52 protein-coding genes (1 of these 52 running past the window's edge) are annotated in these 57671 nt (G+C 58.2%); 13 read left to right on the plus strand and 39 right to left on the minus strand.

Going from position 1 to position 57671, the window contains the following annotated elements:
* Positions 1 to 231: 231 nt before the first annotated feature.
* The 14 genes from AC2FH9_RS03015 to ruvC all read right to left on the minus strand — a co-directional run bounded on the left by AC2FH9_RS03015 (position 232) and on the right by ruvC (position 12539).
* A complete protein-coding gene (locus tag AC2FH9_RS03015; RefSeq protein WP_496870723.1) occupies positions 232 to 807 on the minus strand; it encodes an MOSC domain-containing protein in 576 nt (191 codons plus the stop codon).
* Positions 808 to 907: 100 nt separating this feature from the next.
* Positions 908 to 2824: an ATP-dependent zinc metalloprotease FtsH gene (gene ftsH / locus AC2FH9_RS03020; RefSeq protein WP_142640196.1), complete on the minus strand. Its 1917-nt coding sequence runs from the start codon at positions 2822 to 2824 to the stop codon at positions 908 to 910.
* 76 nt (positions 2825 to 2900) lie between these two features.
* Positions 2901 to 4154, minus strand: a complete 1254-nt coding sequence (tilS, locus tag AC2FH9_RS03025) for a tRNA lysidine(34) synthetase TilS (RefSeq protein ID WP_496749179.1) — start codon at positions 4152 to 4154, stop codon at positions 2901 to 2903.
* Positions 4151 to 4975, minus strand: a complete 825-nt coding sequence (gene ybgF / locus AC2FH9_RS03030) for a tol-pal system protein YbgF (protein WP_496696939.1) — start codon at positions 4973 to 4975, stop codon at positions 4151 to 4153. The genes tilS and ybgF overlap by 4 nt, the downstream gene beginning before the upstream one ends.
* A gap of 4 nt (positions 4976 to 4979) precedes the next feature.
* Entirely contained in the window at positions 4980 to 5489 is a 510-nt protein-coding gene (gene pal / locus AC2FH9_RS03035; RefSeq protein ID WP_281973807.1) for a peptidoglycan-associated lipoprotein Pal, read from the minus strand.
* Positions 5490 to 5576: 87 nt separating this feature from the next.
* Positions 5577 to 6896, minus strand: a complete 1320-nt coding sequence (gene tolB, locus AC2FH9_RS03040) for a Tol-Pal system beta propeller repeat protein TolB (RefSeq protein WP_142640188.1) — start codon at positions 6894 to 6896, stop codon at positions 5577 to 5579.
* Positions 6893 to 7990, minus strand: coding sequence for a cell envelope integrity protein TolA (tolA, locus tag AC2FH9_RS03045; protein ID WP_496870725.1), 1098 nt, complete (start codon positions 7988 to 7990; stop codon positions 6893 to 6895). Before tolA ends, tolB begins: the two co-directional genes overlap by 4 nt.
* 9 nt (positions 7991 to 7999) lie before the next feature.
* Positions 8000 to 8476, minus strand: coding sequence for a protein TolR (gene tolR / locus AC2FH9_RS03050; RefSeq protein ID WP_142640204.1), 477 nt, complete (start codon positions 8474 to 8476; stop codon positions 8000 to 8002).
* 1 nt (position 8477) lies between these two features.
* Positions 8478 to 9173: a protein TolQ gene (tolQ, locus tag AC2FH9_RS03055; RefSeq protein ID WP_142640185.1), complete on the minus strand. Its 696-nt coding sequence runs from the start codon at positions 9171 to 9173 to the stop codon at positions 8478 to 8480.
* A 105-nt stretch (positions 9174 to 9278) separates the two neighbouring features.
* Entirely contained in the window at positions 9279 to 9662 is a 384-nt protein-coding gene (ybgC, locus tag AC2FH9_RS03060; protein WP_142640183.1) for a tol-pal system-associated acyl-CoA thioesterase, read from the minus strand.
* The gene (locus tag AC2FH9_RS03065) at positions 9659 to 10282 is read right to left on the minus strand and encodes a hypothetical protein (protein ID WP_496870726.1); all 624 of its coding nucleotides are present in this window, start codon (positions 10280 to 10282) and stop codon (positions 9659 to 9661) included. The genes ybgC and AC2FH9_RS03065 overlap by 4 nt, the downstream gene beginning before the upstream one ends.
* A gap of 61 nt (positions 10283 to 10343) precedes the next feature.
* Complete coding sequence (ruvB, locus tag AC2FH9_RS03070) at positions 10344 to 11363, minus strand: Holliday junction branch migration DNA helicase RuvB (protein WP_496870728.1); 1020 nt, start codon at positions 11361 to 11363, stop codon at positions 10344 to 10346.
* A gap of 4 nt (positions 11364 to 11367) precedes the next feature.
* On the minus strand, positions 11368 to 12045 hold the full coding sequence (gene ruvA / locus AC2FH9_RS03075; RefSeq protein ID WP_271952277.1) for a Holliday junction branch migration protein RuvA: 678 nt from the start codon (positions 12043 to 12045) through the stop codon (positions 11368 to 11370).
* The gene (gene ruvC / locus AC2FH9_RS03080; RefSeq protein WP_142640175.1) at positions 12042 to 12539 is read right to left on the minus strand and encodes a crossover junction endodeoxyribonuclease RuvC; all 498 of its coding nucleotides are present in this window, start codon (positions 12537 to 12539) and stop codon (positions 12042 to 12044) included. The genes ruvA and ruvC overlap by 4 nt, the downstream gene beginning before the upstream one ends.
* A 333-nt stretch (positions 12540 to 12872) precedes the next feature.
* Between ruvC and AC2FH9_RS03085 the strand changes: the two genes are divergently transcribed.
* Positions 12873 to 13085, plus strand: a complete 213-nt coding sequence (locus tag AC2FH9_RS03085; RefSeq protein WP_142640173.1) for a DUF1127 domain-containing protein — start codon at positions 12873 to 12875, stop codon at positions 13083 to 13085.
* Positions 13086 to 13187: 102 nt separating this feature from the next.
* On the opposite strand, the gene AC2FH9_RS03090 is transcribed toward AC2FH9_RS03085, so the two are convergent.
* The 4 genes from AC2FH9_RS03090 to AC2FH9_RS03105 form a co-directional block, all read right to left on the minus strand.
* Positions 13188 to 13532 (minus strand): hypothetical protein, encoded by a 345-nt coding sequence (locus tag AC2FH9_RS03090; protein ID WP_496696928.1) that lies wholly within the window; start codon positions 13530 to 13532, stop codon positions 13188 to 13190.
* Positions 13533 to 13639: 107 nt separating this feature from the next.
* A complete protein-coding gene (locus AC2FH9_RS03095; RefSeq protein ID WP_496692331.1) occupies positions 13640 to 14512 on the minus strand; it encodes a 50S ribosomal protein L11 methyltransferase in 873 nt (290 codons plus the stop codon).
* A 66-nt stretch (positions 14513 to 14578) separates the two neighbouring features.
* Positions 14579 to 15811: an MFS transporter gene (locus tag AC2FH9_RS03100; RefSeq protein WP_271952281.1), complete on the minus strand. Its 1233-nt coding sequence runs from the start codon at positions 15809 to 15811 to the stop codon at positions 14579 to 14581.
* 80 nt (positions 15812 to 15891) lie between these two features.
* Entirely contained in the window at positions 15892 to 18087 is a 2196-nt protein-coding gene (locus AC2FH9_RS03105; protein WP_496690473.1) for a primosomal protein N', read from the minus strand.
* Between the two features lie 88 nt (positions 18088 to 18175).
* On the opposite strand from AC2FH9_RS03105, the gene fsa reads away from it, so the two are divergent.
* From fsa to AC2FH9_RS03125, 4 genes are all read left to right on the plus strand, one after another.
* Positions 18176 to 18829: a fructose-6-phosphate aldolase gene (gene fsa, locus AC2FH9_RS03110; protein WP_142640163.1), complete on the plus strand. Its 654-nt coding sequence runs from the start codon at positions 18176 to 18178 to the stop codon at positions 18827 to 18829.
* A 197-nt stretch (positions 18830 to 19026) separates the two neighbouring features.
* Positions 19027 to 19734, plus strand: a complete 708-nt coding sequence (locus AC2FH9_RS03115; protein WP_142640161.1) for a DUF484 family protein — start codon at positions 19027 to 19029, stop codon at positions 19732 to 19734.
* On the plus strand, positions 19731 to 20651 hold the full coding sequence (locus tag AC2FH9_RS03120; RefSeq protein ID WP_496870731.1) for a tyrosine recombinase XerC: 921 nt from the start codon (positions 19731 to 19733) through the stop codon (positions 20649 to 20651). Before AC2FH9_RS03115 ends, AC2FH9_RS03120 begins: the two co-directional genes overlap by 4 nt.
* Before the next feature lie 67 nt (positions 20652 to 20718).
* Positions 20719 to 21414 (plus strand): CDP-alcohol phosphatidyltransferase family protein, encoded by a 696-nt coding sequence (locus AC2FH9_RS03125; protein WP_271952286.1) that lies wholly within the window; start codon positions 20719 to 20721, stop codon positions 21412 to 21414.
* Between the two features lie 2 nt (positions 21415 to 21416).
* On the opposite strand, the gene AC2FH9_RS03130 is transcribed toward AC2FH9_RS03125, so the two are convergent.
* The 10 genes from AC2FH9_RS03130 to AC2FH9_RS03175 all read right to left on the minus strand — a co-directional run bounded on the left by AC2FH9_RS03130 (position 21417) and on the right by AC2FH9_RS03175 (position 33972).
* Positions 21417 to 21884: a GreA/GreB family elongation factor gene (locus AC2FH9_RS03130; protein ID WP_142640155.1), complete on the minus strand. Its 468-nt coding sequence runs from the start codon at positions 21882 to 21884 to the stop codon at positions 21417 to 21419.
* A gap of 76 nt (positions 21885 to 21960) precedes the next feature.
* Positions 21961 to 22416, minus strand: coding sequence for a methylated-DNA--[protein]-cysteine S-methyltransferase (locus AC2FH9_RS03135; protein WP_496749185.1), 456 nt, complete (start codon positions 22414 to 22416; stop codon positions 21961 to 21963).
* A gap of 132 nt (positions 22417 to 22548) precedes the next feature.
* Positions 22549 to 25530 (minus strand): isoleucine--tRNA ligase, encoded by a 2982-nt coding sequence (ileS, locus tag AC2FH9_RS03140; protein ID WP_496870734.1) that lies wholly within the window; start codon positions 25528 to 25530, stop codon positions 22549 to 22551.
* 163 nt (positions 25531 to 25693) lie between these two features.
* Positions 25694 to 28387 carry a DUF2339 domain-containing protein gene (locus AC2FH9_RS03145; protein WP_496870736.1) on the minus strand — a complete coding sequence of 898 codons (2694 nt, stop codon included), beginning with the start codon at positions 28385 to 28387 and terminating at the stop codon, positions 25694 to 25696.
* A 95-nt stretch (positions 28388 to 28482) separates the two neighbouring features.
* Positions 28483 to 28962: a DUF2269 family protein gene (locus AC2FH9_RS03150; RefSeq protein ID WP_282022407.1), complete on the minus strand. Its 480-nt coding sequence runs from the start codon at positions 28960 to 28962 to the stop codon at positions 28483 to 28485.
* Positions 28962 to 30269: an SDR family oxidoreductase gene (locus AC2FH9_RS03155; RefSeq protein WP_496870738.1), complete on the minus strand. Its 1308-nt coding sequence runs from the start codon at positions 30267 to 30269 to the stop codon at positions 28962 to 28964. Before AC2FH9_RS03155 ends, AC2FH9_RS03150 begins: the two co-directional genes overlap by 1 nt.
* 91 nt (positions 30270 to 30360) lie before the next feature.
* Positions 30361 to 31071, minus strand: coding sequence for a VIT1/CCC1 transporter family protein (locus AC2FH9_RS03160; RefSeq protein ID WP_281973820.1), 711 nt, complete (start codon positions 31069 to 31071; stop codon positions 30361 to 30363).
* A gap of 54 nt (positions 31072 to 31125) precedes the next feature.
* The gene (locus AC2FH9_RS03165; RefSeq protein ID WP_496787517.1) at positions 31126 to 32115 is read right to left on the minus strand and encodes a YcjF family protein; all 990 of its coding nucleotides are present in this window, start codon (positions 32113 to 32115) and stop codon (positions 31126 to 31128) included.
* Positions 32108 to 32563, minus strand: coding sequence for a GNAT family N-acetyltransferase (locus AC2FH9_RS03170; RefSeq protein WP_496870739.1), 456 nt, complete (start codon positions 32561 to 32563; stop codon positions 32108 to 32110). Before AC2FH9_RS03170 ends, AC2FH9_RS03165 begins: the two co-directional genes overlap by 8 nt.
* Positions 32560 to 33972: a YcjX family GTP-binding protein gene (locus AC2FH9_RS03175; RefSeq protein WP_496870740.1), complete on the minus strand. Its 1413-nt coding sequence runs from the start codon at positions 33970 to 33972 to the stop codon at positions 32560 to 32562. Before AC2FH9_RS03175 ends, AC2FH9_RS03170 begins: the two co-directional genes overlap by 4 nt.
* 108 nt (positions 33973 to 34080) lie before the next feature.
* Between AC2FH9_RS03175 and truA the strand changes: the two genes are divergently transcribed.
* Positions 34081 to 34848 (plus strand): tRNA pseudouridine(38-40) synthase TruA, encoded by a 768-nt coding sequence (gene truA, locus AC2FH9_RS03180; RefSeq protein WP_496870743.1) that lies wholly within the window; start codon positions 34081 to 34083, stop codon positions 34846 to 34848.
* Here the strand turns inward: truA and AC2FH9_RS03185 are convergent.
* The 5 genes from AC2FH9_RS03185 to AC2FH9_RS03205 form a co-directional block, all read right to left on the minus strand.
* Positions 34845 to 35747 (minus strand): nickel/cobalt transporter, encoded by a 903-nt coding sequence (locus AC2FH9_RS03185; RefSeq protein ID WP_496870745.1) that lies wholly within the window; start codon positions 35745 to 35747, stop codon positions 34845 to 34847. The genes truA and AC2FH9_RS03185 overlap by 4 nt on opposite strands.
* Complete coding sequence (locus AC2FH9_RS03190) at positions 35732 to 36379, minus strand: DUF1007 family protein (RefSeq protein WP_281996060.1); 648 nt, start codon at positions 36377 to 36379, stop codon at positions 35732 to 35734. The genes AC2FH9_RS03185 and AC2FH9_RS03190 overlap by 16 nt, the downstream gene beginning before the upstream one ends.
* Before the next feature lie 73 nt (positions 36380 to 36452).
* Positions 36453 to 37241 carry a thioesterase family protein gene (locus AC2FH9_RS03195; protein ID WP_496870747.1) on the minus strand — a complete coding sequence of 263 codons (789 nt, stop codon included), beginning with the start codon at positions 37239 to 37241 and terminating at the stop codon, positions 36453 to 36455.
* A 26-nt stretch (positions 37242 to 37267) separates the two neighbouring features.
* On the minus strand, positions 37268 to 38503 hold the full coding sequence (locus AC2FH9_RS03200) for an acyl-CoA dehydrogenase family protein (protein ID WP_496690484.1): 1236 nt from the start codon (positions 38501 to 38503) through the stop codon (positions 37268 to 37270).
* A gap of 189 nt (positions 38504 to 38692) precedes the next feature.
* Positions 38693 to 39049 (minus strand): hypothetical protein, encoded by a 357-nt coding sequence (locus tag AC2FH9_RS03205; protein WP_496701077.1) that lies wholly within the window; start codon positions 39047 to 39049, stop codon positions 38693 to 38695.
* 174 nt (positions 39050 to 39223) lie between these two features.
* Here AC2FH9_RS03205 and AC2FH9_RS03210 point away from each other — a divergent pair, with 174 nt between their 5' ends.
* The 3 genes from AC2FH9_RS03210 (at position 39224) to AC2FH9_RS03220 (ending at position 41500) form a co-directional block, all read left to right on the plus strand.
* Positions 39224 to 40057: a bifunctional allantoicase/(S)-ureidoglycine aminohydrolase gene (locus tag AC2FH9_RS03210; RefSeq protein WP_496692319.1), complete on the plus strand. Its 834-nt coding sequence runs from the start codon at positions 39224 to 39226 to the stop codon at positions 40055 to 40057.
* Positions 40058 to 40138: 81 nt separating this feature from the next.
* On the plus strand, positions 40139 to 40459 hold the full coding sequence (locus AC2FH9_RS03215) for a hypothetical protein (protein ID WP_142640120.1): 321 nt from the start codon (positions 40139 to 40141) through the stop codon (positions 40457 to 40459).
* 54 nt (positions 40460 to 40513) lie between these two features.
* Positions 40514 to 41500 carry a type I glyceraldehyde-3-phosphate dehydrogenase gene (locus tag AC2FH9_RS03220; protein ID WP_496714317.1) on the plus strand — a complete coding sequence of 329 codons (987 nt, stop codon included), beginning with the start codon at positions 40514 to 40516 and terminating at the stop codon, positions 41498 to 41500.
* Between the two features lie 40 nt (positions 41501 to 41540).
* On the opposite strand, the gene AC2FH9_RS03225 is transcribed toward AC2FH9_RS03220, so the two are convergent.
* From AC2FH9_RS03225 to puuE, 3 genes are all read right to left on the minus strand, one after another.
* Positions 41541 to 42968, minus strand: coding sequence for a nucleobase:cation symporter-2 family protein (locus AC2FH9_RS03225; RefSeq protein WP_142640116.1), 1428 nt, complete (start codon positions 42966 to 42968; stop codon positions 41541 to 41543).
* Positions 42969 to 43031: 63 nt separating this feature from the next.
* The gene (locus AC2FH9_RS03230; protein WP_496870750.1) at positions 43032 to 43514 is read right to left on the minus strand and encodes an ureidoglycolate lyase; all 483 of its coding nucleotides are present in this window, start codon (positions 43512 to 43514) and stop codon (positions 43032 to 43034) included.
* The gene (puuE, locus tag AC2FH9_RS03235; RefSeq protein ID WP_496692316.1) at positions 43511 to 44929 is read right to left on the minus strand and encodes an allantoinase PuuE; all 1419 of its coding nucleotides are present in this window, start codon (positions 44927 to 44929) and stop codon (positions 43511 to 43513) included. The genes AC2FH9_RS03230 and puuE overlap by 4 nt, the downstream gene beginning before the upstream one ends.
* Positions 44930 to 45138: 209 nt before the next feature.
* On the opposite strand from puuE, the gene uraH reads away from it, so the two are divergent.
* Entirely contained in the window at positions 45139 to 45495 is a 357-nt protein-coding gene (gene uraH, locus AC2FH9_RS03240; protein ID WP_142640109.1) for a hydroxyisourate hydrolase, read from the plus strand.
* 141 nt (positions 45496 to 45636) lie between these two features.
* On the opposite strand, the gene AC2FH9_RS03245 is transcribed toward uraH, so the two are convergent.
* On the minus strand, positions 45637 to 46557 hold the full coding sequence (locus AC2FH9_RS03245) for a LysR family transcriptional regulator (RefSeq protein WP_281973831.1): 921 nt from the start codon (positions 46555 to 46557) through the stop codon (positions 45637 to 45639).
* Positions 46558 to 46653: 96 nt separating this feature from the next.
* Here AC2FH9_RS03245 and AC2FH9_RS03250 point away from each other — a divergent pair, with 96 nt between their 5' ends.
* From AC2FH9_RS03250 to AC2FH9_RS03260, 3 genes are all read left to right on the plus strand, one after another.
* Positions 46654 to 47877, plus strand: coding sequence for a urate hydroxylase PuuD (locus AC2FH9_RS03250; protein ID WP_496749193.1), 1224 nt, complete (start codon positions 46654 to 46656; stop codon positions 47875 to 47877).
* Between the two features lie 156 nt (positions 47878 to 48033).
* Complete coding sequence (locus AC2FH9_RS03255; RefSeq protein ID WP_282022395.1) at positions 48034 to 49839, plus strand: autotransporter assembly complex protein TamA; 1806 nt, start codon at positions 48034 to 48036, stop codon at positions 49837 to 49839.
* On the plus strand, positions 49836 to 53909 hold the full coding sequence (locus AC2FH9_RS03260; RefSeq protein ID WP_496870753.1) for a translocation/assembly module TamB domain-containing protein: 4074 nt from the start codon (positions 49836 to 49838) through the stop codon (positions 53907 to 53909). Before AC2FH9_RS03255 ends, AC2FH9_RS03260 begins: the two co-directional genes overlap by 4 nt.
* A gap of 457 nt (positions 53910 to 54366) precedes the next feature.
* Here AC2FH9_RS03260 and AC2FH9_RS03265 read toward each other — a convergent pair whose 3' ends face one another.
* Both AC2FH9_RS03265 and fdhF read right to left on the minus strand, forming a co-directional pair.
* Positions 54367 to 55299, minus strand: a complete 933-nt coding sequence (locus AC2FH9_RS03265) for a LytTR family DNA-binding domain-containing protein (RefSeq protein ID WP_496870755.1) — start codon at positions 55297 to 55299, stop codon at positions 54367 to 54369.
* 312 nt (positions 55300 to 55611) lie between these two features.
* A protein-coding gene (fdhF, locus tag AC2FH9_RS03270; protein WP_496870758.1) for a formate dehydrogenase subunit alpha crosses the window boundary here: on the minus strand, positions 55612 to 57671 show its 3' portion. 724 nt of this gene lie beyond the right edge of the window; only the last 2060 of its 2784 coding nucleotides appear in the window; its start codon lies beyond the right edge, outside the window; it ends in the stop codon at positions 55612 to 55614.

Genomic DNA, 57671 nt, shown 5'->3' on the forward strand with positions numbered 1-57671 from the left:
CCAATCTCCTGAATCGGCTTCTTCTTCGCCTCACGCGCAATTTCGATGTCAGATTTATAGCTCATTGGGTTTCGGTCCCTGATTGAATTCCGTGCAAACCCGACGCAGAACGCCGGCGCTGCTCACTCCATACCGTTGTGTACCAAATTGGTGGCTATGGATTCCGACATAATTGCGCCTTGAAACGTCGTAGCGTCACATCGGCGCCTTCCGATCGGAAATTGCGGTCCCTTATGGTGTCCAGGCTCTCTGATCGGGGACAAACAGTGTAAGCTCATCGCCCAGGTTCAGCTCTCCGGGTCTTTCGACCCAAGCCGTGACTCCCCGCCGTCCCTGCGCTGCAGGCTTGAAGGCCGCACCATATCCGGGCAAGTCAGCCTCGATCTCGCGCCCTGGCAGGATACAGGGCCGGTTTTCCATGTCGATCGTCAGCGTCACGCCATTTTCCACCTGCAAACGAGACGAGGGCGGAATATGGGTGAAATCTGGAATGCCGCGCAAGACAATGCTGACACCCAGATGGGACGGGTCCAGCTTACCCAAGCCCATTTCCTGCGCGATGGCATCAAGTTCTTCTGCGGACAGGATCGATAACTGCCGCACATTGCGAATTTCGGTGCCCACCGGGTACAGGTTTTTGACCCTCACGCAAGAGGTACGAATCACGCCTTCGTGACGCGCGCCTTGATCACCCGAGAAACCCAAATCCAGACTGTCCACGGAATTGGCCCGGAGAGTTTTACCTGCTGGTACGTGGCCCAACCAAACAACTTCGCCCGTGAATTCGGTTTCGCGCAATACCGGCATATTTATCCCTATTTCAGAACTGACATCTGATGCGGAATAAAGGGCAAACCTTCGCGATTGAAAAGAAAAAAACCCGGGACAGGCCCGGGTCTTTGAAAGTCTAAGCCGTTGGTTCTGGCTCCATCCCGCCATCGGGCGGAGTTTTCTTAACCTTGGTTTTCGGAATGGCTGTCACGCTGGGGGCGCTGCCCTCATCAGGTTTGTCGCCCTCGTCATCGCTTTCGCTGGGCGGCTCGCCATTCATGACGCGTTTGATCTCGTCACCGGTCAGGGTTTCATATTCCAGCAGCCCCTGGGCCAGACGTTCCCATTGCTCGTTCTGTTCTGACAGGATCTGATGCGCACGCTCATATCCTTGCTGGATCAGGCGCTTGACCTCTTCCTCGATCAGTTCCTTGGTATGGGCCGAGACCGAGAACCCGGCAGTGTTGCCAGAATAGCCATCATGCGCTTCGGCATAGTCGATATTGCCGACCTTGTCCGACATGCCCCAGCGCATCACCATCGCCCGCGACAGTTGGCTGGCCTGCATGATATCGCCCGCCGGACCGTTCGAGACATGGTCCTCGCCATATTTGATCACCTCAGCCGCCTTACCGGCCATGGTCATGGCCAGCTTTTGCTCACACTCATCGCGGTGATAGTTCAGGCGGTCCATTTCTGGCAGTGACACCACCATGCCCAGCGCACCACCACGCGGAATGATCGTTGCCTTATAGACCGGATCACACAACGGCAGCGTCATACCAACAACGGCATGCCCTGATTCGTGATAGGCAGTCTTTTCCTTCTGGTCCTGGGTCAGCACCATCGAGCGGCGCTCGGCACCCATCATCACCTTGTCCTTGGCATTCTCGAAATCTTCCATGGTAACAAAGCGGCGACCGACGCGGGCGGCCATCAGCGCGGCCTCATTCACGAGGTTGGCCAGATCAGCACCCGAGAAGCCCGGAGTCCCGCGCGCGATGATGCGTAGATCGACATCAGGTCCGAGGGGCGTCTTGCGTGCGTGAACGCCCAAGATCTTCTCGCGGCCTTTGATGTCGGGGTTGCCGACAGTCACGTTGCGGTCGAAACGGCCCGGACGCAGCAGCGCAGGGTCCAAAACGTCCTTACGGTTGGTGGCCGCCAGAATAATCACGCCCTCATTGGCCTCGAACCCGTCCATCTCGACGAGCAACTGGTTGAGCGTTTGTTCACGTTCGTCATTACCCCCGCCATAACCGGCACCACGATGGCGGCCAACGGCGTCAATCTCGTCAATAAAGACGATACAGGGAGCGTTTTTCTTGGCCTGTTCGAACATGTCGCGGACACGGGATGCACCGACACCGACGAACATCTCAACAAAGTCCGAACCCGAAATGGTGAAGAAGGGCACACCCGCCTCACCCGCAATGGCGCGGGCCAGCAGCGTTTTACCGGTCCCCGGAGGGCCCACCAACAAAGCGCCTTTTGGAATCTTGCCACCCAGACGACTGAATTTCTGCGGATTGCGCAAGAATTCTACGATCTCTTCCAGTTCTTCCTTGGCCTCGTCGATGCCAGCGACATCATCAAAGGTTACACGGCCATGCTTTTCGGTCAGCATCTTGGCCTTGGACTTGCCAAAGCCCATCGCGCCACCTTTGCCGCCACCCTGCATCCGGTTCATGAAGTAGACCCAGACACCGATCAGCAGCAGGAAAGGAAGAAGAGTGACCAGGAAAGACTGAATGCCCGATTGCTGTTGTTTCACAGCCTGAACCGGGATGCTTTCATCGATCAGCAGTTTGGTCACCTCGGCATCGCCGGGCTTGATCGTGACATAGCTTGCGCCGCTTTGAGTGGTATAGCGAATTTGCTCGCCATCCAATGTCACGTTTTTGACTTCGCCGCCTTCAACAGCGGTCACGAAATCAGAATAGGTTCTTTCATTGCTCTGAAGCGTTCCACCTGGTCCGCTGAACAGATTGAACAGTGCAAGGATCAGCAAAAACAGAACGACCCAAAAGGCGATGTTACGAGCGTTGCCCAAGAAAAATCTCCCAAAAGATTTCGGCAGATGGGGATCTGCCGGGTTGCTCTTTAAAATAGAGATGATTCAAGCAGGTTCAATGCGATAAAACCGAAGAGTGAAACTCGGGCTCTTCTGGCGTCAGTTCTGCAAGCCAACCATTTGAGAAACCCACCATAGGTGCAGATACCAAGACCTCTCCACTCCAGACGGACGGAGACGCCAGAAGCGCGGCGCGCGGTTTTCCAAGTGCACGCCAATCTGGCACGGCCTGCAAACCAGCCGCACCTAACGGGTGAACCTGTGCGTCGGGAATCGCCGGACCAGACAGAATCCACCGTTCATCCCAAATCTGACCGGGTGCGCCGGGTTCGCTCTCAACGGCATTTAGCTCTCTGCAAACCCACATTTTATCGGCTTTTGGGATCAAGAGGCATCCACCAATCGTTGCCGCCTCACCCTGATCAATCGCGAGCAGCGCCCGGTCTGTTGCAGCCTGACGCGGTGGATATCCGCGGCCCGCAATCCAGCGGACACAACCTGTAAGAAGACGACGTCGAATTTCCGCAGGCAGAGTGGAAAATTGCGCGCGATCGACACAGATATCGCCGCCATCGACACTCAGGACCTGACGGGCGGATTCCTGCGTAATCTGCTCTAATGCTTCACGGGCTTGAGTAAGATTTTCAGCAACGCGGGACAGAGAATGCACCGAAATCCCAATTTCGGATAAGCCGGTCAACGCGTCGCGCGCCTTGATACGATCAAACCGCCGGTCGTGATTCGATGGATCCTCGATCCAATCTGCCCCAATCTCGGTAAGATAATCGCGCAGTTGTTGCCGGGTAATCCCCAACATCGGTCGCAGCAGCATGATCCCTTGATAGTTCCGCATTGCAGGCATGCCGGACAATCCCGTCACACCAGCAGCGCGCGCCAATCGCATCAGCATGGTTTCGGCTTGATCATCGGCAGTGTGTCCTAGGGCAATCGCGCCGATCTGCTTGTCACGCGCCCAGTCTGACAGCAACTGGTACCGGGCCTGCCGCGCCCTATCCTGCAGGTTACCTGTCTGGTCCCACCCCTGCCAGTGCAACGTCTCATGTGGAAGGCCCAGACCCTGGGCAAGCTGCGCCACCCAATCTGCCTCCGCCACCGCTTCGGGGCGCAGATTGTGGTTCACCGTGGCGACAAACAGCTCAACCTGTTCCTCTTGGGCGATGTGCTTCAACAAACTCAGCAAAGCAACCGAGTCACCGCCACCGGATACCGCAACACCTAGACGGCGCGGAAGGTTTTCCGGCAATCGCGCGCGGAGTTCGGATTTCAGGAGTGTGCCTTGTGTGGTCAAGTACAACCCAGTGACGTCATTTCCTGCGTGGCGCTGGAGACCAATGCCGAGGCCGGGAACCGGACGCTAACCTCGCTCAGTGTGATACACGCCTGTTCGGTCTGTCCCAGACGACCCAGCGCAGCACCCAGTTCGAACAAAGCCTCAGGCGCATAGGCGCCTTCGGAATCGCCGGTGAAGCTGGCAAGGAATGCCTTTGCCGCTTCGCGGGTGTCGCCAATGCCCTCCAACGCCTGTCCGCGCTTTAGGTGTGCTTCGGGCGCAAGCGGGCTTCCGGGATATGATGTATCGAATACTGCGAACTGATCCGCGGCGGCCTGGAAGTTTCCATCGGCCAGCGCCTGAGCAGCGGCATTGAAATCCGCTTGCTCGCCTACTGCCAACTCACCCAGGTCGGCATCGGTTGGCGCTGTCGGAGCAGTAGGGGCTGCGGATGTGATGTCCGTATCTCCGCCCAGAGTTGTTGTATCACCGAGCGTACTCAGGTCACCGCCTTCCAGTTCGACCAAGCGAAACTCGAGATCACCGATCCTGTTAGTGCCGTCGGTTACGATATTCTGTACACGCTGGTTCAACTGTTCGGTCTGGCGCGTCAGGCGCTGCAATTCGGCCTCTATGGCATCAACGCGTTCAAGTATCGAACTGCCGGACAGGTTCGGGGCCGGAGAGCCGGTTGTTGAAAACTCGCGCTTGAGCCGCTGAATTTCCACATGCAGCACCGTCAGTTCCTGCCGGATATCCGCCAAGGTTTGCTGATCCTGTGCTTGTGCCAAACCGGCGGTCGCCAAAACTGCGGCCAGAACCCATCCTGCTAGTTTCATCGTCTTATCCCAACGTTGATCCGGTCAGCACCGTCACTGCACGACGGTTTTTCGAATAGCAGTCCTCGGTGCTGCAAATCTCGATCGGACGCTCTTTGCCAAAGCTGACAGTTGTCAGCCGGTTGCCTGCTACTCCGCGGGAAATCAGGAACTCGCGGGCGGCATTTGCCCGGCGCGCACCCAGTGCGAGGTTATACTCACGCGTGCCCTGCTCATCCGCATGGCCTTCGATCGTTGCCACAAAGTCGGGGTTGGCCATCAGCCAGTCGGCCTGCCCCTGTAGCACTGACTGCGCCTGCGGAGTAAGCGTCGACTGATCGACCGAAAACAGAACCCGGTCACCAACAGTTTGCTGGAAATATGCAGGCGAGCGCGGATCACTTGGAGAGCCCGCGGCCAGCCCGCCATTTGCGCCATTGCCAAAGCCGCCGCCCAGCGCAGACGGATCGTTATTGGTGCAGGCTGCCAACGCGCCAAACACACCTAGTGCCAGGATTTTGCCCAATACGTTCATCTCAGGTGCCTCGTTGTTTTTCTCTTTATTGCCGTCTCTGTAGCATAGTGCAGGTTCCTTGTGAACTTTTCCTGCCAGCAGCCGTGATCAATTCTGCAGTGGGCCCCATGACGGATCGCTGCCCCCATCCGGGGTGCGGATCGGGCGCAGGTTGCGTCCCGAGATATCAACCGAATACAGCGTCGCCCGGCCACTTGCGCCCTGGGTTTCTCGGGTGAACATGATCACGCGACCATTAGGGGACCATGTCGGTCCTTCGTCCAGAAACGACGAGGTCAGCAAACGCTCTTCGCTGCCATCTGTTCGCATGACACCGATATGAAATCGGCCTTTGTTCTGCTTGGTAAACGCAACCAGATCGCCACGGGGGGACCAGACCGGCGTTCCATAACGGCCCTGACCAAAGCTGATCCGCGTCGCCTCGCCCCCGTTTGCGGGCATGATGTAAAGCTGTGGCGTGCCCGAACGATCGCTTTCAAACACGATCTGGGAACCGTCCGGCGAATAGCTGGGGGCGGTTTCAATCGCAGGCGTATTGGTCAGCCGCACGCTTTGCCCGGAAGCCAGATCCATTTTCCACAGGTCCGTATTGCCGCCTTGAATAAGCGAATAGACGATCGACCGTCCATCCGGCGAAAACCGGGGCGAAAAGCTCATCGTGCCGCCCTGAGTGTTCAACTCGGTCCGCCTGACCCGTTCAATATCCAGAACATAGATGCGCGGCTGACCGGATTCGTAACTGGTATATAGCAGTTGATCACCGGCAGGTGAAAAGCGTGGTGCCAGAACAATGGCGGCGCTGTCGGTCAGGTACTGCACATTCGCGCCGTCATAATCCATAATCGCCAGCCGTTTCAGGCGCTGGTTTTTGGGGCCGCTTTCCGAGACAAAGGCAACGCGACTGTCGAAATAGGCGCCCTCGCCCGTTACACGGCTATAGACTTGATCCGCCACTTTATGGGCCATGCGCCGCCACCCTTCAGTCGTCCCGGCAAACTGGAGACCGTTGCCCAGTTCCTGCCCCGAAAACACATCCCAGACCCTGAACCGCACCGTCAGGCGATTGCCCGACACATTCACAGCACCTGTCACCAAAGCCTCGGCATTGATGGCTTTCCAATCCGCGAACCGAACGGGATCTTCAAAGCTGGCCACTTGGCTGATGAAAGCATCAGACAGAATTTCGCGGAACAGCCCTGTTCCGGTTAGATCGGCGGCCACAACCCGCGAGATATCCTGGGCATATTGCGCAGCTGCTGTGCTGTCCGGCACAAAATTCGGAACCGAAAAGGGTAAGGGTTCGATAATCCCCTGATCCAATTCCAAGCGAAGCGGTCCACTTTGGGCGTGAACAGGTGCCGACACAAGTGTCAGGCCAAGCAACAGGCTGGTCAGAAGTCTCATCATTTGATCCGCATCCTCTCGGGATTGAATGTAATCTCAATATCCTGCCAATGCTCGTATTTATCGGTTGGCAGGTCATATCCTTTGGCTCCACAGCGCAAAATGGCACGTCGAGCGGCCTCATAGGCTTGTCTGGCTGCGCCGTCAGAACCGCCTGAGCTGTCGATCATGTGCAAGCTGCCGCCAACGACCTTGCCATCAGGGGTCAACGAAAATCCGACAACAACAACTGTCTGCAGAGCATCCGTGGACAAGGACCCCACGTTCCAGCATTGGGAAACAGCCAATCGCATCGCGTCCTTTTCGCCGCTGGTCAAGGGCGGACCAGAGGGTTCACTCCCTTGCCCCAACGCCTCGGCCAGCGCATCGTTGATGGCTGTTTCCGTCTGCGCGGGCTCTGTGGGCTTGGGCGTCTCCGCCACTTCGGGCTCGACCGGTGGCGTCGGGCGGTTGGGACGGATCCGCGGGCGCGGCGATGTTCGGGGAGCGTTTTCTTTGGGCTCTTCCGCTTCGGTCACAATCTCGTCAGCCTTTTCCTCGGGGGCGGTCTGATCCTGCTGTTCCTGCTGGGTCTCGGCTCCCTCGTCCAAAGATACGGCCGGGGTTTCGATTTCATCAGGCGCGGCCTCGGGCGGAGGCGGCGCAACCGGCACCGGCGCAACATTCTCGGCCGGGCTGGGCTGTGCTTCTGGCCCGGAAGGCACCGTAAGGTCGACGATCTCGGGGGCGGGAGTGTCCAACACAGGTGGCTGTTCAATCACCACCGGCTCTGGCGGCGGCTCAACCGGTTCAGGCTCAGGATCCGGGTCCGGGTCGGATTCAGCAGGTTCCGCCTCTTGCAACGAAGGCTGCTCTTCCACTACCGGTTCCGACGCTGGATCCTCTTCTGTTGGGGCCTCAGGCGGTTGCAGCGCTGTTGGCGTCGGCACTTCGGGCGCATCCCGCTGAGCGGTCATTGCCGCAAATTGCTCAGCCGAAATGACCGAGACATCCTGCACAGCCATAGGTAATGGTTCGGACCGGAAGGTGCCGCCGAAAAATGCCCAACCAATCAGACTGACATGGGCAATCGTCGAGATCTTGGTGCCGGTATCCACCGTGCGGCCTCACTCTCCACCGTCGTCCAGTGTCGGGCCGCCCGTATCGGTCACTAGCCCCACATTGGAGAACCCACCCGCATTAAGCGCGCCCATTACCTGCATCACCTGCGCATAAGGGATCGCACCATCCGCGCGCAAAAACACTCGGTCGCTACTGCGTTCTGCTGCGATGGCGCGTAGTTTGCCAATCAGCTCTTCGCGCAGAATATCCGTGGTTTGGATTTGCACCCTGCCATCCGCGGTCAGCGTGACGGTCAAAGGTTCCTCGTTATCGCCGGGCAGAGCACTGGCCGCCGTTTTGGGCAGATCAACAGGCACACCAACAGTCAGCAAGGGCGCGGCCACCATGAAGATGATCAGCAGCACCAGCATAACGTCCACAAAGGGTGTGACGTTGATCTCAGCCATCGGCTGCGCGCGACCGCGACGCCGACCCCGCCGGCGTCCATTCCCGCCCGAGGATTGCTGAACCGCAGCCCCCATCTCAGCTGTCCAGCTGGCGCGACAGAATGGTGGCGAACTCATCGGCAAAGGCTTCATAGCCTCCAACGATCCGATCACTATCTGCGCTGAGTTTGTTATAGAAAATCACCGCCGGAATCGCGGCCAACAGGCCCAGGCCGGTGGCCAGCAACGCCTCGGCAATACCGGGGGCGACAACAGCCAGGTTGGTGTTCTGCTGCTCGGCAATCTCGATGAACGCATTCATGATACCCCAGACCGTTCCGAACAGACCAATGAAGGGTGCAGTTGAGCCGACCGTGGCCAGAATGGGCAGGCCCTTTTGCAGCGCCTCGGCCTCTTTTGCGATGGCCACATCCATCGACCGATCAATGCGTGCGGTGGCACCAGCTATCAGCCCGCCATCAGTGCGGTGCGAGCGGCGCCATTCGATCATGCCCGAGGCAAATATCTTCTCCGAACTGCCATCGGGTTGGGTACCGATCTGCTCGAACAGTTCATCCAGGGGGTTCCCGGACCAGAAAGCCTCATCAAAAACCTGAGCTTCACGCCTTGCAGCACGGTAATTGATCAGTTTCTGGATGATGATCCCCCAGGACCAGACTGATGCGCCAATCAGCATCAGCATTACCAGTTTAACGATAAAAGTCGCGCGGGCAAAAAGCCCCCACATGGAGAAATCGATCTCCTGCGCCAGCGCCAGCGTTTCAGCTTCCATGAACCTGCTCTTTGTTTTGCCTGACAGCCTTACGGCCTTGTTTTGTCAAACGCTAACGCAGATGGGGGCGAATTGCCAACAGAACCACCCGGGCCCTGCAAATTGTTACAACAATGCGCGAATCTCTGCCGGAAGGCGTACGGGCTTGCCCTGCGCATTCATACAGACGGCGGTAACGATGGCGCGAAAAATCTCCTCTTCGCCCCGTTTGACCACTTGCGCCATGATCAGACGGACACCGGACAGAGACTTGATTTCGGTCTCGATCTCCAGATCGTCGTCAAATTTGGCCGGGGCCAGGTATTCCGCCTCGATCCGGCGCACGACCCAAACGATACCTGCGTCACGCATGGCATTTTGGTCATTGCCCAGGCGCCGCACATAGTCCGACCGGGCGCGTTCGATGTATTTCAAATAGTTAGCGTGATAGACCACGCCGCCCATATCGGTGTCTTCGTAATATACTTTAACGGAATAGACGTGCTTCATTGCGGTAGATCCAATCTGGCAAACAATCTCAGCGCATGAGAGGCATCCTGCGCCGCGCCCGGCAGGACAGGATCGTATGCCGCCCAGATCAACCCGGCAATGTCTGGTCGCAATATCGTCGCGTCACCCGCCACTGCCAAGGGCGACTGGTTGCGAAAAGCGGTATCGGACCAGAGCAGCACCGTTTGCACCACCTGGCTGAGCGCAAGCGTTTCAGCGGGGACTTGCGACAATTCATTGTCCATCCGCAAAAACACAAAGGCCGCACGAATGGCGCCGTCTTCTTCAAAACGGAATATCCGGTACTGGTTGGCATCGGCCGCGATCAACCGATCAACCAACGGCCCCAGATCAGGGACCAAACGGTCCAGATCGGGCACTTCTGTCAGTTCTTTCCAGTCGCGGAAGAAAAAGACCATGCAGTTGGCGCCAAGCTCGGGGTCGGTTTCTGCCATCTGATGCCCTGCCAGTGTTACCACTGCCTCGAACGCGCCTTTGACCGTGGCCAAACTTTCATCTTCGACCCCAAAGACGATCGGCACGATGGGGCGGCCCCAGCGCGCAAACAGGAACTCTCCGCTTTCGCGGGTGAACAGGGCTTGAATGTCGTCGGGTGTCACACGCAATCCTCGGCAATCGGACAATGTTTGGCGAAACCCTTAAAAGCTCGCAGGCTCGGCTTCAACCAAACAGATCGTTTTGCCCCTTGGGTGCGGCCATGCCCAGATGCGTCCACGCCTTCTGCGCCAGCATCCGGCCACGCGGTGTGCGTTGGATCAGGCCTTGCTGCAAGAGGAAGGGTTCGATCACCTCCTCCAGCGAGTCCCGGCTTTCCGACAGAGCTGCCGACAAGGTTTCGATACCTACCGGCCCGCCCGCGTAATTCTCGGCGATCAGCTTCAGATACCGGCGGTCCGCGCCGTCCAGCCCCAGATGATCGACCCCCAGCCGCGTCAACGCCCCATCAGCCAAATCGCGGGCGATCCGTCCATCGCCTTCGACGATTGCGAAATCCACCACCCGCCGCAGCAGGCGCCCGGCGATCCGAGGTGTTCCGCGTGACCGGCGCGCGATCTCTCGGGCGCCGCTGTCATCAGCCGGTGCTCCAAGCTTGCGCGCGTTGCGGGTGACAATCTCGTGCAATTCATCAACGGTATAGAACTGCAGGCGTGTCGGGATGCCAAAGCGGTCGCGCAGCGGCGTGGTCAGCAGCCCCATCCGGGTTGTGGCCCCGACCAGAGTAAACGGCTGCAACTCGATCCTCACCGTGCGCGCGGCCGGGCCTTCACCAATCACCAGATCCAGCTCGAAATCCTCCATCGCCGGGTACAGGACCTCTTCGACCGCTGGATTCAATCGATGGATTTCGTCAATGAACAGCACATCGCGCGCTTCCAGATTGGTCAGGATCGCCGCCAGATCGCCCGCCTTTGCCAGAACCGGGCCAGATGTCATCCGAAAATTCACGCCCAACTCACGCGCGATGATCTGCGCCAGCGTGGTCTTGCCCAGACCGGGAGGGCCATGGAACAGCGTATGATCCATTGCCTCACCCCTTTGGCGAGCGGATTGGATAAAGATACGCAGATTGGCGCGCGCCTCGGCTTGACCGATGAATTCGTCCAGTCCCTGCGGGCGCAAGGCGCGGTCATTGTCTTCCGGCAACGGCTCGGGGCGCAGGGTGGGATCGGCATCTACCATTCAATCACCCTTTCGGAGCCAATAGTTTCAACGCAGCGCGGATCAGGTCCGCCTCACCCGCTTCGGGCAAGCTTGCCGCGGCTTCGGCCACGGCTGACGCGGCCTCGGACGGGCCGTAGCCCAGATTGGAGAGTGCCGACAATGCCCCGGCAGATGCTGCTGCATTACCTGATGCGCTTATGGTGGGCCGCTTTGGCACAGGTGTCGGTTCAGTCAGTTCCACCACATCCAGCGCGGGGCCATCCATTGCCTCGGTCACCGTGCCGCCCATGGCCATAACTCCGGGCGCCTTGTCTTTGAGGTCCAGCACGATCCGCTGCGCGGTTTTTGGGCCCACGCCCTTGGCTGCCTTGACCGCCCCCCAATCGCCCAGAGCAATCGCCCGGCTAACACCATCGGGGCCCAAGGCGCTGAGGATTGCTAGCGAAACCTTGGCCCCGACCCCTTGCACCGAGCACAGCAGGCGATGCCACTCCTTCTCGACCAGCGAAAGGAACCCGTAAAGCTGCATCAAATCCTCGCGCACCACCATGTCGGTGTAGATCGAGATCGCCTCACCCACGCCCGGCAGCGCAGCCATCGTACGGTCCGAGCAATAGACCAGATAGCCGACCCCACGCACGTCGATCAGCACGTGATCCGCCGCGCGGTAATCCAACCGGCCTGTCAGCTTGCCAATCATGCCCGCACCTGTTTCATCCGCGACTGTGGCGTTGCCCCATAAAAGGAATGACAGATCGCTATCGCCAGCGCATCCGCGGCATCCGCGCCCTTGGGCTGACAGCCCGGCAGTTGCAACTTGACCATATGAAGAACCTGTTCCTTTTCGGCATGGCCCACGCCCACAACCGTTTTCTTGACTCGATTGGGCGCATATTCCCCCACCGGCAACCCGGCCTGCGCCAGCGTCAACAGTGCCACACCTCGTGCCTGACCCAGCTTAAGCGTACCGGCTCCGTCCTTGTTCACAAAGGTCTGTTCGATGGCGGCCTGATCGGGCTGATGCTCGGCAATCACTTCGACGATCTGATTATGGAGCGATAGCAACCGCTCTCCCAGATCATCCCCGTCCGATTTACATAACCCATTGGCAACATGACTGAGACGGCTGCCATGTGATTCGATGACGCCCCATCCCAGGGTCCGTAGCCCCGGATCAATGCCCAGAATTCGCATATATAGCCTCGGCCTGCTCGGGTTTGTGTGTTCTTTTTTACCGACTAGCACGAAACAAGAACATTTTCCAAGCGAATTGACTGATGGTCAGATTGCGACTCGGCCGTCCTGTCTCCGACAGAATGAGCTGATTACGACCGGAAAATGTCGGGTTTCGACCAGTTTGATGAAGGCAAAATTGCCAATAAATTAAGGCGTTTTCATGTTTTTCGAGCATTGCAAAAAACGCATAGGACACATGCAATTTCTATGCTTGTGCAGTCAGAAAACCATCCCTAAATGCCCGTCAGATCGCAAGATCAGAGTTTAACACAAACCGGAAGGAAACAGGATATGGCTGCACTGGACACAACCCGCACCACCACTGGCTCATTTGGCCTCGTCGGCCGTATCGGCGCGACTTTCGCAATGGTCGTAAACGCCGTTGTCGAATGGAATGATGCCCGCGTTACACGCAACGCGCTAAGCGGTCTGTCGGACCGCGAGCTGGAAGATATCGGCCTGTGCCGTGGCGACATTGAAATCGTCGTGGAAGGCCGCCGCTAAGGCAAAGCAAACTTACCGTTGATTTTCCCCTTCTCCCTCGGGGCAAAGAAGAACGCCGCGTATCCCCGGATACGCGGCGTTTCTATTCAAAACGGAAGAAACTTAGCGGAGAACTTTGCTGAGTTGAGACGAGAGGGCCTGTGATACCGGGTCGATCTGCATGATCCATGCCCCCGCCTTCTCCACTTCGGTCCCTTGCGCAAGGCTATCGACACGATACTGGTAGGCCGACGACCCCAAGCTGGTCAGCAAAAGCGTTTTGAAGGCGAACAGCCCAGCGAAGCAGATCAGCAGAGCCTTTGCAGGCACCGCGGACTGAACCCGCTGTGGCTTCATAACAACCAGGCCATCTTTGCGCATAGTCGCACGATAACCACGGGTCATCTTCGAATGTTTCTTGTTCAGCCGATGAACGCGCTGATCAAATTCAATTTGTTTTCCAGTCATGGCAGCCTCCAAATCAACCGCCCCCCAATTCCACGTCATTGACGGTAAAAACAGATTGCGACAAAAAAGAGGCGAAACTCTACAAAACTCCTGCAAATGGCCCGATTTTAGCCCTGTTTGGTTAAGACTAGCGACGTCCATTCACCAATTTGGTCATTTCTAGAGGCATTGAAACCATTTTGGAGATAAACGGAAACAACGTCCTCGGCTTGCTCGTTAAGGATTCCCGATAGAATCGCCTTACCCCCAACCCGCAGATTCGCTGAAATTTCGGGCGCCAGGGCCACCAATGGGCCCTTGAGGATGTTGGCGAATATCAGGTCATAGGGCGCAAGAGATTTCAGCTCCGGATGATCGAACCCCGCAGCCTCGACACATTGAACCTTCCCTGACATGCCGTTTGCCTTCAGGTTGGCTTCAGCAACTTCGACAGCAACCTGATCAATATCGCTGGCAATGATGTCCCCCTCCCAAACACGAGCGGCGGCCATCGCAAGAACGGCGGTGCCGCAACCGATATCTGCAACTTTTGTCGCGGTAAAACCCTGATCGAGCAGAAAATCCAGAGCCTTGAGACACCCAAGGGTGGTGCCGTGATGCCCGGTACCGAAAGCCATTGCGGCCTCAATCAACAAAGGGATACGGCCTTCGGGCAGCTTGTCGGCATCGTGACAGCCATAGACGAAAAAGCGGCCAGCCTCGACAGGCGCCAATTCACGGCGGACATGGGCGACCCAGTCGGTTTCGGGCAGTTCCGAGATTACAAAGGGTTTGGATCCGAACGCAGCCGCCAGAACCGCCAGTGCCGTTTCATCCGGCGCTTCGGTGAAGTAACCGCCAATCTCCCACAGGCCCGAGCCATCTTCGACTTCGAATACGCCCACGCCCGTGGGTTCGGGATCAAGACGCTCCATGGCTTCGCCCAGACCATCGGCTGATTTTTTGCCGGTCAGGGTGGTAAGCGCGGTGAATGTGGGCATGGGAGCCTCCTGTGTCAGCTGACACAGCGCCTAGGGTGCGGGCCCGCGAAGGTCAAGCATCGGCAGCTATTCCGCCGGAGCGGGCGCGTATTTCGACAGTATCGTCTCATTCCCAAGCTCTGGGTGGCGCGGGATCAGCAGCGACAGCGATAACGAAATCAACGCCATCGCTGCAGCCACCGCAAAGACCGCTCCGGGCGAGTACACCCAGAGCAGGCCCAGAAGCGCTGGTAGGAATACCGCGGCGATATGGTTGATCGTAAAGGCAACCGCTGCGGTTGGCGCAATATCTGCCGGATCGGCAATTTTCTGGAAATAGGTTTTAAGCGCCAGAGCCAGCGCGAAAAGCACATGGTCAATCACATAGAGAGTAGCCGCCAGAACAACGCCCCAACCGAACCAATAAATGCCGCCATAGGCTGCAAATACAACGGCCAGGCCTGCATATTCGAAAATCAAAGTGCGACGTTCACCGAATACGGACACAGCTTTGCCTAGCATCGGCGCAACCGAAATGTTGATAACCAGGTTGATCAAGAAAAGACCGGTGAGTTCGTGGACCTCAAACCCGAATTTCTCGACCATCATGAAACCGGCGAAAACGACAAAGATCTGACGACGCGCGCCCGCCATGAACTGAAGCGCATAGTACAGCCAGTATCGGCGGCGCAGCACAATTTTTTTGGTCTGCGGAGTCGGCGCGTCGAACTGCGGATAGGCGACCAGACAGAACAACGCCAGCAAAGCCGTCAGCCCGCCCGCAGCCATGAATACAGTGTTATAGGACAGATCGAACCGATCCCACGTCAGGACAATCAGCCCATAGATAACCAATGTCGAGGCCGATCCCATGGCGACCATCCAGCCCAGAAATTGCGGCGCTCGGTCCTTGGGCAACCACTGCAGCTGAAGGGATTGGTTCACGGTTTCATAATAGTGGAACCCGATCGAGCTCAGCAGTGTGACGAACAGCAAGCCACCAAGGCTTGGGAACCACGCTGTCACCGCAGTCGCAACACCCAGCATGATCAGCGAGATCATCGCCAGCACCTGCTCCCGAACAAACAAGATCACGGCAATTACGCCTACAGCCAGAAAGCCTGGGATCTCGCGCACGGTATGCAGCAGGCCGATGTCGGCACCGTCGAAATTCGCCACTTCAATAACGAAATTGTTCAACAACGCGCTCCATGCGTTGAAAGCAATGGGCATGGTCAGTGCCATCACGAATAAAAGCGTGATGGGACGGCGCCAGAACGGAAGGCTTTGCGCCTCGGAAAGTGGCATGGGTTTCAGCATGAGAGTCCCTCTACGCCCATTTTCAGGTTTTGGCGAGTGGGAAGAAGGGCATGCACATTGGCTCTGCATGAATGCAGAGGTCAGTAGAAATTTTGCGGGTCAATATCAACGGTCAGCCTGATGTCACCCTTCAGCCGCAGCGGTGCTATCCAACGGGCGATGGCATCCTGAATTGGCGCCCCTTTGGGGGCTTTGACCAGCAGCCGCACCCTGTGTCGCCCGCGGATACGCGCAATGGGCGCAGGCGCTGGACCAAAGACCTGCGCACCGATCTGCCGCAACGGGGCGTCGTTGCGGGCCATGGCGTTGCCGATGTCAAAAACGGGACCGACCTCGGGGCCAGACAGAACGATACCGGCCATGCGTCCATAGGGGGGAACTCCGGCTGCCAACCGCCCGGCCGCTTCGGCTTTCCAGAACCCCTCTTCATCGCCCGACAGGATGGCGCGAATGACGGGATGTTCCGGCTGGAACGTCTGCAACAGCGCCTGTCCGGGCTTATCCGCGCGCCCGGCGCGGCCAGCCACCTGCCGCATCAGCTGGAATGTGCGCTCGGCCGCACGCAAATCCGCCCCATGCAGGCTGAGATCGGCGTCAATGACACCCACCAGTGTCAGTTTCGGAAAATTGTGCCCCTTGGCCACCAGCTGCGTACCAATGACGATATCGGCGTCACCGGCAGCAATCTCTTCGATCTTTGCTTTCAATGCGCGCGCCGATCCAAACAGATCGGATGACAGCATGGCAATATTTGCCTCGGGAAATGTTGCCTCAGCCTCTTCAGCCAGCCGTTCGATCCCTGGCCCGACCGGGGCCAGCTTGCCCTCGACCTGACAGGAGGGGCAGACCTCGGGCATGGGTTTGGTCTCACCGCATTGATGGCACATCAGACGCTTGAGAAACCGGTGTTCAACCATGCGCGCATCGCAGTGATCACAGGCAATCTGCTCGCCACAAGCCCGGCACAGGGTGACCGGCGCATATCCCCGGCGGTTAATAAACAGAAGGGATTGTTCACCCCGCTCGATCCGCTGATGGACGGCCTGCCGCAGCGATGGAGAAATCCACGTCCCCGGCTGCATCTTCTCGGCCCGCATGTCGATGGGCTTCATCTCGGGCAACACCGCATCGCCAAAGCGCGAAGTCAAATCGAGCCGCTCATACTTGCCTGCCTCGGCATTGGCCCAGCTTTCCAGTGACGGCGTCGCACTTGCCAGAATAACGCGCGCGCCGCATATGGCGGACCGCAGCACAGCCATGTCACGGGCGCTGTAATGCACGCCGTCTTCCTGTTTGTACGAGGTGTCATGTTCTTCATCGACCACGACCAACCCAAGATTGCGAAACGGCAGAAACAGGGCCGAGCGCGCGCCGACAACCAGCTGTGCATCGCCCTGCCCCACCATGCGCCAGACTCGGCGGCGTTCGGTCATCGTCGCGCCCGAATGCCACTCTGCCGGGCGCGCGCCGAATCGTGCCTCAACGCGCGTCAGGAATTCGGCGGTCAGGGCAATCTCGGGCAGCAGAACCAGCGCCTGCCGCCCCTGGCGCAACGCTTCGGCGACGGCCTCAAGATAAACCTCGGTCTTGCCCGACCCGGTGACGCCTTTCAGCAAGGTCGTGCCATAATCACCCGTTCGCAGGCCAGATTGCAGGGTTTCCACTGCAGAGGCCTGATCATCGGTCAACGCCTTGCCCGGCAGATCCGGATCCAGATGTGGATAGGGCAGATCGCGCGGGCTGTCTTCTTCGCGAACCGCACCGAGTTTGACCAACCCCTTCACGACTGAAGAGGTCACACCCGCCTGTTCGGCCAGTTCCTTCAGCGTAAAGGCCAACCCGCCGTAGTCGCGCAGCACCTCCAACACACGGGTCCGCGCGTCGGTCACCCTGTCAGGGTCCCTGTCGCCAAGCCGATAGACCTTGCGCATCGAAGGCGGATCGCCCAATCCGGGCGCGCGCGTGGCCAATCGCAACATCGCAGGCATCGGGGTCAGCGTGTAATCGGCGACGCGCCCCAGAAACAGGCGCATCTCTTCGCGCATCGGCGCGACTTCAAGCACCCGGATCACCGAGCGGGCCTTGGCAAGGTCAAAGCCACCCTGCCCCGGCCCCCAGACCACGCCCAAGACCTTGCGCGGGCCCAGCGGCACCTCGACAAAAGCGCCCAGAAAGCACCCGCCCTCGGGCGCCTTATAGTCAAGCGTCCGGTCCAGCGGTTGGGCGGTCAGCACCGCCACCAGCTCACCTTGGTCGAAAAACTCCTGAGTGCTCAATGCATATCCTTGGCAAGGGGTTCCAGCATGGGTCTCTTTGAGGTAAAGCCATCCGCGACCAAGGCCAACCCATCAAAGGACTGCCCGCATGAAATTCTTCGTAGACACAGCCGAGATCGACGCAATCGCCGAACTGAACGATCTGGGCATGGTGGACGGTGTGACCACCAACCCTTCGCTGATCCTGAAATCGGGCCGCGATATTCTGGAAGTGACCAAGGAAATCTGCGATCTGGTCGACGGACCGGTCTCGGCCGAGGTCGTGGCAACCGAAGCCGACGATATGATCGCCGAAGGTCGCAAGCTGGCCAAGATCGCCCCGAATATCGCTGTCAAAGTGCCGCTGACATGGGCGGGCCTGAAAACCTGCAAAACGCTTAGTGACGAAGGCCAGATGGTCAATGTGACCCTCTGTTTCTCGACCAATCAGGCGATTCTGGCCGCCAAAGCCGGCGCAACTTTCATCTCGCCCTTCATCGGGCGTCTGGATGACATCAACCTAGATGGCATGGACCTGATCGCTGATATCCGTCAGGTCTATGACAATTACGGATATGAGACCGAAATCCTCGCAGCCTCGATCCGCACCGTGAACCACGTGACCGACAGCGCCCGCATCGGTGCTGACGTGATCACCGCACCACCCGCCGTGATCAAAAAGCTGGCCGATCATCCGCTGACCGATAAAGGCCTTGAAACCTTCCTGTCCGATTGGGCCAAAACGGGTCAGAAAATCCTCTGATTCTGCGCGAACCCGCGCGGCGCCCCTGGCGCCGCGCTCGGCCCAGCTGCTTTGAATCTGATCTCGGATCAGATCTCTGCAGACCGGAGTTTTCCCGACCACATTCCCCGCGAAATTCAAATTGACGCTCATTTTTCCCGAGGCAGATCCGGCAAGCCGTGCTATAAGGCCGAAAAATAAAAAAGACCGGACAGGACATGAGCAGCAACACCATACTCAAGGACACCTTGCGCGAGGCGATTCTGGCCGAACCAGATGCCATTCTGGATGACAAGGACCTGATGCAGGCCCTCGTCACCGCAAATGAGCAGGCGCGCGGGAATAACGTCATCGACCTGCGCGGCATAGCCATGCAACGGCTCGAGGCCCGGCTGGACCGGCTGGAGGATACGCACCGCTCGGTCATTGCGGCAGCCTATGAAAATCTGGCAGGCACAAATCAGGTTCATCGGGCCATTCTTCGGCTACTTGAACCGGTCGGATTTGAGGAATTCCTGCAAATACTTGGTGCAGATGTGGCTGACATACTGCGTGTCGAACGCATTACGCTGGTTCTTGAAACGACGGCAGTCCAGAAAGACCCGGCAATCTCAAGACTGGCAGGCGTGCTGGCCATCGTCGAACCCGGTTTCGTCGACAACTATCTGACCTTTGACCACAGCGGCCCAGCACGCGAGGTCGTCTTGCGTGAAATCATCCATCCCGCGCACAGGATATTCGGCAGTGATGCGGATCACCTGCGCTCCGAAGCTTGTCTGAGGCTGGATTTGGGCGAAGGCCGCCTGCCTGGCATGATCATCATGAGCGCAAAAGACCCCAGGCACTTTACGCCAAAGCTGGGCACGGATCTTCTGACTTTCTTTGCTGGTGTCTTCGAACGGTCGATGCGCCATTGGCTGTCGTGAGCCTTATTTCTCCGGCTTGTCGTGACGCACTGCAAAACTGGCTTGATGGCCTGGGGGCCTTGTCAGGCCGGTCCGAAAACACGCTGACCGCCTATCGGGGGGATGTGTCCGAATTTCTGTCCTTCATGACACTGCACCATAGCGAAAGCCAGGGGATGGCGGCGATTGCACGGATTACGATCTCGGACATGCGGGCATGGATGGCCGATCAGCGCGCATCCGGCGTTGGCTCGCGCTCGCTTGCGCGCAAACTCTCCGCCGTAAAAACCTTCTACCGTTGGCTTTCGGAGCGTGAAGGGTTTGAGCCGACCGCAGTTCTGTCGACCCGCGCCCCCAAATTTACCCAAAAACTCCCTCGACCCATGGCCGAGGATGCCGCACGTGCGATGATTGAAACGGTCGAGATGCAATCAGCCAGCGACTGGGTTTCTGCCCGCGACGTTGCGGTCGTTACTCTTTTATATGGCTGCGGCTTGCGTATTTCCGAGGCTCTCTCACTGACCGGAGCGGATACCCCTTTGCCCAACTCGCTGCGGATCACCGGCAAGGGCAACAAAGAAAGGATCGTTCCGGTCCTGCCAGTCGCGCAAACAGCTGTAGATCAATATGTAAAGCTGTGCCCCCACACCCAATCCAAGGAGAAGGCGCTGTTTCGCGGGGTTCGCGGAGGCCCCCTGAACCCCCGAGCCATTCAGGGGGTGATGGCCAAAGCGCGCCAGCAGCTTGGGCTGCCCTCCACTGTAACACCCCATGCCATGCGCCACAGTTTCGCGACCCACCTGCTGTCTGCGGGCGGTGATCTACGCACCATTCAGGAATTGCTGGGCCACGCATCGCTGTCCACCACCCAAGCATATACTGCGGTCGACACGGCGCGCCTGATGGAAGTTTACAACCGCACCCACCCAAAAGCCTAAGCAAACGCTATCCACATTGACCGGGCTTTTGGTTTGCATCTGGCCCGCGCATCATTCAAGAGACACCATGACACACAGATTCAAAGCTCTTTCCGTACATCTGTTCACCGCGACCGGCGCCGTATTTGCAATGCTCGCCATGCTGGCCGCCGTCGAAGAGAAATGGAGCCTGATGTATCTGTGGCTGGTCGTCTCGTTCATTGTGGACGGTATCGACGGCCCCTTGGCGCGGCACTATCACGTCAAAAAGAACGCCCCGGAATTTGACGGCGTGCTTTTGGATCTGATCATTGATTACCTGACCTATGTGTTCATCCCGGCCTTTGCCCTGTTCAAATCGGGCTTGATGGACGGCTGGACCGGCTGGTTCGCCATCATTGTCATCACCTTTGCCAGCGCTATGTATTTTGCCGACACTAGGATGAAGACGAAGGACAATTCCTTTTCCGGCTTTCCGGGCTGCTGGAACATGTTCGTCATTGTGATCTTCGCGCTCGAGCCCAATTTCTGGGTTATCCTGCTGCTGGTGACGCTGCTTTCGCTGGCGATGTTCCTGCCATTGAAGTTCATCCACCCAGTGCGCACAGAACGCTGGCGCAATGTGTCATTGCCGATGGCATTTGCCTGGACCTTCTTCGCCGGATGGGCTGCCTGGGTCGATTTCCACCCCGAAAGCTGGGCCCATTGGGGTCTGGTGATCACCAGCTTGTATCTGGTGTTCGCAGGAATTGCCCAGCAGGTGATCCCGCCACGCAAAGCATAAGGTCACAGGACCTCCTGCACCTCGAACTCGGTTCCGTTATGAGCGAACACATCACCCTGTTGCAGGCCGGCCATCGCCAGATAAATCGGGCTTTGGGTTGAGATGCCCATATAGGTTTTGCCGTCCACTTCGAACCGCGTGGTCGAGACGCAGACCACAAAGCGCCGGTTGTTGAACTTGACCACCGCACCCGGTTGCACCCTGTCGGTCAGATCAAAATCCGTATTCTCGATCACATCGATCTTGGCATGATGAGCATGAACCGGCGCATCGAAGGCTGCTGCCAGATCGGCATTCTCACGCGAGGCTGCGATGTCATCCTTGTCATGCCCTTCCCGGTCATCAAGCTGCGAATCTTTCAGGAAAGCGTCGTAATGCGCCTGTGCGGTCGCAAGCTCTTGCTCTTCAAGTGACATAAGGCGGTCGATGATGGCCTTTTTACGAGCTGCCAGGTCTGGTTGATCGGTCATACCATGCGATCCTTTGAAATCTCTATTTGAAACAAATTGGGCATCAACCAGCGGGATTGCAACAGAATTCCGCTTTCTAGATCAGCAGGCCGGCGGCGCGTTCATGGCGCAACAGCGCGACTTTGGTTTCAATCCCGCCATCACCTGAAAACCCGCCCAGCCCGTTTGCGGCCAGCACCCGGTGGCAGGGGATAATCACCGGAATGGGATTGGCGCCACAGGCCTGCCCCACCGGTTGCGGGGGCTGACCGAGCTCCTTCGCGAGATCACCATAAGTTCTGGTTTCGCCCAGCGGAATGGCAAACATCAGGTCGCAAACCTGACGCAGAAATTCCGACCCCTCGACACGGTAAGGCAGATCGAACCTGTCCAACCGCCCCTGATTATAGGCGCGCAGCTGCGCGGCGGCCTCCTGCAACAGGGGCGTGACTTCGCCCTGATTGTCGCCATTCCAGATCAGGCGCGTCACCGCGCCATCTGTTTCTTCAACACCCAAAGTCCCGAAACGGGTCTCAACCGCAATCATTCCCATGCGAACAGGCTGACAGAAACCGCGCGCATCACAACCCGAATTCTGCGGATCCGGATCTTCATCTGGCCAAAAATACCTCGGAGCGCGAGGCAGAGCCTCGCAAAAGACTCCGCCTCTGCCGCAGAACGTCGACTAGTTCAGCGCGTCGTTACAGCGCCCGCACACGCCGTCATGTGCATGGCGCCCCACATCAGGCAGGATTTTCCAGCAGCGCTGACATTTCTCGCCCTCAGCCTTTTCGAACACCACGGCCACGCCTTCGATTTCCGGCACGCGGAACGCCTCGGCCGGGGCCGGATCTCCGGTGACGGTCAAACCGGACGTGATGCACATGTCATCGACGTCAAACGTTGTCAGAAGATCGCGGGTTTCACCATCTTCGACATGCACGATCGGTGCGGCCTCAAGGCTGGAACCGATGACCTTATCCTGTCTCTGAACTTCGAGCGCGGCAGTCACAGCGCGGCGGACCCGGCGGATCTTGGCCATGCCAGCCTCAAGCTCGGTATTGCGCCAGTCGGCAGGCGTCTCCGGGAAGTCCACCAGATGGACCGAGCTGTCGTCACCCGGGAAACGCTCCAGCCAGACCTCTTCCATAGTGAAGACCAGAACTGGGGCCAGCCATGTGGTCAGACGGTGGAACAGTATATCCAGCACGGTGCGCGCGGCACGACGGCGCAGATTGTCGCCGTCGCAATACAGCGCATCCTTGCGGACGTCGAAATAGAAGGACGACAGATCAACGGTTGCAAAGGTGAACACCGCACTGAACACGCCCTGGAAGTCGAAAGACGCATATCCTTTTCGCACCTGTTCATCCAAATCGGCCAGACGGCTGAGCACCCAGCGTTCCAGGCGCGGCATATCCGCAGGGTCCACCCGGTCGGCCTCAGAAAAATCAGCCAGCGAGCCCAGCATGAACCGCATGGTGTTGCGCAACCGACGATAGCTGTCGGCGGTGCCCTTCAGGATTTCAGGTCCGATCCGCTGGTCAGCGGTGTAATCGGTCTGAGCCACCCACAGGCGCAGGATATCGGCACCGTATTGCTTGATGACCTCTTCGGGCACGATGGTGTTTCCCAGCGATTTGGACATCTTGTTGCCCTTGGCATCGAGCGTAAAGCCATGGGTCACCACGTTGCGATAGGGCGCGCGGCCCTTGGTGCCGCAGGCCTGCAGCATGGACGAATGGAACCACCCACGATGCTGGTCGGTGCCTTCCATATATACATCGGCGATGCCGTCCTCGGTGCCGTCCTCACGGTCGCGCAGCACAAAGGCATGGGTCGAGCCCGAATCGAACCAAACATCCAGAACGTCGAACACCTGATCCCAGTCATCCGGGTTATAGTCATTGCCCAGGAAGCGCTCTTTCGCGCCGTCAAGATACCAGCAATCGGCCCCGTCCTGTTCAAACGCTTCTTTGACGCGCGCATTCACGCCAGGGTCGCGCAGCAGAAAATCGGGATCGGTCGGCAAAGCGCCCTTCTTGGTAAAGCAGGTCAACGGTACGCCCCAGGCGCGCTGGCGCGACAGAACCCAGTCTGGCCGGGCCTCGATCATGGAATACAGACGGTTCCGGCCGGTCTGCGGGGTCCATTTCACCAACTCGTCGATCGAACGCAGGGCGCGTTCGCGGATACTATCGCCCATTTCGCCCATGCCGTCGTCCAGTTTGCGGTCGACCGAGGCAAACCATTGCGGCGTGTTGCGATAGATGATCGGAGCCTTCGAGCGCCAGGAATGCGGATAGCTGTGCTTGATCTTTCCGCGCGCCAGCAACCCGCCAACCTCAACCAGCTTATCGATCACGGACTTGTTGGCATCACCCTCACCGCCCTTGCGGGACAGGATGTATTTGCCGCCAAAGAACGGCAGATCAGCGCGGAACGAACCATCGTCCATCACGTTATAGGTGATGACCTGCTCCAGCATGCCAAGATCACGGTAGAGCTCAAATTCCTCCATCCCGTGCGACGGCGCGCAGTGAACAAACCCCGTTCCTTCTGTGTCGGTCACGAACTCAGCCGCGCGGAAGTCACGGATGTCATCCCATTCGCCATTACCGCCCTCGGCTCCTTCAAGAGGGTGCAGAAGCTCAATTTTGTCCAGTTCTTCGGATGTCACATCCCAAAGGCGACGATACATTGAATCGTCAAGTCGAGCTCTCGCAAAAACATCCGAAGCTAAATTGTCCGCTAGGACATAGCGATCACCGGCCTTTGCCCAACTTTCTTCCGGCTGATCAATAACCTCATAGACGCCATAGGAGATATCCTTGCCGTAGACGACTGCTTTGTTTGAAGGGATAGTCCACGGCGTAGTGGTCCAGATAACAACATTCGCATCGTGCAGCTTTTTGAAGGCGGGGTCAGCGGGTGGGACCCCCTCGCCTACCGCTCTAAACCCTGCTCCGGTTTGAACGTCAGACTTAAACTTCACTTTGAACTTCACCCAGATAGTGAAGCTTTCCTTGTCGTGATACTCGACCTCGGCTTCGGCCAGCGCGGTTTTTTCAACCGGCGACCACATGACTGGCTTGGACCCCTGATAGAGCGTTCCGTTCATCAGGAACTTCATGAATTCATCCGCGATCACAGCCTCGGCGTGATAGTCCATGGTGATGTAGGGATCGGCCCAGTTGCCGGTGATGCCCAGACGCTTGAACTCTTCACGCTGGATGTCGATCCAGCCCTCGGCGAACTTGCGGCATTCCTGACGGAAGTCGACAACGTTCACCTCGTCCTTGTTCTTGCCCTTCTTGCGGTACTGTTCCTCGATCTTCCATTCGATCGGCAGACCGTGACAATCCCATCCTGGCACATAGCGCGCGTCGTGGCCCATCATCTGATGGCTGCGCACGATCATGTCTTTGATCGTCTTGTTCAGCGCGTGACCGATATGAAGGTGACCGTTCGCATACGGAGGGCCATCGTGCAGGGTAAAGGGCGTGCGGCCCTGTTTTTCACGCAGGCGGTCATAGACACCGATCTCTTCCCAGCGTTCCAGCCATGCGGGTTCGCGCTTGGGCAGGCCTGCGCGCATGGGGAAATCGGTTTTCGGCAGGTTCAGCGTGTCTTTGTAATCAGGTGTTTGGGTCGTGTCGGCGCACATTGGGGGCGTCCTTTGGATGATCTGGTCGTATTGGGATCGAAGCGGTCGGTGCGAGTTCTCAAACACCTTTGCCCGGCGTCTCAGTGGTCAGAGCGCCGGGGAAATAATTCGAATAATGATGGCCAGACGGGCATACATGGCCGCGCTTATAGGACGCCGACAGCTAATGGTCCAGAGGTTCCGCCCCTTGTGGCGATTGGCGCAGCTTTGCCCAGCGATTCAGCCACGCCAAACCGGCCAGTGCAAGCCCCAGCGCCAGCAGCGAAAAGACCCGGATCAGGCCGCCCAGCCCGGCGATGTCGATCAGAAATACCTTAGCCACGGCCAGTCCGATCACAGCCAGCCCCACTTTGCGCAACAGGTCGGACCGACGGGCCAAAGATTGATAAAACAGCGCCGCGCCTGCAATCAAAAGGGCCAAGGTATAGGTGTAAAGCTCTGGTTGGCTGACCCCAGCCCCGACATACATGCCACCGGGACCCTGCCAGAAATGACGAATAGAAGCACCCAGCCAATATGCTGCAAGCGCACCCGCAAGACCGAAACAGCCCTGCCGCAACCAAACCGGCATCTGTTCAATGCGCCAGGCTGACATGGCAAGGACCCCGGCAGGAAGAAGGTAGGCTATGGCAAGCGTGTTCATCAGCGCAGGCCCCAACACGGGATCACTGTGCACATAAAGAACGGGATTTGCCTCGGTCAGCGCTTGCGCAAGTCGGAACAGGGCATGGGCGGCAAAGAACGTCGCCAGCCCATAGCGGACATAGTTCAACGGCCCGCCCAAATCGAACCGCCGTATCTGTGCCGCCGCCAACAGCAGCCAGATCACCGCCATCAGGCCCAACCCCCAATGGCTATCCTCCATCCCGCCTTGACCGAACCCTTCCAGCCAGCGCAGCAGCAGCAATGACAGCAATATCCCCGCGGTTGCCCAGGCTGCGCTTTCCAGCAGCAAGATTGCGACGGGGCGGTTCAATCCCCGGATCAGGCCCCAGGCGAGAACATATCCAAGGGTGGCGGCGCCATAGACCAACGTCATTTCACTGACCGGCACCGTATTGGCCCAGTACAGGCCCGGGTTCAGGATTAGCCGCACAGTCACCGTGAAGACCCCGGCCCAGATAAACCAACTGAGCTGAGGCAGGTTGAACCGACGATCCAGCGCGGCAGCGGCTACAACGGTCACAACCAGCGCAATCGTCAAGGCGCCAGAACTCAGCACGATGACACAGGCAAATGCAAGGCAGGACAGCGCGGATAACGTGGCCAGCGCAGGACGTATACGTTGTTCACCATCCACGCGCGCATAGCGTTCGGCAAAGACCACCATCAAGGCACCCAGAGCCATTGCGTGCAGCCCCCAGAAATACGCGCCCAAAACCTCGGCCGGGCGCCAAGCGATCTCAAGAGCGATGGCAAGTATCGGTGCGGTTATTACCGCCCCAGCCGCCCAGACCACGCCATAGCGCCCCTGCTGCATCGACCGCCACACCGCCGCAACCGACAGGGCTGCACCCAGTGCCACAAGCAATGTCACGACAAAGGGAAAATCCGCCTCGGGGGTTTCGGCATAGGTCTCAGCAAAACGCTGTGCGACTTTGCCCCGATCCCACCCCTGGAGAAATACGAGCCAGACAAGGCCAACAATCGGGAAAACACTGATGTCCTGAAGCGCCCTCGCCCCGCTTGTCCAAACGATCATCGCAAAGGCCAGACCAGCCAAAAGCGTCAGGCTCAACCAGAACTCACCGGCGGAATCCGGCCAGTGCAGCGCCAGGATGGCCGAGCTGACCGCAACCGCACCGAATGCCAGACGCGTCGGAAACTCGGGCCATGCCTTACCGCTTTGGCGTCGGATCATTTCGCTGACCATCGGGCCGGTGTGATCAGGACAAATTCGCCGGACCGGAATCGCAATAGTGATGAGCGCAAAGGCGGTGATGCAGGTCAGATAGCCCGGCTCTGTCATCGGTTCCGACAGGACCAGCAGCAGACACGAAGAATAACCTCCGACCAGTGTCAGAACCGAAATCCACGCCCATCGGCGGACGGTGTCTATGCCCAGGCCCAGAACCGTTATGGTCAGGAAGTAGCCATATAACCAGGTCGGATCATCCGAAGAGTCACCGACCAAGAATGGGGAGGCAAAGGCACCTGTCAGTCCGACAGCTGCCAATAGCGGACCATGGAACCAGCCCAAAACCAACCCGACAGATGCAACGCCAATCATGGCGACAAGCGCAAATTCAGGGCCGATCAAGCCATATAGTTGCCGCGCCGCCAGAACGCCGCCAAACAGTGTGACCAGCCCCGCGCCTGAGAACACCGAGGGCAAATAGGCGCTCGCGGAGTCCACGCCATCGCCATAGCGCCTGCGAATGACCTCTCCGCTGACAATCAGCGCCGCGCCAAACAGCAATGCGGCAACGACACGTGCCGACGGCGGCAGCAACCCGTTCTCGACGCCGTATTGCACCAAGAAAATCCCCGCAAGTGCCAGCGACAGTGCCGAAACGACATAGAACCAGTTTTCCTGCAGCCATTCCTGCAGCAACGCGAAACGGTCAGAGCTGAAAACCAGTGCTTCTTGAGGAGATTGCGGGGGGATTGGCTGTTCGGTCTCAGGTTGGTCGGCTATCGGCCACACTGGAGGCGCTTTGGTCGGAATATCCTGCGCCTTGGGCTCGGGCTCTGTCGCGGGTTCTGGTTCAGTATTGGTGCCTTGTTTCAGTGACAGGATGTCCGCCTCTAACCGGACGACCCGCCGCCGCAACCGAACCTGACTGACAAGCAGCAGCACAATGGTCAAAGGAATAGCCAGCGCAACCAACGCAAGAAGGACCAGAAGGGATTCCAACCTGTTTCTCCTATCAAATTCTCTGCAGGCTAACCTGATGCATCAGGTAGAAACAGTCCGGAATACCGTCCTGCATACCGCGACATGGCCTGAAATCAAAACAGGTCTATCGAAGGGCGGGAAATCATGAGCCAGACTATTGCCAAAACGGCCAGAAATGCGGGGATCCCACATGCAAACCAAAGCCGGAACAATATGAAATACGAACGCGGCAGAGCAGTATCGCGATCTGCCGCCTCTTGCGCGAGGTTCCGCATCTTTATCTGCATCCAGACGACCGGCAGCCAGAAGACCCCGGTCAAGACATACAGCAATAGTGACAGCAGCACCCACCCTTCGACCAGTGACCAGCCCAATCTGAAGGCGAGCAAGCCACCTGAAATTGGCTGCAAAACAACGGCGGTTGTGGTGAACAGCATATCGGCCAGCACCACGATTGCCGCCGTCTGGGCAATGAAACGCGGGTCGCGTGACCGATGGGCCATCAGCATGAAGAATGCGATTCCGGCCCCGGTTCCCAACAAGACGCAGGCCCCGATCACATGAAACCAGCGCAAGATCAGATCCGGGTCCATCATCGGCTTTTCACCATTGGCAGTGCGACCAGCGACAACATGATCGCGGGAATGACTTTAACAAGCGGTCCAAGCGGGTCGAGCCACAAAGCAGGAACCATAAATGAGGCCGCCAACAGGTAAAAGATCGACACACCGAGCTGAGCCATGCAGGCGCGTTCTGCCCAGGGACGCCAAAGGATCGCAAGCCCCAGAAAGATATCGACACATGACCAGAACAGCACACTGACCACAGCGGCACCACTGGTCCAGCCTGCGACGGTTAGGACTTGTGTGGCTTGCGGCAGGCTCAGCAATCCGAAAACACCTGAGAGAACCCAGAAAAGGCTGAGCACCGCAACCGTCAACGGCATCAGCAACGACATCCGTGCAGCCAACCTGTGTTCGCGGGAACAGGCCATGCTGCGATAAATCTCGGGCATCGAACCCATGGATTCGCCTGTCACCCTGCGAAAAGGGGCCGGGTCGCCAAGAACTCCGGTAGCCATGACTGTCATTGCGTTGCTGCGAAGGGGCGAACGCCACCCCAAGCGCCCAAGTTGATCGGCGCAACCGGCGGCGAACTTAGCAACCACAGCCGGTGCCGTTATCCGAACACGTGCCTTAGGGAACCCCATCCAACGGCGGGTTTCGTCCAGAACCTCGGACAGCGAATGAGCCTGATCCTCGACCAGATCATAGGTTCCCTGTGGCAACGTCTCATCAACGGCCGCCGCCACGGCGCTGCTCAAATCGGCCAGTCCAACACATTGAACCAGCGTCTGCGGAAAGGCGATCGGTTGCACAAGCGGAATTGCGGCCAGCATGCGCAACAAGGTCGTTCCACCATAGTCAGTCTGCCCGATCACAAGGCCCGGCCTTAGAATCCACAGCGGCACACCACTGGCCTGCAAGGCGGCATCCCCGGAGGCTTTGGTGCGCATAAATTCCGTGTCGGCCTCTGGGCTGCTTCCGGTTGCAGAAATCTGTATCACGGCAATGCCGCGCGCGGCGCAGGCCTGCCCGAGGGCGGCAATCGCAGTGTGATGCACCGCCTCGAGATCGTCCTTTGGTCCGTCCTGCAACGCCCCGGCGCAGTTCACGATACAATCAAAACCTGACAGAATTTCCCGCCAATCGTGTGGGTGCGTGAGCTGGCGCAAATCTCCCTGAGCCAAAGACATCCCAGGCAGGATTTTCTCACCCAGGTTTGTATCGCGCACAAGGCCGCATACATTGGCACCTCGATCCGAAAGAGACCGCATCATCGCCGCGCCGATAAACCCATAAGCGCCTAGAACAAGTATATTTTTCCCAGAACCTTGCATCGGGCACCTTACCTGCTGAAGTTGCGCCCCAACCTAGCGGGTCGAGCGGCAGCCGTCTGCGGCACCGGGCAAACTGCGACAATTCCGACCGCTAGGGGTGAAACAGTGAACCGACGAAATAGGCGATTGCGGCAGCGGCCCCACCAATCAGCAGCGTTTCGATCCCTGACCGCCACCACGGAGCCAGCGACCAGCGGCTTTTGAGGGCACCAATGGCAAAGAAAACACCCATCGTCATCCAGGCCGAAGCAGCAAATGCCCGGTCCACCGAAAACAGAAACGGCAAAAGCGGAACCATGCCGGCCACAAGAAAGGCAAAAAACGTCGCCACCGCAGCTTTGCGCGGATGCGGATCGACGCTGCCCAGGCCATATTCTCCCTCGATCATCAGGTCGATCCAGTTGTCATGGTTTTCCGTGATCGCATCGGTGGCTTCGTCCAGCACACGGCCCGACAGTCCTTTCTGGGCTAAAATCTCGCGCACCTCGTTCCGTTCACCATCGGGATAAAGATGTATATGACGCTCCTCGATCGCGCGAATGCGCCGGATGTTATCCAGTTCAGCCTTGGTGCCCGAGTAGTTACCCGCCGCCATCGAAAACCCGTCAGCCAGCACATTGGCCAGCCCCAGCGCGATGATGATGAACGGTGACAGCCCCGCCCCGGCAACGCCCGCAACGATGGCAAAAGTGGTGACTGATCCATCGATCCCGCCGTAAACCACATCACGCAAAACGCCACGCCCCGGCGGCGCGTTGATACGTGCCGCGATTTCTTGCTGGCTGTGTCCATGGTCTGTCATGGGTGCCTCCTGCTTTGTTATGATGCGCGGCTGGCAGGAACGCTTTGTCTCAGGTCAAGTTTTCGAAAACAGCCCCGCCAGCGCACGCTTGATCATCGACCGGGTCGAGGGCTTGTGACGGTCCGAGAACGGTAAAGGACGGCAGACCTCCATGGCGGCCACGCCGACGCGCGCGCTAAGCGCCCCGTTAACCAGGCCTTCGCCAAACCGCCGCGACAGTTTGCTTAGGACAGAGCCGCCCAGCACCGGTTCCAGCAAGTCGTCGCCCATAGCCACGGCGCCGGTTGCAACCAGATGCACAAAGACCGCCCGGGTCAGGCGCCAACTGCCCAGAAAACCGGCCCGCCCACCATAGATCTCGGCAACGCGGCGGATCATCCGCAGCGAAGCGGCCAAAGCCGTCGCCACATCCGCAAGAGCCAAAGGAACCAGAGCGGTCACCGTCGCGACCTGACGCGCGGCGGCCTCGACTTCTCGACTGGCCGCGGCATCCAAAGGGGCCAGCAGCTCATTCTCGGCCAGAGCCATCAGATCCGAGGCATCGAAAGGCTCGGCGATACGTTCGGCCAGCCTATCGCGGCCCCATCGAACGTCCTCGCGCCCGTTGTAAAATGCCAACAACCGGTTGGTTACGGCGCGGGCTTGCGTCAGATCCGCCTCTGCCAACGCGGTGTCTGCGGCGCGACGGATGCCATCCACACGCGAAAGCCGCCCGATCGCAGCAAGTTCCCGCAAAGCGATGATCAGGGCAACCAGCAGCAACGCGCCAATCAGACCAGTTACGACCCATCCCAAAACCGGCGCGCGTAACAGCAAAGCGGTCACAAAATCCCATGCCGCCACCGAGACAACCGCGCCGATGACCGCTGCCGCCAGCCCCCAGAACCAGCGTGACAGGGCCGACGGTTTCCGTGCAGCCAGACGCGCGGCGGCCTGCATCGCCTTCCCCTGTGGTTCGCCCGCATCCGGAACGGGCGGTGCCAAAGCGACATCCGCAACAGGTTCCTCGGGATCAAGATCGATCAGAACCGGACCCTTAGCCATCAGCAGCCCTTTCTCTGTTCCAGACAAATTTGATGTCCGGCAGGTTTTCGTCATTATCGGCCCCGTCACCGCGGGCAATCTCGGCAAATCCGTTGCGCTCGTAGAATCTTCGCGCGCCATAGTTGGCCTGAAAGGCGAACAGGGACAGCTTTTGTCGGCCAGATTTTGCCTGATCCAACAGGCGCTGCCCGATCCCCTGATTGCGCGCTGACGCACGCAGGTAAAGCGAGTGGACCTCTGAACCATTCAATGCCAGAAAACCAACTACACCATCCTCGTTTTCAGCAACGGTGATCCAGTCGCGATCAATCATCACGCCGCAAAAGGCGATGGTTTCGGCACAGGAATGCAGCTCTGGCATCCACTCATTTTCACAAGCAAAACCATGCAGGATTTTCCCCGTCGCGCCAGCATCGGTGCTGCGCGCAGGGCGGAGCGTTACGGTCATAGCCGGTCTCCGATCAGGAACTGGGCCGCGCGATCAAGCCGGATATGGGGCGGGCCGTCACCCGATCGCAGGGTCAGGTTCGCAGGCGCAAAACTCATGAACCCATAGTCTTCGCCCAGCCAGCTTTCTGCTCCGCTGCGGGCTGCCCCCAACAAATGAGCCGGGTCTTCGGGCAACTCACCGGGGTAGAAGGCCGCCTGCTTGCCATCAAGCAAAGTGCCCCGCACGCAGGCAAGCGGCACTCCTTCATGGGTTCGCATCTCTTCGGTTGTTGCCCGCAAAGCCGCCAGTGACACAGCCGAGGTCTCGGCCCCGGCAAAACTGGCGCGGTCACGGGCGTCGCGTGTCAACGCCTCCATGATGCTGGTCAGACGTGGATGCTGCAGGTGGTGCAAATGATCGGCCTTGGTGGCGGCAAATAAAATGCGCTCGACCCGTTTGCCCAGAAGATACTGGCTGAGCCACGCGTTGCGCCCCGGACGGAAGGCCGACAGAATATCTCCCATCGCCCGGCGCATATCCTCAACCGCTTTCGGCCCTTTGTGAATCGCACCCAGCGCGTCGACCAGAACAACCTGTCGATCGATCCGGGCAAAATGTTCGCGAAAGAACGGTTTGACCACGCGCAATTTATAGGCTTCGTAGCGCCGTGCCATTTCGCGGTGCAGGCTGTTACGGGTGGCGACCCCTTCGACTGGCAGCGGCGCGAAGGTCAGAACCGGTGATCCCGCCAGATCACCCGGCAACAGGAACCGTCCCGGCGTACAATCGTAAAACCCGGCATCGCGCGCCGTGTTCAGATAGCCCGAGAACGCCTGCGCCAAAGATTGCGCCACCGGCTCATCATGTTTTGCCTCTGGCGCGACCGCTTTGGCCTGCGCCAGAAAATCTTGTGCCTCGGCCCGCTCTGTGATGCGGTTCAGCGTTTCGGTTGACCAGTCGTCATAGGATTTGTCCAACAGGGCCAAGTCCAGCAACCATTCGCCCGGATAATCCACAATATCCAGATGCACGGTTCGCGGCCCCTTCAGGCCAGACAGCAGACCGGCAGGGCGAACCTTGAACGACAGGCGCAACTCGGACACGGCGCGGGTGCTTTCGGGCCAATGCGGATTTGGCCCGGTCAGCGCAGCAAGGTGGTTTTCATAGTCGAACCGGGGCACGGTATCATCCGGCTGCGGCTGAAGGTAAGCTGCGTTGATCCGTCCCTCATGCTGCGCAACAAGGCCCGGCATTCGCCCACGGTCCAGCAGGTTTGCAACAAGCGAGGTGATGAACACCGTTTTGCCCGAGCGCGCCAACCCGGTGACACCAAGGCGGATGACCGGCTCGAACAGAGCTTCGGAAACGCTGTCGCCCACGGATTCCATGCCGCGCACAAGACTGTCTGCCATAGATGAGATGACCAAGCCGTCGCCCCGCTTTTATCGTTTCGCTCAAGATAGGTAGCCACCGCCCGACATGCCAGCGCTTTCCGGCCCCTTGCCCGCCGTCGCGCAGCACGGTACCAGCAGCCCATGCCCAGATACGCGTTGAAAGTCGAATATCACGGAAAGCCGTTTGCCGGGTGGCAAAGGCAGAAAGGTCAGCCCTCGGTTCAGGGGGCGATCGAAGAGGCATTGTCGCGGATACAACCGGGGGATCACACGATCGCTGCGGCGGGTCGCACCGATGCCGGTGTCCACGCGCTGGGACAGGTCGCCCATTGCGATCTGATCAAGGAATGGGACCCTTTCCGACTGTCCGAAGCGTTGAACTATCACCTCAAGCCGCAACCAGTGGCCATCGTGAAAGCCGCACGGGTGGACGATGACTGGCATGCGCGGTTCTCGGCGCTTGAACGGCAATATCTGTTTCGCATCCTGATGCGCCGCGCGCCTGCAACCCATGACGCGGGGCAGGTTTGGCAAGTCAGTCACCCGTTGGATATTGATGCGATGCAGGCCGCGGCGGACATGCTGATCGGACGGCATGATTTCACCACGTTCCGGTCCACGATCTGTCAGGCGGCCAGCCCGGTCAAAACGCTGGATGAGTTGCGGGTGGAACAGGTGCAGGGCTTTTCAGGCCCCGAGGTTCATTTCCATGTCCGGGCACGGTCGTTCCTGCACAATCAGGTGCGCAGCTTTGTCGGCACTCTGGAACGTGTCGGCGCCGGGTCCTGGACGCCCGAAGATGTGCGAGAGGCCCTGCAAGCTGAGAATCGCGCCGCCTGCGGGCCGGTTTGTCCGCCGCAGGGGTTGTATCTTGCGCGGGTCGGCTATCCGAACCCAGTGTTCGACTAAAGCGCGCGCAGTAAAAGGCCACCAGCTATCACCGCAATCAGCAACCCGGCGACCAGTTCGATGGTTGGGGCCAGCACTTGCGCAAACCGCGTCGCTGAGACCGAGGCCAGCATCCCCCCGCGCAGACCGAAAGAGGTCCACCCTACCAGAGTGGTGACAGTCGCAGTGCCCAGCGCCATGCAGAACGCCCCGGCGATGCCAACGATGGCGATGCCCATCTGCCAGGTCAGGATCAACACAAACAGCGCCCCGGTACAGGGGCGTGCGGCGATTCCAGCGATCAGCAACGCCGCCTCGCGCAGGCTACCGACCTGCGCCACCTCATCCGCAGACGGACCATGCCGGTGGCCGCAATCCGAACAGGTTTCGTGATCGTGGTGATGATGATTTGCGCCGTGATCCCGGCTGCGTTTGGCAAAGCTCCGCAAGGCGCGAAACACTAGCCAAAGCCCGATCGCAGTGATCGCCCCATAGCTGACTGGGGCCATGATTTGCTCCGTTGTGTCGACCAGTCTTTCCCGAGACATCTGGAACACCAGCACACCGGCATAGACCAGAACAATCGCGGTTACGGCCTGTCCAAGGCTGGACAACACACTGATCGCTGAAAGCCGCCAGAACGCCACACGCCGGCCAAGCCCATAGCCACCGATCAGGACTTTGCCATGCCCAGGACCGATGGCGTGGAAGAACCCGTAAGCGAAGCACACCGTCAACAAAGTCATGACCGCCTGAGGTTGTTCGGCGCGGGCAGCGCGCAGGGACCGCGCAATCTGGTTCTGAAATGCACGCTGTTCACTGGCAGCCCATGCCGCAAGTTGGTCAAACCCGCCGCTGAACCAGAACCAGAGCAGAACTCCGACCGCCAGAACAAACGGGACAATCAGGTATTTGGACATGAAATTCGGATCTCGGTTGCAAAGTTTTCGCCCACCATCGGGATGTCATTTTCCTCAAGGTCGTAATTGGCATCCAGCGTCAGCAGAAACGCCTGCATTTGGGCAAGCTGTCCGTCGACATCCGGCTCGACGCGGTCAATCTGGCAGGTCTTACTCCCCGAAACCGTCACCGGGCGCGTCAGGTCATATGCGGTGTAATATGTCTCATCAAACGCCTTGGCCGATAAGGCGGTGGCCGGTACAGGCCCCCCTTCGACACTGCGCAGATGCGAGGTCACGATGCGCCCGTCCTCCATCAATGCTTTCGGCTCCAGTGGGCCAGAAAGCGGCAATACCTCAGCCTCGGACCAGACGACCAGATCGCCGTTATAGCCTTGATCCCACTGCGCATCGAACCCGGACAGGAAATCCTGTTCGCTTTCACTTAGAAGACCGTCGCCATCCTGATCCAGCTTCATGTCTTCGAGGACAAGCAATGAGTAGAACTCGTCATAGGCCCAGGTCACACGGACATGGGTCAGCTGCCCGGAATCGTCCACAATGAATTCCAGCCCCGTGTCGATAAAGACATGCGGGTGCGTCATCGCCGGGATCGGCAAACAGCAGGTCACTAGGGTCACAAGCCAGCGCATGGGCGAAAGATAGGGTGTCGGCCTGCGCCCGGCAATCCCATTTGGGCCGGGCGCGCAGAAGCTGGCCGATGGCTCAGGCAGGTGGGAACAACACAAGGGTCTGCAGGGCTGTTCCAACCGGCCCTTCGGTGTCATACAAAACCGATTGCGACATGCCGATACCCGAGGGCTGCCAATGGCAGACAGACTCGGAGGCCAGCCAATCCGAGACCGGCTCGCGGTGCACCTGAACCGTCAGATCCGTATTCATGAACCCCATCTCGGTTGTGGGGGCATTCCACGAAATGCCATTGCCGCAATCTGCCAGTGGACACAGCGCCTGAATCGGAGATTGCACCTCGTCCCCAAGCAGCGGAGGTGTGCGCATCCAGATCGTTTTGGGACCGACACCCTGATTTCCACCCCTGGGATAGAGCACATCGGAATAGGTCGCGAACCCCGGAAGATCGTGCCGAATTTCGCCGATGGGAAATGGGCCGTCCACCGAGTCCGCCAGTTGCGGAGATGAGAGAGCGACATTGGGAACCGGGCCAAGGTCGCGGCGGGCAAGGTGCATAGTTGTGGCTACGGCACATAAAGTGTTGTCCAGATCGTGCACAGTAACCCGAGTGGTCGCCAGCGTTCTGGTGTGCCGCGTCGTCTCGGCCGCAACCCGCAACCCGGACAGGGGCAGCGGGCGCAGCAGATCGACCGTCAGCCGGGTCAGCATCTTGTCCGGACCAATTTCAGATTCCGCGGCGCGCACGATCAGACCGCTGACCGGACCAGCATGGCAATGTTCGGCAGACCACGGACCCCGCGCCGGGTCATTGCCGACAAAAACCCCATCCGCGCGTAGTCTGAAATAGGGCAACCTGGACATATCAGATTTCAAGACCACCTGGGACCTCAGACCTTTTCCTGTGTATGCTTTTTCAGTTCGGTCCGTGCGACCTGACGACGATGCACCGCGTCCGGCCCATCGGCCAACCGCAGGGTTCGTACATGCGTCCACGCGGTCGCCAGCGGCGTGTCCTGACTTACCCCTTGCCCGCCATACATCTGCACCGCCTCATCAATCACTTTCAATGCAACCCGCGGTGCCACGACCTTGATCTGGCTGATCCACGGGGCCGCCGCGCGCGCATCGCCCTGATCCATGTACCAAGCAGCCTTGAGGCAAAGTAGCCGGGCCATTTCGATCTCCATCCGGCATTCGGCTATGATATCGAAATTCGCCCCAAGCTGCGCCAGCTTCTTGCCAAATGCTTCGCGTTGCAGCGAACGTTTGCACATCTGCTCCAGGGCCATCTCTGCTTGCCCAATAGCGCGCATACAGTGGTGAATACGTCCCGGCCCCAATCGACCCTGAGCGATCTCGAACCCGCGCCCTTCGCCCAGCAGGATATTCTCGGCAGGCACCCGGACATTGGTAAAGCGAATATGCATATGCCCGTGCGGCGCATCATCATGGCCATAGACTTCCATCGGGCGCAGCACTTCGATCCCCGGTGTGCCCGCCGGCACCACGATCATCGACTGGCGTTTGTGAACAGGCAGGTCATCACCGCCAGTCCGGACCATGACGATATAGACCTTGCACCGCGGATCACCGGCGCCTGAGGCCCACCATTTCTCGCCATTCAGAACGTAGGAATCGCCGTCCAGCACACAGGACATCGAAACATTGGTGGCATCAGACGAGGCGACATCCGGTTCGGTCATCAGATAGGCCGAACGGATTTGCCCATCGAGCAGCGGCTTGAGCCACTCTTGCTTCATCTTTTCGGACCCGTACCGCTCGAATACTTCCATGTTGCCCGTATCTGGGGCCGAACAGTTGAAGATTTCGGCACCCAGCGGGGTCTTTCCCATTTCTTCAGCAAAAAAGGCGTATTCCACAGTTGTCAAACCCAGCCCTTTTTCACTGTCGGTCAGCCAGAAGTTCCACAATCCCGCCGCCTTGGCCTTGGCCTTCAACCCTTCAAGGATATCCGCCTGCCGGTCGGTATATTGCCAGCGGTCACCTTTGTTGATTTCAGCATGGAACTCTTCTTCCAGCGGCATGACTTCATTTCGGATCATCTCTGTTACGCGGGTCAGCAGTTCGCGGTTTTCCTCGCGCAGGCCGAATGACATGTTCATGAGTTTTCTCCTCCGCCCCGACACGCGGGCATTACCTTTGGGCCGAGAATGACTTAGCCACCGTCATGATGTCCAGTTGGGTGACGGGACGTCACCCAACCCTATATGAGATTAAACGAGTGCAGTAACCGGAGACTGGCGACCGTATAGCCGTCAATAACCTGCGTCGCGCGCGGGTGTAGCAACCCATTAGGGTGTGAAAATCCAGTTACCATTGGCATCCTGGCACCTGCGGGTTCTGATCTCACGGGTCTGCTCGGCACTCGGAGGTCGGATAAAATGCTGCAGATGCACGCAATTATCGCGGACCTCGCGCACACGGACGGTGCCCTTGGCCCCGGTCTCGGTGCTGATCCATTCACTTTCGGCACCAACCTGCGGCAAACCACTGCCCAGCATGGTGTCTGTGGTTGCACTCAGCAATGTGAAATCATCCGGGCTCAACCCCGACTCTGCGATGATGCGAGACAGCGGTTTCGCGCTGCCGGCAACACCAATGCTCAGCACCAGAACACCTGCAACTAATAGTGATCCCCAAATTCTCATACCGCCTCGCAATTCTGCAACCAATTTACATTCAAGGATATACCCGGGAAGGCACAGGGCCAAGCCCTAGTCTGCAACCTTCAAATTATCCCGAAGAAACCTATTGCAACTCTGACGCTAGGCCATGCCGAGCGTCCCTCGCATAGTGCACGAAACACGAACCAGAGGCATTTGATGGCACACCCGACTTATTATGCGCCCCATGGCGGACACCCCGGACAGGACACCCTGTTAACAGATCGCGCCATGTTCACCGAGGCCTATGCCGTTATACCCAAGGGTACGATGCGCGACATCGTCACCAGCTATTTGCCCTTCTGGGAAAACACCCGCCTGTGGGTTTTGGCACGCCCCCTTAGCGGGTTCGCCGAAACCTTTTCGCAATACATCATGGAGGTCCAACCCGGTGGCGGTAGCGATACGCCCGAAACGGACCCCGCAGCGCAGGCGGTGTTGTTCGTTGTCGAAGGGGCGGTCACATTGACGCTTGAGGGAAGTGTTCACGTTTTGGAAACTGGTGGATATGCCTATATCCCCGCTGGTTCCAAATGGGCGTTGCGCAACCATACGGAGCAGCCAGCGCGGTTTCATTGGGTTCGAAAGGCTTATGAGGCAGTGCCCGGCCTGCCCAAGCCGGACCCGATCATCACCAATGAACAAGAGGTCGCCCCGATCGAAATGCCGGGCACCGAGGGTCGCTGGGCCACAACACGTTTCGCGGATCCGCAAGACCTGCGCCACGATATGCATGTCAACATCGTGACTTTTGAACCCGGCGGCGTGATCCCATTTGCCGAAACCCACGTCATGGAACACGGGCTGTATGTGCTGGAAGGCAAAGCCGTTTACCGGCTGAATCAGGACTGGGTCGAGGTCGAAGCCGGAGACTTTATGTGGCTGCGCGCCTTTTGCCCTCAGGCGTGCTATGCGGGCGGTCCCGGGCGGTTCCGGTATCTGCTGTACAAAGATGTGAACCGCCAGATGCCTCTTTCACCAGGCGGGCGCTAGGATAAATTCGGCCTTGGCGGAACTGGGCAAGCGCGGTAATCTGGTGGAATAACAAACGGTTTTAGTTCAGGAGATTGTACGATGGCACTGCGCAATGTAACGCTGGCACTGGCGGCTGCAATCGGCCTGACGGCCCTGGATGTGACCCCTGCAACCGCCAAAGAGACGAATACCGTCAACGTCATGAGCCGCACCTGGGCCATTACCCAGGTTTCGGAAGCTCCGGTCGTATACCGTGCCACACGTGATAACAACAATCTCAACCCATTCGGCCCCCCGCCCCGGCTGCGCACTATTCAGGCCATCGCGGCTATTCAGCAGGCTACCGGGTGCAAGCCGATTGTGGCCAGCATGTACCAGAACATCTCGGGCCAGTTCTTTTCACAGGTCAGCTGTAACTGATCCGGACAGGAAACTGGCATTGAGGTTAATTCAAGCCCCTGCCATAGCTTGCGCATGAAACTCGCAATTAACGGATTCGGCCGCATCGGCCGCACGATTTTGCGGCAGCTTCTGGCCATGCCGCTCGGTCACGACATCGAACTGGTGCTGATCAACGACATCGCACCGCTAGAGACCTGCGCCTATCTGTTCAAGTACGACAGCACTTTTGGGCCCTATCCGGGCAAAGTGGAACAGGGAACTGCGCAACTGGTTGTCGATGGGCACGCTATTCCTGTTACACACAGCCCCAACCTCAGCCGGGTTGATCTGTCCGGTGTAGATGTCCTGATGGACTGCACCGGCGTTGCCCGGACATCGGATGTTGCCAGTCAGGGCCTGACCGCAGGGGCAAGGAAAGTACTGATTTCCGGCCCATCGCCTGCGACCGAGGCCACAATCGTTCTGGGTGCAAATGAGGATCAGCTGGGCAATGCGCGGATCGTGTCAAATGCCTCTTGCACCACCAACGGGCTGGCTCCGCTGGTCAAGGTTCTGGACGGGATCGCTGGTGTCGCGTCGGGCCATATGACCACCATCCACTGCTACACCAACAGCCAGCCGATGATCGACGCTCCGCGTGGTGATCTGGCACGGTCACGCGCCGGAGCGCTGTCGATGGTCCCGACCACCACCAGCGCTATGCACCTGATAGACGAAGTCCTGCCCCATCTGGCCGGGCGCATCTCGGGCGCGGCGGTCAGGGTGCCTACGGCAAGCGTTTCCGCGGTTGATCTGATTGTGACGCTGAAGCGCGGCCTGAGCGCCTGCGATTTTGAAACCGCCCTGCGTGCAGCCGTTGCAGAGTCTCCCGTTCTGGGTTGGACGGATGAGCCGCTGGTGTCGTCCGATTTGCGGACGCGGCCGGAATCTCTGATCATCGCAGGGCCAGAAACCCGGCAGATCGGCGAAACTCAGGTTCGTGTTTTTGGCTGGTATGACAATGAATGGGGGTTTTCAGCCCGCATGCTGGATGTCGCTCGTATGATGGCCGACACATAGGCGGATCGCGACCTAACGCGATCCGCCGATTTGCATTTGGTTACTTGCCGGGAAGGCTGCCTGACCCGTGCCCCGACATGCCGCCCGAAACTTCTTCGGTTGCCTCATCGGCCAACTCATCCGGCAGGATCAGGTTCAGCACGATGGCGATCAGAGCCGCAGGCAGCAGCCCGCTTTTCATCAGGATGCCCAGAGTATCGGGCAAGTGTTGCACCGCACCCGGCTCGAGCTGGAGGCCGAACCCGATTGACAGCGCGATGGCAAAGATCACCATGTTGCGCCGATTCCAATCCACATCGGACAACATCGAAACACCCGCCGCGACAACCATCCCGAACATGACGATGACGCCACCGCCCAGTACTTCGATCGGAACGGTGCGAATGATAGCCCCAACCTTGGGCACCAGGCCGCACAGGATCAGAAACAAGGCGCCGATGGTGACGACATTTCGGCTCATGACGCCGGTCATTGCGATCAGCCCGACATTCTGGCTGAACGACGTGTTGGGTAAGCCGCCGAACACGCCCGCCAGGGCCGAACCGAAGCCGTCAGCATAGGTTGCACCGGTGATTTCCTTGTCCGTGGCTTCGCGCCCGGCTCCGCCTTTGGTCACACCCGACACATCCCCCACCGTCTCAACTGCCGAAACAAAGGCCATCAGACAGAACCCGATTATGGCGGCGAATGAGAACTCGAACCCATACTTGAAGGGCACAGGCAGGGCGAAAGTTGCAGCGCGGCTCCAGCTTGTTCCGATTGCCTCAAAAGTGATCATGCCAACCATCAGGGCATAGACATACCCAACCGCAAGACCAATCAGAACGGCAGAAACCGAAAGCATTCCGCGCGTAAAGAACTTCAGCCCCAGCGTTACCACAACCACGACCAAAGCAGCCGACCAGTTCAGCGCCGAGCCGTATTCAGGCGTTCCAATGGCCGGAACCCCTCCGGCGGCGTATTGAATGCCGACCTTGACCAACGCCAGACCAATCATCGTCACCACAAGGCCTGTGACCAGAGGTGGCAAGGCAAAACGGATTTTGCCAATCACCGTGCCCAGCAGGGCATGGAACACCCCACCGATAATGACACCGCCAAACAATGCGGCCAGACCATCGACGCCTTTGCCAGCAACCAACGGGATCATGATCGGCAGAAAGGCAAAGCTAGTGCCCTGAACAATAGGCAAAGCCGCTCCTACCGGACCAATCGTCACCGTTTGGAGCAAGGTCGCGACGCCGGCAAACAGCATCGACATCTGGATCAAGTACAGCAGTTCGGGAAAATCGGGGGAGTTCGAACCGAACCCGAACCCGGCGGCCCCTGCAACTATGATCGCAGGCGTCACGTTCGAAACGAACATCGCCAGAACATGTTGAATGCCCAGCGGAACTGCCTTGTGCAGCGCCGGGGTATAATTTGGATCCCGAAGTTGTTCGGGTGTCCCTATTGAAGTGTCAGCCATGAGTTACTGTCCTCTCTGTCAGATTCACGGGGGTCTTACCGCTTATGCTGCGGCTTCATTTGGCTACGACACCACCTGATAAGGGGTATCGAACCAGTATTCTTCCAGGTTGGGCCCATCGCCGATCCGATCAACAACGGCGAACAATCCAGGGCCATGCAACGGTGTCAAAACGCCGTGCCAAGTCCCACGATGATAATTCACCGCCTGACCGGGCCGGGTGACAAAGGCACACGGCTCGCCCGGCTGCCCGTCAACATCTGGTGCTACAACGACCAGAAAGGGTTGATGGGTCATGGGAACAAAGGCCTGACTGCCATCAGGATGCCGTTCAACCATATCCAAATGGTACGGCAGGGTTCGGGGGTTGGCGTTAAACAGGCTGATCCCGGCGCGGCCGCCCGCGAAATCAAGGGCCGCCCGGTCGTGAAAACGCCCGCACTGGCCCTGGTTGATGATCTTGTCCGGGTCGCCCGATGCCTCGATCACATCTCCGAACGGGGCAAAAGCGTCAGGCGTTAAAGGAACAGTCCGGATCTGTTTCATGAAGGCAACACATCCCTCAGGCGGAATTCTGCTATACGCTCGACCTGTCGGCAGGCCTCGGCGAATTCTGTGTCCCGGTCCTGATCTATCCGCCGCTGAAACGCCTGCTGGATAGAGGCTTTGTCATGATCGCGCACAGCAATAATGAAGGGAAATCCGAACTTGTCGGTATAGCGCCTATTCAGATCGGTGAAGGCATCGCGTTCGGCATCCGTCAACGCATCCAGCCCCGCCGAGGATTGTTCCGCCGTGCTTTCCTGCGTCAGTCGCTTGGCCTGTGCCAGCTTGCCTGCCAGATCCGGGTGCGCGGTCAGCACGCCCAGCCGCTCCTCTTCCGAGGCCGAACGGAACATGCGCGTCAGTGCGTTATGCAACCCGCCGGCAGTATCGTGAGCCGCGCCGAGTTCCAGCCCATGGGCGCGCTCTGCAATCCAAGCCGAATGTTCGAAGATCCCGCCATAAGCGGCAACGAAAGCGTCCCGCGCCATTTCTGACGGCTTTGGACCTGATACAGGCGGGTGCTGCGCTGCCCAATGCTGGGCGATCTCCAGACGGGTCGCGAACCAGACATCCGAGTGCCCACGCGCATAATCCAGAAACCGTTTCAGCGCCATGACCCGACCTGGACGACCGATCAGGCGGCAATGCAGACCGATCGACAACATCTTGGGCGCACCGGCTTCACCCTCGGAATAAAGCGCGTCGAAACTGTCTTTGAGATAGGAATAAAACTGATCGCCCGAATTGAAACCTTGCGGCGTTGCAAAGCGCATATCGTTACAATCGAGAGTATATGGTACGATCAACTGGTCCCGGCCAGAGGCCTGCATCCAATAGGGCAGATCATCCGCATAGGTGTCCGCCACATAGGCAAAGCCCCCCTCTTCTGCCACCAGACGCACGGTGTTCTCGGAACACCGGCCGGTATACCAACCATAGGGACGTTCCCCCACGACCTCGGTATGCAGGCGGATGGCCTCTTCTATTTGAGCGCGCTCTTCCGCTTCAGACATATCCTTATGTTCGACCCATTTCAGGCCGTGACTTGCGATCTCCCAACCTGCGTCTTTCATGGCGGCAACCTGATCGGGCGACCGTGCCAGCGCCGAAGCAACACCGTAAACGGTTATGGGCAAGTCCTGCATCAAGCGGTGCAGACGCCAGAACCCTGCCCGCGACCCGTATTCATAGATCGATTCCATGTTCCAATGACGCTGGTCTGGCCATTGCGCTGCGCCGACAATCTCGGACAGAAAGGCCTCAGACGCGGCATCACCGTGAAGCACGCAGTTCTCGCCACCCTCTTCGTAGTTCAGCACAATCTGAACGGCCAGATTTGCTCCGCCAGGCCACTGGGCGTTTGGCGGGTTGGCTCCGTATCCGATCATGTCACGGGGATAGCGAGGAGGCTGCATGAATGTTCCGTCTCAGTTGTGTTACACTACCTACGCTTTACCGCAGAATTGGAAGCAGTATTATCAAATCAATCCGAACGCTGTTTCCTTTTCTTTCGGCATTCCCAAAGTCTCGGGTTTCGCCCCAGACTGCGTCAAACAATACTCGATTGCAGTTTGCGGTTTTCAACAGCCACTCGTTGCGGTGATTGGAATATGAGGAGAAACGCGTGGCAGGATACCTGACAACCCATGTTCTGGACACCGCCAAAGGCTGTCCCGCAGAGGGGCTGAAAATTGCTCTGTACGCGATTACCCAGGACGGACGCCACAAACTGGCTGAGATGCTGACCAATGCAGACGGGCGAACAGACAGCCCAATACTACCGCAAGCAAACTTTGAAACCGGGGAATACGAGCTTGTTTTCAGTGCGGGTGACTATCTGCGCGCCTCTGGCCAGGCGGATGACGAACCGCTGTTCCTGGATGAGATTCCAATCAGGTTTGGTATGTCTGAAGCAGACGCCCACTATCATGTGCCGCTCTTGCTTTCGCCATACAGCTACTCCACGTATCGTGGCAGCTAACTGACCGGGCGAACCTTCCGCCCGTCGATCGCCCCTGCCGGGCCTCCTCCTGTTGAGCCGGGCGCCGCACCCGTTGGGCGCGGCGCGGATAGTGACGGTTACAGCCCTTCGAGAAAATTTACGCGCGGCCGGGAGCCTTTGCTAACCGTTGATGTCCGAGTTTTGCACAACCTTGCCAATTCGCGCGATCATGAAATCCATGAACAAACGCGCCTTGGGATCCTGGTGACGTCGATGGGTATAGAGACACGCCATCTGAACAGAGACAGGAGGTGTCTCCTTCGCAACCACCACCAGACGTCCTGCCTTGAGATGTTCCGCTGCCTCAAACACAGGTTTCATCGCGATCCCCTGCCCTGACAACGCCCAATCGGTCAAAACATCTCCGTCATCGCATTCAAACCGGCCCGACACGGCATAACGTCTTGGCCCGTCTGGAGTTTCCAGCATCCACTGAAACTCTGCAGCGCCGGGATACCGCAGGTTAAGACACTCGTGCTTGTCGGACACAAGATCGGCTCCGTTTTGCGGCATCCCCCTGCGTTTTACATAGTCCGGTGCGGCACACAGAACCCGCGCGCAATCCGCGATCTTGCGAATACGCAGGGTGCTGTCCTCGGGCTGACCAATGAAAAAGGCCAGATCCAATCCTTCGGTCGTCAGGTCCACTGACCTGTCGGTCAGGCGCAATCGCACATCAATTTCGGGGTATTCCGAGAGAAAATCCGGCACATGTGGGGCTAATAACCTGCGCCCGACGCCCAAAGGCGCGGCTACGAACAGTGACCCGCGGGGGGCTTCGGTCAGGTGAACAACCTGCGCCTCGGCTTCATCTACGGCATCCAGGACCGCAACCGCTCCAGGGTAAAACGCACGTCCCTGCTCGGTCGGGCTGAGGTTACGTGTAGTCCTCTGAAACAGACGCACGCCCAAATGATCCTCAAGCTGTGATATTCGCGCCGAAGTCACCGCCGGTGAAACACGCAAATCCCTCCCGGCAGCAGACATGCTGCCCAGATCATAGACACGAACGAAGGTGCGAATATTGTCGAGATAGGACATCTTATCGTTTTTTTTGATACAGTTTGACAATATACGGGAATACCGAAGAAAAGCCAGTTTGCCTAGGGTGACTATAACCTACTGGAGAGAACTCTCATGTTTGAATTCGCCGTGTTCTGGGATTGGATGGCATTTGCTGTGCGCTGGCTGCACGTAATCACTGCTATCGCCTGGATCGGATCATCCTTTTACTTCATCGCTCTGGACCTTGGCCTGAATCGGGATATCCCCGGCCCCGCCGACGGGGAAGAATGGCAGGTACATGGCGGCGGCTTTTACCATATTCAGAAATACCTCGTCGCACCCGAGCGGATGCCGGATCATCTGACCTGGTTCAAATGGGAAAGCTATGCCACCTGGCTTAGCGGAGCTGCGCTGTTGATGATCGTCTACTGGGTTGGTGGAGAGCTTTATCTGATTGATGCACAAAAGGCCGATCTGGCGCTGTGGCAGGGCATTCTGATCTCGGCTGCCTCGTTGACTATGGGCTGGCTGATCTACGACTTCCTGTGCAAATCCGGTCTGGGTGAGCGCCCAACATTACTGATGGTGCTGCTGTTTGTCCTGCTGGTGGTGATGGGCTGGGGGTACAACCAGATATTCACCGGGCGCGCGATGATGCTGCATCTGGGCGCATTCACCGCGACGATCATGACAGCGAACGTATTCTTCATCATCATGCCGAACCAGCGCATCGTCGTAGACGACCTTAAGAATGGCCGCACCCCGGACCCGAAATACGGCAAGATCGCCAAGTTGCGTTCGACTCATAACAACTATCTGACCTTGCCAGTGGTTTTCCTGATGCTTTCGAACCACTACCCGCTGGCCTTTGCCACCCAATACAACTGGATCATTGCGGCGCTGGTATTTCTGATGGGTGTCACAATCCGTCACTACTTCAATACACGCCACGCTCGCGCCGGTGATCCGACCTGGACCTGGCTGGTGACCGCTCTGCTATTCATCGCCATCATGTGGCTGTCCACCGCGCCTATGTACAAACCTCTGGAGGAGGCCGAGGCGCAGCCGCTCACCGCATTTGAACAGAAATACGCATCAGCAGACGGGTTCGAACAGGCACATGATGTCGTTCTGGGGCGCTGTTCCATGTGCCATGCGCGCGAACCGGTTTGGGACGGCATCCTGTGGGCGCCAAAGGGCATTCTTCTGGAAACCCAAGGTGACATCGCCCGCAATGCGAAACAGATTTACCTGCAGGCCGGTGTCAGTCACGCGATGCCACCCGCAAATGTCACCTATATGGAACCGGAAGATCGCGCGGCGATCATTCGCTGGTTCCGCAATGCTGGCCTTTGAACTGGCACTGAGCCATCACTTGTTCCGCTAATTTTCTTGGCCAAACGATAAACGCTTCCCCTACACGATTACAGATGTTCTAACTATCCTTAAGGGGCCGCCACATCCGAAAAGGCGCCGAAATTAATTTCTAGTTGGGGCAGCTGGAGCCAATAGATGCAGCGAATAAGACAATGCAGCTTTGTGAGAAATTGTCTGTTCGGAATAGTCGTCGCCACATTGCCCACATCGCTGGCCGCATTGGAAACCGTCCTCACGGCACCGGGCGCTCCGAAAGCACTGGTTGAACGGATCGAAGATACCGCATCGGTGACAACCGCAGAATCCCGCGGGCTGGACACGCCGCTTGAACTTTTGTCAGCGGCCCTGTCGGACTATACCACCATTGTTCAGATCCTTTATGACGAAGGCTACTTCAGTCCCGTCGTCAGCATTAAACTGGACGGGAAAGAGGCGGCGGAACTCAGTTCACTCAACGTGCCCAATCAGATCAACAAAATCGTGATTGCTGTTAAAACCGGCCCAACCTTCACATTTGGCCAGGCGGTGGTCCGGCCGATCGCGACCGAAACGGTTCTTCCCGAAGACTATGCGACGGGCAAACTGGCCACCACCGGAGCCATTCAGCAAGCCGCGTCAGCAGGCGTGCAGGGATGGCGTGACGCGGGTCATGCCAAGGCCGAGGTCAGCGGCCAGAAAGTCATTGCCCGCCACGCCCAGGCAAAGCTGGATTCCCGCATTGACCTCGCCCCGGGACCGCGTCTGAGCTTTGGAAAAATGTACATCAAAGGCGACAGCGATGTTCGCCACAGGTCCGTCGAACAAATCGCCGGCTTCCCAACCGGAGAGGTGTATTCCCCCCAGCAGGTGCAAAAGGTCGGAACCCGGCTTCGCCGCACCGGCACGTTTAATATTGTCTCGATCGAAGAGCACGACACTCCCAACCCTGATGGCTCCCTGGATTTCGATGTCTATCTTGAAGACATGCCCAAACGCCGCCTGACCTTCGGTTTGGAAGTGGCCTCGCGTGACGGGATGGAGCTGTCAACGACCTGGACGCATCGCAACGTGTTCCGCCGCGCCCAACGGCTGCGGTTTGAAGCATCGTTGCGCAATATTGGCGGGGCCGAGGATCTGGACGGGCGCATCGGGCTGCGGCTGGATCAGCCCGACCGGCTGGGCCCCGATGACAGCACGTTCTGGAGCGCCCTTCTGGAACGTCGCAACACCGATAATTACAACGTGACTGTGACGTCACTGGCCTATGGTGCAAGACGCACATTTTCAGACCGCCTATACGCCGAAGCATCCGCCGGGTTTCAGTGGTCGGATGCAGATGACGCCTATGGCGACGGGCGCAAGTTCCGCTATTTCATCATGCCGTTCCGATCAGAATGGGACGAAAGGGACAGCAAGGTCAGCGCCACCAATGGCTATTACCTGGATGCCCGTGTGATGCCATTTGTCGGCCTGTCCGACACAGAAACAGGCCTCAGGATGTTTGCGGACGCGCGTGCCTATACCAGTCTGCGGACACAAGGTCGTCTCGTGCTGGCCGGGCGGGTCCAGATTGGGTCGATTGTAGGACCCGCCTTGGATGGGGTCACACCCGATTTCCTGTTCTTTTCGGGCGGTGCGGGCACTGTGCGCGGTCAGCCCTATGAAAGCCTCGGCATCCCTGTTGGCAATGAGGTTGCTGGCGGCAAGTCTTTCCTCGGTCTATCTGGCGAAGTTCGCGGCAAAATCACCGAGACAATATCGCTGGTCGGGTTTTATGATTATGGTGTTGTCGACACGTCCTCTTTTGTCAGCAGCGCTGCAGAGAGCCATTCCGGCGCCGGGCTTGGTATCAGATATGACCTCGGTGGTTTTGGCCCCCTGCGTCTTGATCTCGCCCTTCCCGTTCAGGGCGGCACCGGGGACGGATTGCAGTTTTACATCGGAATTGGTCAGGCATTTTGACACATCGTTTCTCATATCCAGTTTTGGCGGCTGTTCTGCTGTGGGTACCCTACCCCGTTCTGGCGCAGGACGAAGGCGGCAGTATGCTAGAGCAGTTTCTGCAGGATACCCTGTCCGGTGATGATCAGAACGTGACCGTCAAAGGCTTGCAAGGCGCCCTCAGCGCACGGGCCACAATCGCAGAGATCACCGTATCGGATGATGAGGGCGTCTGGCTGACCATCAAAGATGCCGAACTGGATTGGAACAGACTGGCCCTGATACGTGGGCGGTTCTCGGTCAATGCGCTGACAGCGCAAGAGATCGACGTAGCCCGTGCGCCGGGCGCCACAACCAAAGATGCCCCTCCTCCTTCTGCGGAAACCCAGACATTCCAGCTGCCCGAGCTGCCTGTCGCAGTTGAAATCGGCGAAATCCGCGTGGATCAGTTGTCGCTGGGGCAGCCGCTGATTGGGGTGGCCGCCGACTTATCCGTCACCGGAAATCTGTCGCTTGCTGATGGAACGCTGGACACCAATCTCGACGTGGTGCGGCTGGACCGTGCCGGAGATGAGATCACATTGACCGCCGGGTTTGACAACTCGACAAGCGAGATCAATCTGGACCTGAACGTGGCCGAGGCATCCGGCGGGCTTATTTCGACCGCTTTGAACATTCCCGACAGCCCAACGATCGAGCTGACGGCAAAAGGTGCCGGACCGCTGACGGATTTCACCGCCGATATCGGGCTGAGCAGTGACGGGCAGCAGCGTCTGGCTGGGCAGGTTCGGCTTGGTTCGGCCCCTGACGACTCTGCGGAAGGCATAGCATTTACCGCCGATCTGAACGGAGACCTGACACCCTTCGTCGGCCCTGCCATCGACCCGTTTTTCGGGAGGGACTCGCGGCTGTTCGTGCAGGGCCAGACCCTGCCCGAAGGGGCGCTGGACCTGTCCGATCTTCAGCTTGCAACGCAGGCCCTGAACCTTGAAGGGAAGTTGGCCCTTGCCGAAGGTGGCACATTGCAGTTTGCCGCCTTGCAGGGACGCATTACCCCGCCGCAGGGACAGGCGGTAACGCTTCCGGTTGGCGGTGGTGACAAAACGATCAAGTCCGCGCATATCTCGACCTTGTTTGATCAGAAAAACGGCAATCTCTGGGATCTTAGCCTGACAGCAGATAAGTTCAAATCCCCCCAAGCCGAACTTGAGAGCATGCAAATTATCGCGCAAGGCGTGCTCGATCAGACCCTTGGATTTACAGTGAACGGCGATCTGCAAGCCAGCGTCACGGGCATTGATCTGACCGATCCGAACCTGAATACAGCCGTCGGAGATCGCATCACGCTGGACGGGCAGTTTGAGTATGGTGATGACCAGTCGCTGACATTGTCCGGTTTCGAACTGGTCGGGTCGGATTACACTCTGGCGCTGGACACGCTGATCAGTGGATTGACCAGCGGATTGGCTGTTGATGGCAAGGCTACGCTGGACGCTACCGACCTGTCCCGGTTCTCTGGCCTTGCCCAGTTGGAACTGGCAGGGGCGGCGTCGGCAGAGGTTCAGGGCAAGGGCTCTCCGCTTGAGGGCAGCTTTGATGGCAAAGTGGTTGTTCAGGGCAACAACCTATCGACCGGTCGCGACGATATCGACCCCGTAATCACCGGCCAGACCACCATCGCTCTGGATGCTCGTCGTGGGGCGGATGGAATATCCATACGCGAGTTCAAACTGAACGGTCAGGCCGCGCAGGCACAGGCCAGTGGCGAAGTGACCACGCCTGATGGCAATCTGACAATCGACGGTCAGGCCAGCCTCAACGCGCCCGACCTCTCGGTCTTTTCCGGGCTGGCCCAGCGGCAGCTTGGCGGGTCGCTCAGCGCGCAAATGGACGGCAAAGGCACCCTGCAGACGCAAGAGTTTGATGGCACGGCCAGCATTACGACGCAGGATCTGCAGACAGGTATGTCCGAAGTCGATCCTCTGCTTGCCGGCAAAACCGTGATCACCTGGGATGGTGCGAAAACGGGAGACCTTATCGACATACGCAAAGCCACCATCAACGGACGGGCCGTGACAGCACAAGTAAGCGCGTCGATCAATGACCCAACCGGCAATCTAGTTCTTGATGGTCAGGCACAGGTGACAGTCCCTGATCTTTCGCTATTTTCGGATCTCGCGGGCCGGGATCTTGCCGGGTCGGTTACCGCGGATATCAATGGCAACGGAGCTTTGTCCAGCCAGACCTTCGACATAGCCGGCGATGTCGATGCGCAGGACGTCCAGATTGGCATCAGTCTCGTCGACAAACTGATCGAAGGTCGAACGACGCTGCGTGTCGATGCCGAGAACAGTGATCAGGGTCTGAATGTCCAAAACTTCAAACTGCGGGGCACGGCCTTGACCGCAGACGCTTCGGGTCAGGTCAGCAAAGAGACCGGAGGGCTGAGCTATTCGGTAGAGCTGGACGATCTGGCGCGGATTTCCAAGACGTTGTCAGGACCACTGACGCTGGAAGGCAACGCCGCGCCAACAGCTTCGGGCCTTGAAGGAAGAGTCAGCTTGCGTGGGCCGGACAGTTCATACGCGTCGCTGACGGGGTCGGTCGGCTCTGACGGATCGGCAGACTTGGACTTTGACGCCGAGCTAAACAAGGTCGAGCGTTTCGCCCCAGATTTTCCTGGTACAATCACCGCCAATGGGACCGCAAAGCGCAAGGCAGGCGTCTGGACCATCAACTCTTCGGCGCAGGGTCCGGCACAGATCACCGGCGAAATCTCGGGCACGTTCGATGAAACCACAGGAAACGCCGATCTGCAGGCGCAAGGCGGGGTTAATATCGGTATCGCAAACCTGTTCATCACCCCCAACCAAATCGACGGGACTGCGCGGTACGACCTTAGCTTGAATGGCCAACCCTCGCTTGAGGCGCTCAGCGGGTCGATCACGACCTCTGGAACCTCGTTGGCGATACCGGGTGCCGGTCAGACCATTACCGGCATCAGCGGCGCGGTCGAGTTGGCCAACAACCGCGCCAACATCTCCCTAAATGGTGGAACCCGCGCCGGGGGTAATTTCACCGTCGCGGGCCCGATTGACCTGACGCCTCCGTTCAATGCGCAAATTACGACCACGCTCAATCGTCTCGTGCTGACGGATCAGCTTTTGTACGAGACGATCCTGAACGGGCAAATCGCAATGACCGGAGCTTTGGCCGGCAACAGCACAATAGTCGGGCAAATTACATTCGAGGAAACCAATATTAATCTCGCCGCCGCCTCGGGTGCGGTCGGCGCTACACCCATACCAGAGATCGAACATATCAACGAAAACGCGGCCAGCTATCGGACTCGGGAACGTGCCCGTTTGGTAAAACAGGACGATGCCACCCAAAGCGATTCCCGTATTGCGCTGGACATCGCTCTGCTCGCCCCCAAGGCCGTGTTTGTCCGAGGTCGAGGCGTGAATGCCGAACTCGGCGGACAGCTGTACATAGGCGGAACAACAACCTCGATCATTCCTTCGGGCCAGATCGCTCTAATCCGAGGCAATTTCGACATTCTGGGCCGCAGGCTGGCCCTGACAAAAGGGATCGTGACCCTACAAGGCGACTTGACACCCTATATCGAATTTGAGTCCTCAAACAGCACCTCGGACGGGACCGCTACAATCGAAATCGCCGGGCCGCTGGACGCCCCCGAGGTCAACGTGTTCTCGGATCCGGAACGGCCAGCAGAAGAGGCGCTGGCCATGCTGTTGTTTGGCAATCGTTTCTCTGAGCTGTCGCCCTTTGTCATTGCCCAGATGGCGGCATCGCTGGCGCAGCTCAGCGGTGCAGGAGGGGATGCAACCAAGGGTCTGAGGGAGTCGACCGGTGTCGACACAGTCGATATCGGAGCAACGTCAAGCGGCGGAATTTTGGGCGCCGGGGCGTATCTGGGTGATAATCTCTATACCGACTTCAACGTGAACACCGAAGGAAATACCGAAGTGAACCTCAATCTGGACGTCACCGATAATATCACCATGCGCGGAACCGTTGACGGGCGGGGGGAAACGGGATTGGGTGTCTTTTTCGAGCGCGACTACTAATCCTGCGCGGAACTCTGCATCTGTGACAACAGTTTCGGGCCAAATCACAGGAAGGCAGGGAATTTCATTAACCCCTTTACTATCAACTTCTTAACATGACAGCGAATGCACAAGTCGCTCTATTCATTTCGTGCGACACGAATTTTCATTCCCGTTCGTTTCGAATTTTTGACGTTTCGTACCAATTTCATTGCCAGGTCCGTGCCTATGCAGGAAAAGAAGGCAGCGCCTGGTTTTGCGGCGTCTTTATCGAGTGATTTGTTGACCAGTACGACCTGATTATAGAGGGGGAAAAACTCAAAATCGGGGAAAGCAAAAGATCAAAATTCAAGTCTTTTCATTACTAAAAATATTGAACTGCCCACCTTCCCATCCACTGCGTATTCTGTACCCAGCAGCGATGGGAAGGTGGATTATCTAAACGAACCGATAAGCCGGATGTTTCTGCCGAACAATGTCAGGTTTGTTGTGGTGAAGCTTTGACTGTTGCCGGGCTTTCCGCTGACGCCATCTCGGACAGCCAATCACGCACGGCGCCGTGCCGGCTACGGGCGATCGCGATCTTTTTGCCGCAGCCCAGAACCAGATATCCGACTTCATTCAGGCTTTTAGCAATATCCACACACCGATTGGCAACCCAAAAGGACCGATGCACCTGTAGGCCGTAGCATTCTGGCATTTGCGATAGGATGCCTTTGAACGTTGAACGCACCAGCACTTCTTTTTCATCTACACGCAGGGTGACATAGTGCTGCTGAGCCTGAACGAACAAAATGTCCTTGGCCAAAAAATTTTGCCCATTGGCGGACACTAAACCATTGGCCACAGGAACACAGGATTCTACTCTGCTATCCGGCTCGTCCTCGGGTTGCGGATCGCCGGCGCGCAGGCGGGCCAGATAAGGTGGAAAAACCCAAACGATTACGATCACTTCAATTCCAACGACGAGAAAGTACTGAGGCAGCAAAAGCGGCGAGTTTTCAAAGCTGAAAGACAGAAATGTACTGAAAACCATTGTCGTTGCGAATTGGGCAAACTTCATCGCCCCATACGCAATGGGAAAACATGTCAGCGGGGTGAAAAACCGTTTGATGCCCAGATATCGGCTGCAGACTGCCTCAAAAAGCAACATCAGCACCACCGAACCCATATACCCCAGCAATCCGCACATCCAATAGATCGTGCGCCCCAGCCCGTTTAGCGGTTCAGCAAACAATGACGGCGTCGCACCAATGAGCAGCAGCATCAAAGCAGGCAGAAACATCAGGAAGTTTCTGGACAGGAAGAAACTAAGGACTTCGCTCAGGATCGCATCAACCGACATACCCGGCAATACGACAAACGAAAGCTCAGCCTGTTTCAAATCGTTATACACGTCTTGCGGTTTCATTCAGCCCTTGTTGCTCTGATCGCACTACTACCATCTATTTCGGCTTCGGCGCCTAGGCCCGACTGCCCACAGGTTCGGGCCCTGCGCAATCGGTTCCCCAATTTCGTTTCCAAACCCAATCAAGACCTAACCTGACGACCGCAAAATGGGCGCTTTGGTGGCGTTTTCTTAGGCTCAAAATTGCTGAAACCAGAGAAATATGGCGCAAATGGCGCAAAGCTGAGTAGGAAATGCCTATTTCCGCGTTGACGTCGCGGAAACCTAAAAGGGCGACCTCGTAAGGCCGCCCTCAAAAATTCTACTCCGACACTCTTACTCAGCCGCGATTGCGTCTTCGATCTTTTCAACGCGAATGGCTGAGAATTTGAACTCAGGGATTTTACCATAAGGGTCGATGGCCGAGTTGGTCAGGATATTCGCCGCCGCCTCAACATAGGCAAAGGGGATGAACACCATGTCCTCTGCAATCGCCCGGTCGGCACGCACCATGATCTCGATCGCGCCGCGACGGGTGGTCAGGCGAATGGTCTCGCCCGGTTCAATTCCCATCAGCTTCAACTGGCGCGGGTTCATCGAGCAGTTGGCCTCTGGTTCAACCGCATCCAGCACCGTGGCCCGGCGGGTCATTGACCCTGTGTGCCAATGTTCAAGCTGACGACCCGTGGTGGCGATCATCGGATACTCCTCATCCGGCGCTTCATCCGGCTGGATCACACTGGCAGGAGTGAACTTGGCCCGCCCATCGGCACGAGGGAAGCCATCACCAAACACAATCGCTTGGCCCGGATCGGTCTCAGACAGCGACGGGTAGGTGATTGTTTCGGTCTCCAGCCGCTCCCAGGTGATGTTGTCGAGAGACTCCATCGTCAGTTTCATCTCGGCAAACACTTCGGACACATCCGAATAAGACCAGTTCAGACCAATGCGCTGCGCAAGTTCGACGGTGATTTTCCAATCCTCGCGCGCCTCACCCGGAGGCGCCACAGCTGGGCGCACTCGTTGTACCTGACGATTGGTGTTCGACACGGTGCCGTTCTTTTCATACAGCGCCGAGGCAGGCAGGATGATGTCGGCGTAGTTCGCCGTTTCGGTCAGGAAGATGTCCTGCACGATCATCAACTCCAGCTTGGCCAGCGCGTCCCGCGCGTGGCCTACATCGGGGTCGGACATGGCTGGGTTTTCACCCTGAATATACATGCCCTTGATATTGCCCGCATATGCTTGATCGATGATTTCAGTGACGGTCAGGCCTTTTTCATTCGAGAAATCCTCAGACCCCCAGACGGAGGTGAACTGTGCCCGGATGTTGTCATCGGTCACCGTCTTGTAATCGGGCAGGAACATCGGGATCAGGCCGGCGTCCGACGCGCCCTGCACATTGTTCTGACCGCGCAGCGGGTGCAGGCCCGCGCCGGGTTTACCAACGTTGCCGGTCATCAACGCCAGCGAGATAAGGCATCGCGAATTGTCGGTGCCGTGGATATGCTGACTGACACCCATACCCCAGAAAATAAGCCCGGCCTTGGCCTGTGCAAAGATGCGCGCCACGCGGCGCAGCTGATCAGGTTCGATACCGCAGATCGGCGCCATCGCTTCGGGGGTGAAGGCGCGCAGGTGTTCCTTCTCGGCCTCCCAGTTCTCGGTCCAGCGGTGGATGTACTGGCTGTCATACAGCTCTTCCTCGACGATCACGTTCATGATCGCGTTCAGCATCGAGACATCGGCACCCGGGCGGAATTGCAACATCTCATCAGCGAACTTGCGCATGCCAACGCCGCGCGGGTCCATCACAATCAACTTGCCGCCGCGCTTGGTGAACTGCTTGAAATAGGTCGCCGCAACGGGGTGATTCTCAATCGGGTTGGCCCCGATGATGATGGCCACATCCGCGTTTTCGATCTCGTTAAAGGTTGCGGTCACAGCACCCGAACCGACGTTTTCAATCAGCGCCGCCACCGATGAGGCGTGGCACAGACGCGTGCAGTGGTCGACATTGTTGTGCCCAAATCCCTGACGAATAAACTTCTGGAACAGATATGCTTCTTCGTTGGTGCATTTGGCCGAGCCAAAGCCCGCGACATTGCGTGGGTCCTGGTCGCGCAGCGCCTTCAGTCTGGAGGACGCCAGGTCCATCGCCTCTTCCCAGGTCGCTTCGCGGAAATGGGTCGACAGGTTCGAAGGATCGACATTCAGCCCCTTGGCGGGCGCATCCTCGCGCCGGATTAGCGGCTTGGTCAGGCGGTGTGGGTGGTGGATATAGTCGAACCCAAAGCGGCCTTTGACGCACAAGCGGCCTTCGTTGGCCGGGCCGTTGATGCCCTCTACATACTTGACCTTGCCGTCCTTGACCTTCAGCGAGACCTTGCAGCCGA

This window comes from Ruegeria sp. CDSC081 (genome assembly GCF_059610485.1).

Excerpts from the sequence above, each read along its gene's own strand:
- AC2FH9_RS03200 (WP_496690484.1), bottom strand. The coding sequence starts at position 38,503 with ATGAACATGTCATTCGGCCTGCGCGAGGAAAACCGCGAACTGCTGACC.
- tolR (WP_142640204.1), bottom strand. The coding sequence starts at position 8,476 with ATGGGGGCTGCGGTTCAGCAATCCTCGGGCGGGAATGGACGCCGGCGG.
- tolQ (WP_142640185.1), bottom strand. The coding sequence starts at position 9,173 with ATGGAAGCTGAAACGCTGGCGCTGGCGCAGGAGATCGATTTCTCCATG.
- AC2FH9_RS03190 (WP_281996060.1), bottom strand. The coding sequence starts at position 36,379 with ATGCGCTGGCTTGTGACCCTAGTGACCTGCTGTTTGCCGATCCCGGCG.
- truA (WP_496870743.1), top strand. The coding sequence starts at position 34,081 with ATGCCCAGATACGCGTTGAAAGTCGAATATCACGGAAAGCCGTTTGCC.
- AC2FH9_RS03085 (WP_142640173.1), top strand. The coding sequence starts at position 12,873 with ATGGCTGCACTGGACACAACCCGCACCACCACTGGCTCATTTGGCCTC.
- pal (WP_281973807.1), bottom strand. The coding sequence starts at position 5,489 with ATGAACGTATTGGGCAAAATCCTGGCACTAGGTGTGTTTGGCGCGTTG.
- AC2FH9_RS03230 (WP_496870750.1), bottom strand. The coding sequence starts at position 43,514 with ATGAAACAGATCCGGACTGTTCCTTTAACGCCTGACGCTTTTGCCCCG.
- AC2FH9_RS03015 (WP_496870723.1), bottom strand. The coding sequence starts at position 807 with ATGCCGGTATTGCGCGAAACCGAATTCACGGGCGAAGTTGTTTGGTTG.
- AC2FH9_RS03135 (WP_496749185.1), bottom strand. The coding sequence starts at position 22,416 with ATGGGAATGATTGCGGTTGAGACCCGTTTCGGGACTTTGGGTGTTGAA.
- fsa (WP_142640163.1), top strand. The coding sequence starts at position 18,176 with ATGAAATTCTTCGTAGACACAGCCGAGATCGACGCAATCGCCGAACTG.
- AC2FH9_RS03225 (WP_142640116.1), bottom strand. The coding sequence starts at position 42,968 with ATGGCTGACACTTCAATAGGGACACCCGAACAACTTCGGGATCCAAAT.
- AC2FH9_RS03090 (WP_496696928.1), bottom strand. The coding sequence starts at position 13,532 with ATGACTGGAAAACAAATTGAATTTGATCAGCGCGTTCATCGGCTGAAC.
- ileS (WP_496870734.1), bottom strand. The coding sequence starts at position 25,530 with ATGTGCGCCGACACGACCCAAACACCTGATTACAAAGACACGCTGAAC.
- tolB (WP_142640188.1), bottom strand. The coding sequence starts at position 6,896 with ATGATGAGACTTCTGACCAGCCTGTTGCTTGGCCTGACACTTGTGTCG.
- AC2FH9_RS03100 (WP_271952281.1), bottom strand. The coding sequence starts at position 15,811 with ATGCTGAAACCCATGCCACTTTCCGAGGCGCAAAGCCTTCCGTTCTGG.
- ybgC (WP_142640183.1), bottom strand. The coding sequence starts at position 9,662 with ATGAAGCACGTCTATTCCGTTAAAGTATATTACGAAGACACCGATATG.
- ruvC (WP_142640175.1), bottom strand. The coding sequence starts at position 12,539 with ATGCGAATTCTGGGCATTGATCCGGGGCTACGGACCCTGGGATGGGGC.
- AC2FH9_RS03170 (WP_496870739.1), bottom strand. The coding sequence starts at position 32,563 with ATGACCGTAACGCTCCGCCCTGCGCGCAGCACCGATGCTGGCGCGACG.
- AC2FH9_RS03160 (WP_281973820.1), bottom strand. The coding sequence starts at position 31,071 with ATGACAGACCATGGACACAGCCAGCAAGAAATCGCGGCACGTATCAAC.
- AC2FH9_RS03130 (WP_142640155.1), bottom strand. The coding sequence starts at position 21,884 with ATGACCGATCAACCAGACCTGGCAGCTCGTAAAAAGGCCATCATCGAC.
- AC2FH9_RS03115 (WP_142640161.1), top strand. The coding sequence starts at position 19,027 with ATGAGCAGCAACACCATACTCAAGGACACCTTGCGCGAGGCGATTCTG.
- AC2FH9_RS03220 (WP_496714317.1), top strand. The coding sequence starts at position 40,514 with ATGAAACTCGCAATTAACGGATTCGGCCGCATCGGCCGCACGATTTTG.
- AC2FH9_RS03215 (WP_142640120.1), top strand. The coding sequence starts at position 40,139 with ATGGCACTGCGCAATGTAACGCTGGCACTGGCGGCTGCAATCGGCCTG.
- AC2FH9_RS03195 (WP_496870747.1), bottom strand. The coding sequence starts at position 37,241 with ATGTCCAGGTTGCCCTATTTCAGACTACGCGCGGATGGGGTTTTTGTC.
- AC2FH9_RS03155 (WP_496870738.1), bottom strand. The coding sequence starts at position 30,269 with ATGCAAGGTTCTGGGAAAAATATACTTGTTCTAGGCGCTTATGGGTTT.
- AC2FH9_RS03255 (WP_282022395.1), top strand. The coding sequence starts at position 48,034 with ATGCAGCGAATAAGACAATGCAGCTTTGTGAGAAATTGTCTGTTCGGA.
- AC2FH9_RS03185 (WP_496870745.1), bottom strand. The coding sequence starts at position 35,747 with ATGTCCAAATACCTGATTGTCCCGTTTGTTCTGGCGGTCGGAGTTCTG.
- AC2FH9_RS03205 (WP_496701077.1), bottom strand. The coding sequence starts at position 39,049 with ATGAGAATTTGGGGATCACTATTAGTTGCAGGTGTTCTGGTGCTGAGC.
- AC2FH9_RS03250 (WP_496749193.1), top strand. The coding sequence starts at position 46,654 with ATGTTTGAATTCGCCGTGTTCTGGGATTGGATGGCATTTGCTGTGCGC.
- AC2FH9_RS03095 (WP_496692331.1), bottom strand. The coding sequence starts at position 14,512 with ATGCCCACATTCACCGCGCTTACCACCCTGACCGGCAAAAAATCAGCC.
- AC2FH9_RS03245 (WP_281973831.1), bottom strand. The coding sequence starts at position 46,557 with ATGTCCTATCTCGACAATATTCGCACCTTCGTTCGTGTCTATGATCTG.
- AC2FH9_RS03265 (WP_496870755.1), bottom strand. The coding sequence starts at position 55,299 with ATGAAACCGCAAGACGTGTATAACGATTTGAAACAGGCTGAGCTTTCG.
- AC2FH9_RS03165 (WP_496787517.1), bottom strand. The coding sequence starts at position 32,115 with ATGGCTAAGGGTCCGGTTCTGATCGATCTTGATCCCGAGGAACCTGTT.
- AC2FH9_RS03125 (WP_271952286.1), top strand. The coding sequence starts at position 20,719 with ATGACACACAGATTCAAAGCTCTTTCCGTACATCTGTTCACCGCGACC.
- AC2FH9_RS03210 (WP_496692319.1), top strand. The coding sequence starts at position 39,224 with ATGGCACACCCGACTTATTATGCGCCCCATGGCGGACACCCCGGACAG.
- ruvA (WP_271952277.1), bottom strand. The coding sequence starts at position 12,045 with ATGATTGGCAAGCTGACAGGCCGGTTGGATTACCGCGCGGCGGATCAC.
- ruvB (WP_496870728.1), bottom strand. The coding sequence starts at position 11,363 with ATGGTAGATGCCGATCCCACCCTGCGCCCCGAGCCGTTGCCGGAAGAC.
- puuE (WP_496692316.1), bottom strand. The coding sequence starts at position 44,929 with ATGCAGCCTCCTCGCTATCCCCGTGACATGATCGGATACGGAGCCAAC.
- AC2FH9_RS03150 (WP_282022407.1), bottom strand. The coding sequence starts at position 28,962 with ATGGACCCGGATCTGATCTTGCGCTGGTTTCATGTGATCGGGGCCTGC.
- ybgF (WP_496696939.1), bottom strand. The coding sequence starts at position 4,975 with ATGAAACTAGCAGGATGGGTTCTGGCCGCAGTTTTGGCGACCGCCGGT.